This window comes from Streptomyces sp. NPDC058701 (genome assembly GCF_042715295.1).
Lineage (GTDB): Bacteria > Actinomycetota > Actinomycetes > Streptomycetales > Streptomycetaceae > Streptomyces.
The window spans coordinates 108322-165992 of the sequence record NZ_JBHXSY010000012.1 but is presented as its reverse complement, the minus strand read 5'-3'; the positions used below and the strand labels follow the sequence as shown (position 1 = coordinate 165992).

Annotated in this window: 46 protein-coding genes (1 of these 46 running past the window's edge); 23 read left to right on the top strand and 23 right to left on the bottom strand. The window is 70.0% G+C overall.

From position 1 onward, the window contains the following. The 6 genes from ACFWW8_RS16030 to sbnB all read left to right on the top strand — a co-directional run. A protein-coding gene (locus ACFWW8_RS16030) for a kinase (RefSeq protein ID WP_386528897.1) crosses the window boundary here: on the top strand, positions 1-311 show its 3' end. 631 nt of this gene lie to the left of the window's left edge; the window shows 311 of its 942 coding nt (coding positions 632-942); its start codon lies off the left edge, out of view; the stop codon is at positions 309-311. A 2-nt stretch (positions 312-313) separates the two neighbouring features. Beyond that, positions 314-2572, top strand: coding sequence for a pyridoxal-phosphate dependent enzyme (locus tag ACFWW8_RS16025; protein WP_386528895.1), 2259 nt, complete (start codon positions 314-316; stop codon positions 2570-2572). 49 nt (positions 2573-2621) lie between these two features. Continuing rightward, positions 2622-3800 (top strand): hypothetical protein, encoded by a 1179-nt coding sequence (locus tag ACFWW8_RS16020; RefSeq protein WP_386528893.1) that lies wholly within the window; start codon positions 2622-2624, stop codon positions 3798-3800. 50 nt (positions 3801-3850) lie between these two features. Then, on the top strand, positions 3851-5158 hold the full coding sequence (locus ACFWW8_RS16015) for an ATP-grasp domain-containing protein (protein ID WP_386528890.1): 1308 nt from the start codon (positions 3851-3853) through the stop codon (positions 5156-5158). A gap of 53 nt (positions 5159-5211) precedes the next feature. Next, a complete protein-coding gene (locus ACFWW8_RS16010; RefSeq protein WP_386528888.1) occupies positions 5212-6573 on the top strand; it encodes a M20/M25/M40 family metallo-hydrolase in 1362 nt (453 codons plus the stop codon). Between the two features lie 87 nt (positions 6574-6660). Further along, a complete protein-coding gene (sbnB, locus tag ACFWW8_RS16005) occupies positions 6661-7686 on the top strand; it encodes a 2,3-diaminopropionate biosynthesis protein SbnB (protein WP_386528885.1) in 1026 nt (341 codons plus the stop codon). A 62-nt stretch (positions 7687-7748) separates the two neighbouring features. Here the strand turns inward: sbnB and ACFWW8_RS16000 are convergent, their stop codons facing one another. Together ACFWW8_RS16000 and ACFWW8_RS15995 are read right to left on the bottom strand one after the other, a co-directional pair. Then, the gene (locus ACFWW8_RS16000) at positions 7749-8942 is read right to left on the bottom strand and encodes a methyltransferase (RefSeq protein WP_386529007.1); all 1194 of its coding nucleotides are present in this window, start codon (positions 8940-8942) and stop codon (positions 7749-7751) included. A 169-nt stretch (positions 8943-9111) separates the two neighbouring features. After that, the gene (locus ACFWW8_RS15995; protein ID WP_386528883.1) at positions 9112-9462 is read right to left on the bottom strand and encodes a tetratricopeptide repeat protein; all 351 of its coding nucleotides are present in this window, start codon (positions 9460-9462) and stop codon (positions 9112-9114) included. A gap of 104 nt (positions 9463-9566) precedes the next feature. On the opposite strand from ACFWW8_RS15995, the gene ACFWW8_RS15990 reads away from it, so the two are divergent. Then, positions 9567-10532 carry a pirin family protein gene (locus ACFWW8_RS15990; protein ID WP_386528880.1) on the top strand — a complete coding sequence of 322 codons (966 nt, stop codon included), beginning with the start codon at positions 9567-9569 and terminating at the stop codon, positions 10530-10532. Between the two features lie 700 nt (positions 10533-11232). After that, positions 11233-13701, top strand: a complete 2469-nt coding sequence (gene uvrA, locus ACFWW8_RS15985; protein ID WP_386528878.1) for an excinuclease ABC subunit UvrA — start codon at positions 11233-11235, stop codon at positions 13699-13701. Positions 13702-13720: 19 nt separating this feature from the next. On the opposite strand, the gene ACFWW8_RS15980 is transcribed toward uvrA, so the two are convergent. Beyond that, positions 13721-15157: a PucR family transcriptional regulator gene (locus tag ACFWW8_RS15980; protein ID WP_386528876.1), complete on the bottom strand. Its 1437-nt coding sequence runs from the start codon at positions 15155-15157 to the stop codon at positions 13721-13723. 185 nt (positions 15158-15342) lie between these two features. Here ACFWW8_RS15980 and ACFWW8_RS15975 point away from each other — a divergent pair, with 185 nt between their 5' ends. Both ACFWW8_RS15975 and ACFWW8_RS15970 read left to right on the top strand, forming a co-directional pair. After that, complete coding sequence (locus tag ACFWW8_RS15975; protein ID WP_386528874.1) at positions 15343-15486, top strand: hypothetical protein; 144 nt, start codon at positions 15343-15345, stop codon at positions 15484-15486. A 220-nt stretch (positions 15487-15706) separates the two neighbouring features. Further along, positions 15707-17230 (top strand): hypothetical protein, encoded by a 1524-nt coding sequence (locus tag ACFWW8_RS15970; protein WP_386528871.1) that lies wholly within the window; start codon positions 15707-15709, stop codon positions 17228-17230. Here ACFWW8_RS15970 and ACFWW8_RS15965 read toward each other — a convergent pair. Continuing rightward, positions 17203-18633 (bottom strand): pre-peptidase C-terminal domain-containing protein, encoded by a 1431-nt coding sequence (locus ACFWW8_RS15965; RefSeq protein WP_386528869.1) that lies wholly within the window; start codon positions 18631-18633, stop codon positions 17203-17205. The genes ACFWW8_RS15970 and ACFWW8_RS15965 overlap by 28 nt on opposite strands. 352 nt (positions 18634-18985) lie before the next feature. Between ACFWW8_RS15965 and ACFWW8_RS15960 the strand changes: the two genes are divergently transcribed. The 7 genes from ACFWW8_RS15960 to ACFWW8_RS15930 all read left to right on the top strand — a co-directional run bounded on the left by ACFWW8_RS15960 (position 18986) and on the right by ACFWW8_RS15930 (position 26939). Further along, a complete protein-coding gene (locus ACFWW8_RS15960) occupies positions 18986-19936 on the top strand; it encodes an ABC transporter substrate-binding protein (protein ID WP_386528867.1) in 951 nt (316 codons plus the stop codon). A gap of 3 nt (positions 19937-19939) precedes the next feature. Further along, positions 19940-20902, top strand: a complete 963-nt coding sequence (locus ACFWW8_RS15955) for an amino acid ABC transporter permease (protein WP_386528865.1) — start codon at positions 19940-19942, stop codon at positions 20900-20902. Continuing rightward, positions 20899-21663: an amino acid ABC transporter ATP-binding protein gene (locus tag ACFWW8_RS15950; protein WP_386528863.1), complete on the top strand. Its 765-nt coding sequence runs from the start codon at positions 20899-20901 to the stop codon at positions 21661-21663. The genes ACFWW8_RS15955 and ACFWW8_RS15950 overlap by 4 nt, the downstream gene beginning before the upstream one ends. After that, entirely contained in the window at positions 21660-22892 is a 1233-nt protein-coding gene (locus ACFWW8_RS15945) for a M20 family metallopeptidase (RefSeq protein WP_386528861.1), read from the top strand. The genes ACFWW8_RS15950 and ACFWW8_RS15945 overlap by 4 nt, the downstream gene beginning before the upstream one ends. Positions 22893-22908: 16 nt before the next feature. After that, positions 22909-24204, top strand: coding sequence for a cyanophycinase (locus tag ACFWW8_RS15940; RefSeq protein ID WP_386528858.1), 1296 nt, complete (start codon positions 22909-22911; stop codon positions 24202-24204). 232 nt (positions 24205-24436) lie between these two features. Continuing rightward, complete coding sequence (locus ACFWW8_RS15935; protein WP_386528856.1) at positions 24437-25309, top strand: MurR/RpiR family transcriptional regulator; 873 nt, start codon at positions 24437-24439, stop codon at positions 25307-25309. A 94-nt stretch (positions 25310-25403) separates the two neighbouring features. Then, on the top strand, positions 25404-26939 hold the full coding sequence (locus tag ACFWW8_RS15930; protein ID WP_386528854.1) for a PucR family transcriptional regulator: 1536 nt from the start codon (positions 25404-25406) through the stop codon (positions 26937-26939). A 45-nt stretch (positions 26940-26984) separates the two neighbouring features. Here ACFWW8_RS15930 and lysA read toward each other — a convergent pair whose 3' ends face one another. Genes lysA through ACFWW8_RS15885 form a run of 9 tightly spaced genes read right to left on the bottom strand, consistent with a single transcriptional unit; the run spans position 26985 to position 37575 of the window. Further along, positions 26985-28307 carry a diaminopimelate decarboxylase gene (gene lysA, locus ACFWW8_RS15925; protein ID WP_386528851.1) on the bottom strand — a complete coding sequence of 441 codons (1323 nt, stop codon included), beginning with the start codon at positions 28305-28307 and terminating at the stop codon, positions 26985-26987. A gap of 27 nt (positions 28308-28334) precedes the next feature. Next, a complete protein-coding gene (locus tag ACFWW8_RS15920) occupies positions 28335-29660 on the bottom strand; it encodes a M20/M25/M40 family metallo-hydrolase (protein WP_386528848.1) in 1326 nt (441 codons plus the stop codon). Then, the gene (locus ACFWW8_RS15915) at positions 29657-30859 is read right to left on the bottom strand and encodes a M20/M25/M40 family metallo-hydrolase (protein ID WP_386528845.1); all 1203 of its coding nucleotides are present in this window, start codon (positions 30857-30859) and stop codon (positions 29657-29659) included. Before ACFWW8_RS15915 ends, ACFWW8_RS15920 begins: the two co-directional genes overlap by 4 nt. Further along, the gene (locus tag ACFWW8_RS15910) at positions 30856-31689 is read right to left on the bottom strand and encodes a M55 family metallopeptidase (RefSeq protein ID WP_386528842.1); all 834 of its coding nucleotides are present in this window, start codon (positions 31687-31689) and stop codon (positions 30856-30858) included. The genes ACFWW8_RS15915 and ACFWW8_RS15910 overlap by 4 nt, the downstream gene beginning before the upstream one ends. Next, on the bottom strand, positions 31677-32648 hold the full coding sequence (locus ACFWW8_RS15905; protein ID WP_386528839.1) for an LD-carboxypeptidase: 972 nt from the start codon (positions 32646-32648) through the stop codon (positions 31677-31679). Before ACFWW8_RS15905 ends, ACFWW8_RS15910 begins: the two co-directional genes overlap by 13 nt. Then, the gene (locus ACFWW8_RS15900; RefSeq protein ID WP_386528836.1) at positions 32645-34693 is read right to left on the bottom strand and encodes an alpha/beta hydrolase family protein; all 2049 of its coding nucleotides are present in this window, start codon (positions 34691-34693) and stop codon (positions 32645-32647) included. The genes ACFWW8_RS15905 and ACFWW8_RS15900 overlap by 4 nt, the downstream gene beginning before the upstream one ends. Further along, positions 34690-35868 carry an o-succinylbenzoate synthase gene (gene menC / locus ACFWW8_RS15895; RefSeq protein ID WP_386528833.1) on the bottom strand — a complete coding sequence of 393 codons (1179 nt, stop codon included), beginning with the start codon at positions 35866-35868 and terminating at the stop codon, positions 34690-34692. Before menC ends, ACFWW8_RS15900 begins: the two co-directional genes overlap by 4 nt. Positions 35869-35896: 28 nt before the next feature. Then, positions 35897-36772: a MurR/RpiR family transcriptional regulator gene (locus tag ACFWW8_RS15890; protein WP_386528830.1), complete on the bottom strand. Its 876-nt coding sequence runs from the start codon at positions 36770-36772 to the stop codon at positions 35897-35899. Continuing rightward, a complete protein-coding gene (locus ACFWW8_RS15885) occupies positions 36769-37575 on the bottom strand; it encodes a hypothetical protein (RefSeq protein ID WP_386528827.1) in 807 nt (268 codons plus the stop codon). Before ACFWW8_RS15885 ends, ACFWW8_RS15890 begins: the two co-directional genes overlap by 4 nt. Before the next feature lie 99 nt (positions 37576-37674). Here ACFWW8_RS15885 and ACFWW8_RS15880 point away from each other — a divergent pair, with 99 nt between their 5' ends. Continuing rightward, positions 37675-38316, top strand: a complete 642-nt coding sequence (locus ACFWW8_RS15880; protein WP_386528824.1) for a helix-turn-helix domain-containing protein — start codon at positions 37675-37677, stop codon at positions 38314-38316. Positions 38317-38592: 276 nt separating this feature from the next. Here the strand turns inward: ACFWW8_RS15880 and ACFWW8_RS15875 are convergent, their stop codons facing one another. The 8 genes from ACFWW8_RS15875 to ACFWW8_RS15840 form a co-directional block, all read right to left on the bottom strand. Beyond that, complete coding sequence (locus ACFWW8_RS15875; protein WP_386528821.1) at positions 38593-39720, bottom strand: peptidase C39 family protein; 1128 nt, start codon at positions 39718-39720, stop codon at positions 38593-38595. 210 nt (positions 39721-39930) lie between these two features. Continuing rightward, positions 39931-41877 (bottom strand): N-acetylmuramoyl-L-alanine amidase, encoded by a 1947-nt coding sequence (locus ACFWW8_RS15870; RefSeq protein WP_386529004.1) that lies wholly within the window; start codon positions 41875-41877, stop codon positions 39931-39933. A 105-nt stretch (positions 41878-41982) separates the two neighbouring features. Further along, positions 41983-43014 carry an ABC transporter ATP-binding protein gene (locus ACFWW8_RS15865; RefSeq protein ID WP_386528818.1) on the bottom strand — a complete coding sequence of 344 codons (1032 nt, stop codon included), beginning with the start codon at positions 43012-43014 and terminating at the stop codon, positions 41983-41985. Continuing rightward, positions 43004-44014 (bottom strand): ABC transporter ATP-binding protein, encoded by a 1011-nt coding sequence (locus tag ACFWW8_RS15860; protein WP_386528815.1) that lies wholly within the window; start codon positions 44012-44014, stop codon positions 43004-43006. The genes ACFWW8_RS15865 and ACFWW8_RS15860 overlap by 11 nt, the downstream gene beginning before the upstream one ends. Before the next feature lie 7 nt (positions 44015-44021). Further along, positions 44022-44951 (bottom strand): ABC transporter permease, encoded by a 930-nt coding sequence (locus tag ACFWW8_RS15855; protein WP_386528812.1) that lies wholly within the window; start codon positions 44949-44951, stop codon positions 44022-44024. Beyond that, entirely contained in the window at positions 44944-45870 is a 927-nt protein-coding gene (locus tag ACFWW8_RS15850; protein ID WP_386528810.1) for an ABC transporter permease, read from the bottom strand. Before ACFWW8_RS15850 ends, ACFWW8_RS15855 begins: the two co-directional genes overlap by 8 nt. Before the next feature lie 76 nt (positions 45871-45946). Continuing rightward, positions 45947-47533, bottom strand: coding sequence for an ABC transporter substrate-binding protein (locus ACFWW8_RS15845; RefSeq protein ID WP_386528807.1), 1587 nt, complete (start codon positions 47531-47533; stop codon positions 45947-45949). A 250-nt stretch (positions 47534-47783) separates the two neighbouring features. After that, positions 47784-48974, bottom strand: coding sequence for an anhydro-N-acetylmuramic acid kinase (locus tag ACFWW8_RS15840; RefSeq protein ID WP_386528804.1), 1191 nt, complete (start codon positions 48972-48974; stop codon positions 47784-47786). A gap of 279 nt (positions 48975-49253) precedes the next feature. On the opposite strand from ACFWW8_RS15840, the gene ACFWW8_RS15835 reads away from it, so the two are divergent. Both ACFWW8_RS15835 and ACFWW8_RS15830 read left to right on the top strand, forming a co-directional pair. After that, positions 49254-50834, top strand: coding sequence for a glycoside hydrolase family 10 protein (locus ACFWW8_RS15835; RefSeq protein ID WP_386528802.1), 1581 nt, complete (start codon positions 49254-49256; stop codon positions 50832-50834). Between the two features lie 152 nt (positions 50835-50986). After that, complete coding sequence (locus tag ACFWW8_RS15830) at positions 50987-51577, top strand: helix-turn-helix domain-containing protein (protein ID WP_386528800.1); 591 nt, start codon at positions 50987-50989, stop codon at positions 51575-51577. 1 nt (position 51578) lies between these two features. Here ACFWW8_RS15830 and ACFWW8_RS15825 read toward each other — a convergent pair whose 3' ends face one another. Both ACFWW8_RS15825 and ACFWW8_RS15820 read right to left on the bottom strand, forming a co-directional pair. After that, positions 51579-52604, bottom strand: a complete 1026-nt coding sequence (locus ACFWW8_RS15825; RefSeq protein WP_386528798.1) for an N-acetylglucosamine kinase — start codon at positions 52602-52604, stop codon at positions 51579-51581. Continuing rightward, positions 52601-54115, bottom strand: coding sequence for a glycoside hydrolase family 3 protein (locus ACFWW8_RS15820; RefSeq protein WP_386529001.1), 1515 nt, complete (start codon positions 54113-54115; stop codon positions 52601-52603). The genes ACFWW8_RS15825 and ACFWW8_RS15820 overlap by 4 nt, the downstream gene beginning before the upstream one ends. Positions 54116-54561: 446 nt before the next feature. Here ACFWW8_RS15820 and ACFWW8_RS15815 point away from each other — a divergent pair, with 446 nt between their 5' ends. From ACFWW8_RS15815 to ACFWW8_RS15805, 3 genes are all read left to right on the top strand, one after another. Next, positions 54562-55731, top strand: a complete 1170-nt coding sequence (locus ACFWW8_RS15815) for an extracellular solute-binding protein (RefSeq protein WP_386529000.1) — start codon at positions 54562-54564, stop codon at positions 55729-55731. Between the two features lie 213 nt (positions 55732-55944). Further along, a complete protein-coding gene (locus tag ACFWW8_RS15810) occupies positions 55945-56757 on the top strand; it encodes a carbohydrate ABC transporter permease (RefSeq protein WP_386528796.1) in 813 nt (270 codons plus the stop codon). 62 nt (positions 56758-56819) lie between these two features. After that, positions 56820-57599, top strand: coding sequence for a carbohydrate ABC transporter permease (locus ACFWW8_RS15805; protein ID WP_386528793.1), 780 nt, complete (start codon positions 56820-56822; stop codon positions 57597-57599). Positions 57600-57671: the final 72 nt, after the last annotated feature.

Sequence of the window (57671 nt, the reverse complement as noted above, 5' to 3'; positions counted from 1 at the left end):
GCCACGCCGTGCGCACCGGCGACCTGCGGTCGGTGGGCCGCGTGGCCACCCGCAGCGCCGTGATGAACCAGCGGCTGCGTCCCAAGCGCCTTCTCCAGCGGATGATCGACCTCTCCCGGGACGTCGACGCCCTCGGCGTCGCCGTCGCGCACAGCGGCACCGCCCTCGGCGTGCTGGTCTCCCGTTCCGACCCGGAGTACGCGCGCAAGACCGCCGAGACCCGGGCCCGCGCCACCGAACTCGCCGGCGGCGCCGCCGTCTTCCACTCCTGCGGCCAGCCGGCCCCCGACCACTCCTCACCCCGGAGGTGACCGTGCCCTACCAGAGCATCGTCGACGCCATCGGCCACACCCCGCTGGTCAGACTCGCGCTGGACCTCCCCGACCCGGTCGAGGTCTACGCCAAGCTGGAACTGCAGAACCTGTACGGAATGAAGGACCGCGTCGCCCGGCAGACGATCCTCCAGGCCCGCAGGACCGGGGAGCTCGCCGAGGGAGCACCCGTCATCGAGAGCTCCTCGGGCACCATGGCCCTCGGCGTCGCCCTCGTCGGCGCGCGCCTCGGGCACCCCGTGCACATCGTCACCGACCCCCGCATCGACCCCGTCACCCACGCCAAGCTGCACGCCCTCGGCTGCACCGTGCACGTCGTGGAGGCCATGTCGGGCGCCGGCTGGCAGAGCGCCCGGCTGGAACGCCTCGCCACGCTCATCCGGGACCTGCCGGGGGCCTTCTGGCCCCGCCAGTACAGCAACCCCGACAACCCGGGCGCCTACCGCTTCCTGGCCGAGGAACTGATCTCCGACCTCGGCCCGTTCGACGTCCTCGTCGGCTCGGTCGGCAGCGGGGGCTCGCTGTCCGGTTCCGCCCGCGCCCTGCGCCGGTTCCTGCCCGACCTGCGCGTCGTCGCCGTCGACTGCGTGGGCAGCGTCGTCTTCGACCAACCCGACAACCCCGGACGGCTCCAGGGCGGCCTGGGCAACAGCCTCGTACCGGCGAACCTGGACCGCGGCCTCATCGACGAGATCCACTGGCTCAACGACCACGAGGCGTTCGAGGCGACCCGCGCGCTGGCGCTGGAGCAGCAGATCTTCGCCGGGAACACCTCCGGCTCGGTCTACCGCGTCCTCCAGGACGTCGCCCGCCGGTCCGCCCCCGGCACCAGGATCGTCGGCCTCTTCCCCGACCGGGGCGACCGCTATGCCGACAACGTCTACAGCGACGCCTACTGGAGCGACCGCGCGGTGACCGGCCAGCCCCTCTCCCGCTCACCGGTCGAGGTCAGCCCCGGCACCGAGGTCACCACCTGGTCGTACGCCGTCCTCGGCGAGCGGCCCACCGGCCCGCGCAAGCTCCTGTTCGTCGAGGCCAACACCTCGGGGACGGGCGTCCTCGCCCTCGACCTGGCCCGCCGGCTCGGCCTGGAGCCCGTCCTGCTGACGAACGCCCCCGAACGCTACGCGGGCGCGCGGGACACCGACTGCGAGATCGTCGTCTGCGACACCGCCACCGAACGCGGCCTCAGAGCCGCCATCGGCGAGCGCTTCCCCCGCGGGGAGATCGCCGGCATCACCACCACCAGCGACTTCTACGTACCGGTCGTCGCCGCACTGGCCGACTGGCTGGGCTTGCCCGGCAACCCTCCGCAGGCCATGGCCGACAGCCGGAACAAGGCCACCGTACGCACCCTGCTCGACGCCGCGGGCATCGTCCAGCCGCGCTTCGCCGCCGTCCGCTCGCTCGCCGAACTCGCCGCGGCGGTGGCCCGGGTGGGCCTGCCGTGCGTCGTCAAGCCCGCCGACGACTCGGGCTCCAACGACGTGCTCCTGTGCCGGTCCTACGACGAGGCCCACGCGCACACCGAGCGGGTGCTGGCCGTCGAGACCAACGTCCGGGGACTGCCGACGGCGCGCACCGTCCTCGTCGAGGAGTACGTCGAGGGGCCCGAGTACAGCGTCGAGATGTTCAGCACGGACGGCGTGCCCGTGTGCGCCGGCATCACCGCCAAGACGGTCTCGGGCGGCCCCCACTTCGTCGAGCGGCAGCACGTCTTCCCGGCTCCGCTCGCCGAAGGCGACGCCGCTGCGCTGCGCGGGGCCGTGACGGCCGCCCTCACCGCGCTGGACGTCCTGACCGGCCCCACGCACACCGAGGTCCGGATGTCCGGCCGGGGCCCGCTGATCGTCGAGGTCAACCCCCGGCTGGCCGGCGGCATGATCCCCGAGCTGATCCGGCTGGCCACCGGCGTCGAGCTGCTGGAACAGCAGCTCCGCGCCGCCTGCGGCCTGGCCCCCGACCTGGAGGGGACCCGGGAGACGACGGCCGGCATCCGCTTCCTGACGGCCGACCGCGACGGAGTGCTCGCCGCCGTGGACGGCGCGGCCGAGGCCGCCGAGGTACCGGGCGTCGAGCGGGTCCACCTCACCGCGGCGCCGGGCCGCCCGGTCCGGGCCCCGCGGAACGCCTACGACCGGCTGGGATACGTGATCGCCGAGGGAGTCCTGCCGGAGAACGTCGTCAAGAGCCTGGACGAGGCCGGCCGGCTGCTGACCGTACGCCTCGAAGGGGCCTGACGCATCCATGTGGCAGAGACAGGGCCCCACCGATCCGCAAGGAGTCACCGTGCCGCAGGAAACGCCCTCGCCCGCCCGCATATCGGCTTCCATGGAACAACTGCGCCTCGACTACGCCGAGCGGTTCCCGGGGTGGACGCAGCAGCTCGTCACCGTCTTCTCCGGCAAGGCCGCGCCCGGACAGCGCGCGCCCCGCTGGATCACGCCTCCGCTCGTCAACTGGTTCCTGACGCTCACCCAGCTGGCCGCCGCGGTCCTCGCCAGCGTGTACGCCGTCCGGTTCCTCGACTGGTACGCCGCGGCGGTCCTGCCGCTCACCTGGCTCGTCACGGTCAACGCGGTGCGCAAGCTCCAGGTCACCTGGAGCCACCACGCCGTCCACAAAGAGGTCTCCGGCAACAAGCACGTGGACAAAGTGGTCCAGGTGGTGTCCAGCGCGGTCAGCCTGACCTCGAACTACGAGGACATCTTCGAGGACCACATCCGCAGCCACCACAACCGCAAGGTCTTCACCACGATCAAGGACCCCGACGCCGGCTTCCTGATGTACCTCGGCTTCCGGCCGGGCATGCCCATGGAACGGCTGCGCAGGACGCTCTACCGGACCCCGTTCTCCCCGAGGCTGCACCTGCCGTTCATCACCTTCCGCATCCGCACCAACTTCATCACCGCCACCTGGACCCGGCGGATCGCCTCCACGGTCTGGGTGGGCTTCCTCGCGCTGATGGGCTTCCGGATGGACGGTGTCGAGTACACCCTCGCCTTCGTCGTGCCCTGGCTGCCGCTGTTCCACTGGGCGGCGCTGTTCCAGACCGTGTCCGAGCACCCCTGGATGGCCTTCGACGGCGCCCCCACCAGCCGCGGCGACTACGTCTCGCGCTGCTGGGCCCGCTTCTGTCTGGAGCCCCTGCCCGCACGGGAGGCCCCGGCCGCCCGGCGCGCCGCGGCCTGGGCCCGCTGGACGGCCAGGATGGTGTTCCTCCAGACGCCCGCCCGGTTCGGCGTCCTCGTCTCCGACCTGCCGGCCCACGACCTGCACCACGTCGTCCCGGCCGACCACGCCTGGCACCTCGCGTTCTGGCACCGCCAGGGGCACGTCGACGCCGCCCACGAAAGCCGCATGGAGCAGCGCGAACTGACCATCACCGGCGCCATCGAGTACGTCCTCGGCGGCATCAGCCTCTCGCCGCTCGCGGCCACCCCGCCCCGGGCGGAGCCGGTGACGTGAGCGGAGCCCGAGACAAGCGCGGAGCCCGAGAGAGGCGCGGATCCCGCGACGTGAGCCCCCGACACCCCGCCGCCCCGCAGCGCGACCCGCACAAGGAGACGCCCATGCCCGCCGCCCCCACGACCCGGAAGCAGCTGCTGGTCATCGAGCCCATGTCCTCGGGACTGACCCTGCTCGGCGCCGCCCGCGACCTCGGCCTCGGCACCGTGGTCTTCTCCCACGACGCCGGCGACCGCGTGGTCCCCGAGGCCGCCCGCGCCGAGGTCGACACCTTCGTGGTCGTCGACACCAACGACCCGGCCGCGCTCGCCGCGGCCGCCGCCCGGGTCCACGCCCGGACACCTCTGAGCGGGGTCGTCTCGGGCTCGGAGTTCTACGTCGACGCCGCCGCCCGCATCGCCCACCAACTCGGCCTCCCCGGACTGCCCCTGGCGACCGCCGAGGCCGTCCGGGACAAGACCCGCATGCGCTCGGTGCTGTCGGCGGCGGGCATCCGCGTACCGCGGTACGCCCCCGTCTCCGCCCCCGGGGACCTGGACGCCGCGGCCGCCGCGGTCGGCTTTCCCTGCGTGCTGAAGCCGGCCGCCGGATCCGGTTCCATCCAGGTCAGCCGCGTCGACGACCGCGCGCAGCTGCAGGCCGCTTACCGCAGGCTCACCGACCGCGCCGACTTCGTCTTCGACCAGCCGGAGGACGGCCGGGCGCTGCTGGAGCAGTACCTGGACGGCCCCGAGTACTCCGTCGAGGGATACGCCATCGGGGACCGGGTGACCATCGTCTCCCTCACCCGCAAACTGCTCGGCGCCGAGCCCTACTTCGTCGAACTCGGCCACGTGGTGCAGGCTGATCTCGGCCCCGAGGCCCGCGCCCGGATCGCCGACTACACCACGGCCGTCGTCACGGGACTCGGCATCGGCCTCGGCCCCTTCCACGCCGAGGTGCGGCTCACCGGGGAGGGCCCCGTACTGATCGAGATCGGCGCCCGCCTCGCCGGGGACCGCATCGCCGAGCTGATCACCCTGGCGACCGGGGTCTCGCTGCGCCACATCATGGTCGCCGCGCACACGGGCCTCGACCCCGAAGCGGTGACACCGCCCGCCCAGCCCGCGGCGAAGTACGCCGCCGTGCACTTCTTCACCGCGCCCGGCCTCGACGTCCTCGACCGGATCGACGGCCTGGACGTGCTCGAACGGCACCCGCGGGTGGTCGAGGTGCGCACCTACCTGCGCCCCGGAGACCCCGTACCGGCCGCCCGCGACCTGCGGTGCCGGCTCGGGCACGTCGTCTTCACCGCGGACTCGGCCGAGGAGGAGGCCGAGCTGCGGGCCTGGGCCGCCGCCACGGTCCGCTTCGCATGACCCCCCGCCCGCCCGCCACCGCCGGCGGCCCACCGCCCGTACGAGGAGCCGTGATGAACCCGCAGTCCCTGGCCGACGCGGTGCACGCCCTGATGCCGCGGACCCGGTCCGAGCTCGCCGAGCTCGTCGCGTTCGAGTCGGTCGCCGACGTCCCGGCCCTCGCGGGGGAGTGCGGGGCGGCCGCCGCGTGGATCGCCGGCGCGATGACCGCGCAGGGCTTCACCGACGTCAGGCTGCTGGACACCCCGGACGGCACCCAGGCCGTCTGGGGGGAGCTCCCGGCGGCACAGGGCGCCCCCGTCGTCCTGCTCTACGCGCACTACGACGTACAGCCGGCGGCCGACCGGGACGCATGGGCCACCGACCCGTTCCGGCTCACCGAGGCCGGCGGACGCTGGTACGGACGGGGCGCCGCCGACTGCAAGGGCAGCGTGCTGATGCACCTGACGGCGCTCCGGGCCCTCGCGGCCGTCGGCGGCCGACTGCCCGACGTGCACGTCAAGTTCATCGTGGAAGGCTCGGAGGAACAGGGCACCGGAGGCCTCGAACGCTACGCCGAGGCCCACCCCGAGCTGCTGGCCGCGGACGTCGTCGTCATCGCCGACACCGCGAACGTCGCGCTCGACGTGCCCACCCTCACCACCTCGCTGCGCGGCATGACCACGGTGGAGGTCCACACCCGGACCCTCGCCGCGAACGTGCACTCCGGCAGCTTCGGCGGCGGCGCCCCCGACGCCCTCGCGGCGCTGATCCGCCTGCTGGACAGCCTCTACGACGAGGACGGCCACACCCGCGTCGCCGGGCTGGAGCGGACGCAGACCTGGGGCGGATCCCCCTACCCCGTCGAGAAGTTCCGCGCCGACGCGGAAGTGCTGCCCTCGGTGGAGCTGCCCGGCACGGCGGCCCTCGCCGACCTCCTCTGGGCCCGCCCCGCCGCCACGGTGGTGGGCATCGACTGCCCGGCCGTCGCGGGCGCGACCTCCGCCGTACAGCACCGGGCGCGCGCCCTGGTGAGCCTGCGGGTTCCGCCCGGTACGGAGGCCGCCCGCGCGCAGGAGGCCCTCGCGGCGCACCTCGAAGCGGCCGCCCCGCGGAGCGCGGAGGTCACCGTCGAACGCCTCGGCGTGTGGGAGGCGTTCGAGACGGGCAGCGACGGTCCGGCGCACCGGGCGATGCTGAACTCCCTGCGCGACGTCTTCGGGACCGAGCCGGCCCGCTGCGGCCAGGGCGGCTCCATCCCGGTCTGCGTCACGCTGGCCGGCCTCTACCCGGACGCCGAGTTCCTGCTGCTGGGGGTGCAGGACCCGGCCTCCCGCATCCACTCCACCGACGAGAGCGTCGACCCCGGGCTGCTGGCCCGCATGGCCACCGCCGAGGCGCTGTTCCTGCACCGGCTGGCCGCCCGGCCAGCCTGACCGGGGCGGCCCGCACGGGTCGCCCTTACCCGATCCACCGCCCACTCCTCTTACCGTCCGTTCGTTTCCTTCCGCATTGGAGCATCCATGTCCGCCACACCCCAGTTCTCCGTCATCGGCGGAGCCGCAGTCAGCGAGGTCCTCGACGGGGATCCGCAGCGGGTCATCGACGTCGTGCGCCGCGCCTACCTCACCCACGGCGAGCAGCAGAGCGTCAACCCGCCCAGCTACTTCCTGCGGTTCCCGGACCGGCCCGACTCCCGGATCATCGCCCTCCCGGCGGCGCTGGGCGGCGACTTCGGGGTCGACGGGATCAAGTGGATCTCCAGTTTCCCGGGCAACATCGCGAGCGGACTGCCGCGCGCCTCCGCGGTGCTGATCCTCAACGACCACGAGACGGGCTACCCCTTCGCCTGCCTGGAGAGCTCCATCATCAGCGCGACCCGCACGGCGGCCTCGGCCGCCCTCGCCGCGGTCCAGCTGCACGCCGACCGCGACCGGCCGCGCTCGATCACCTTCGTGGGGACCGGCCTGATCGCCCGGTACATCGAGAAGTACCTGGCCGCGGCCGGCTTCGGGTTCGACGCGATCAACATCTTCGACACCAGTGCCGAGTACGCGGATTCGTTCAGCGGCTACCTGTCCGGGCTGGGCCGCGGCGCGAAGATCTCCGTCCTCCCCGATGCCGAGACGGCCGTCCGGGCGTCGGAGCTGATCGTCTTCGCGACGACGGCCGCCACCCCGCACGTGCACGACCTCGGGTGGTTCGACCACAACCCGGTGGTGCTGCACGTCTCGCTGCGCGACCTGTCCCCGGAGATCATCCTCGGCTCCACCAACATCGTCGACGACGTGGAGCACTGCCTGAAGGCCGACACCTCGCCCCACCTGGCCGAACAGCGCGTGGGGAACCGGGACTTCATCGACGGAACCCTGTACGACGTCATCGAGGGGAAGGTCGGGATCCCCCAGGACAAGCCCGTGGTCTTCTCGCCGTTCGGCCTGGGCGTCCTCGACCTCGCCGTGGGCACCACCGTGTTCAGCGAGGCCACCCGGCGCGGTCTCGCCACCCGGATCGACCACTTCTTCCACGACCTCAGCCGCTACGCCTGATCCGTACCCACGCGTCCTGCGCCCGGCTGCTCACGCGGCCGGGCGCAGGACGTACGGGCGGGTCACACAGCCCGCGGGCGATCCTGCTTCACCGCTCGCAGGACGACGAACTTCGGCTCGCTCGCGACGACTTCGCTGTTGCCGAACAGCCGCCGCAGGTGCGTGTGGTAGCCCATGTGCCGGTTGGCGACCACCCACAGCTCGCCGCCGTGGCGGAGCACCTTGCGCGACTGCGCGAACATCCGCAGCGCGGTCGCGTCCGTCGTGGCCTGGTGGGAGTGGAACGGCGGATTGCTCAGCACCAGGTCCACGGAACCCGGGGGCAGCATGGACACGCCGTCCCCGACGAGGAACTCGGCGGTCCGCCGGCCCTCGCGGACGTTCGCTTCGTAGGTGGCCCGCGCCGAGGCGACGGCCTGGTACGACTCGTCGGTGAAGACGACGTCGGCGTCCGGGTCGTGCACCTGGACCGCCGTACCCACGACGCCGTTGCCGCAGCCGAGGTCCACGACCCGGGCGCCGTCGGTGTTGGTCGGCAGGTTCTGCAGGAAGAAGCGGGTGCCGATGTCGAGCCGGTCCGCGCAGAAGATCCCGGCGTGGTTGACGACGGTCAGCCCGGCGCCGGAGCCGCCGTCCTCGTCCACCGTGTACGTCAGCGGCCACGGCCCGGGGGTCGCGGGCCGCGTGGCGCCGGGAGTACCCGGCGTACAGAAGATCAGCCGCGCCTTCTTCTCGGCGAGGGAGGTCTTCGTCGGGCCCAGGATTCGCTCGAAGAGCCGCAGGGTGGAGGTGTGGATCTCCTTGACCATGCCGGCGCCGACGACCACGGTCCCCGCGTGCACGTGCGGGGCCACCCGGTGCAGCTGGTCCTCCAGCAGCGCCAGGCTCTTCGGCACGCGCACCAGCAGGACGTCGATCCGCTCCGGCGGCGCGTCCTGCGTGGTCAGCAGGGACACCGTCGCCTTCGCCGTGCCGATGCCGGCCCGGTCCAGGTTCGCCGCGGTGGCGGAGCGGGTCAGGGAGGAGTCGGTGATCTGCGCCGGGTGGTAAGCGGCGAGCGCCGTGGTCAGCGCCCCCCAGCGGTCCCCTAGCACGGTGATCTGCCCGGCGCCGGCCAGGTCCACCGGGCCGCGTTCGCCCGTACCGGAAGCGAGGTGGCGCAGGAGGTACTCGTCGGCGGCGTCCCAGGCGAAGAGCCGGTCGCGCGGGTCCTCGGGGAAGCGGGTGAGCTCGTAGGAGCCGAAAGGCGTGGTCAGACGGTTCATATTGGCCCCAGGCTAACCGAGCCCGGGGCCGAGCCCCGCATGGACGGGGCCGGGGCCCCGCTCGGACGGGCCCGCACGCGCGCTCGGACGGGCCCGCACGCGCGCCCGGACGGGGCCGGGACCCTGGCACCACGGGGCCGGAGCCCCGTCCCGGGCGCCCCTATTCGGGCAGCTCGCCCGCCATCGCCGCGGCCATCCGCAGGTGCGGACGGGCCTCGGCGGCCCGGCCGAGCCGCTCCAGCGTGCGACCGAGCATGAGCTGGGCGTAGTCCTCCACGGGCCAGCGCTCCAGGACGGCGCGGAGCTCGGACTCGGCGCGCGAGAGCTGGGCGGAGTGGTAGTACGCACGGGCCAGCAGCAGCCGGGGCGCCAGCTGCTCGGGGGTCTCCTGCGCCAGGGTCTCCAGGACGCGGGCGGCGGTCGCGTACTCCTTCGCGTCGAAGAAGAGCCGGGCGCGCTCCCAGCGCTCGGCCGCGGTCCCGTGCCCGAGGTACGTCGTCGGCCCGTTCATCGTGTCCCTTCCGCCGGTCGGGTGGTCTGTCCGCTGCCTCCAACACGCCTGTACCGCGGAACATTCCGCTCGGCGCGGCCGCCGCGCGCGGCTAGGTTGTCCGCATGAGCAATCTCGATCGCCAGCCCGCCCTCTCCGCCTGCGGCGGCCGCGGTTTCGTCGTGGCCGAACCGGTCCGCGAGCTCCTCAGCCCGCGCACGGTCAAGCTCGGGGAGTCCACGGAGGTCCGACGCCTGCTGCCGAACCTCGGCCGCCGGATGGTGGGCGCCTGGTGCTTCGTCGACCACTACGGTCCCGACGACATCGCCGACGAGCCCGGCATGCAGGTGGCGCCGCACCCGCACTCCGGTTTGCAGACCGTGAGCTGGCTGCACGAGGGCGAGGTGCTGCACCGCGACAGCGTCGGCAGCCTGGAGACGATCCGGCCCCGCGAACTGGGCCTCATGACCTCCGGCCGGGGCATCAGCCACTCCGAGGAAAGCCCGCGCCCGCACGCCCGGCTCCTGCACGGCGCGCAGCTCTGGGTGGCCCTGCCGGACGCCCACCGCAACGTGGAACCGCACTTCCAGCACCACGCCGACCTCCCGCGGGTCACGGCCCCCGGCCTGACGGCGACGGTCATCCTCGGCACCCTGGACACGGCCACCTCGCCCGGTACGGCGTACAGCCCGATCGTCGGCGCCGACCTGACCCTGGCGGCGGGCACCGAGACGCGGCTCCCGCTCGACCCGGACTTCGAGTACGCGGTCCTGTCGATGTCGGGCGAGGCCCACGTGGACGGCGTCCCGGTCCTCCCGGGCTCGATGTTGTACCTGGGCTGCGGCCGCACGGAACTCCCGCTGCGGGCGACGTCGGACGCGAGCCTGATGCTCCTGGGCGGCGAGCCGTTCGAGGAGGAGATCGTCATGTTCTGGAACTGGATCGGGCGGAGCAACGAGGAGATCGTACAAGCCCGCAAGGACTGGATGGAAGGCTCCCGGTACGGCGAAGTGAAGGGCTACGACGGCCCTCCGATCCCCGCTCCGCAGCTCCCGCCGGTACCCCTGAAAGCACGCGGTCGGGTGCGCTGACCTGCACCTTTATGGACTAGGTCGATCAGTCGGGATCAGTCGAGGAGATGCCGCATCCCGCGCGGAGATCGTTCCCGCGGGGCGGGCGACGGGAGGCTCCGGAAGGCCCACGCAGTGCCCTCGACGTTCCCAGGTATGACCAGCTGGGGTCAGCTTTGCCAGGACCAATGCTGACCCAATGCTGACTTTGGTGACAGTTCGTCAGCTCGCTAGATCGTTTCCGGCGGTCGTGAAGGAGTCCTGGGCGGGGGCCTCGGACGCGGTGCGACGGGTTGTACGGAGCGTAGTCGTCAGAGGTTTCGTCGCACGGCCTGGATGCAGCGGCTGCCTGCGGCGTTCGACTGGTCACTCGGGTAGGCCACTTCGACATTCATGCCGCTGTCGGTGTCTAGCGAGTGTGGTCGTCGGCCTCGGATCGCGCATACGAGACGATGCGCGCGTGCAGCATGCCGAGCGCCATGCGAAGGCGGTACGCGCGCCAGTCGGCGCCGGCCCTGTCGTGCCAGACGCATTGCCTGCCCGCCCGCCCGTCCATCCAGGGCGCCGGTATCCCCGACGTCATGCCGGTGGGGCCGGTCAGGTCCGCACGCGGCTGTTGGGTCCATTCGAATGGAGCCAACGACCCGGACGCTCGTATGAGCGGGGCCCCGGTGGCGGCGCCTGTCGCGCGGTTCCCGGCGCGATCAGGTAACCAGGAACGGTGGACAAGGACGCGACCGACCCCTTCGTGCATGTCCGGGGCGCCAGTGAGAACAACCTGCGGAACATCGACGTCGACGTTCCGCGGGACGCGATGGTCGCCTTCACCGGCGTCTCCGGCTCGGGCAAGTCCTCGCTCGCGTTCGGCACGCTCTACGCGGAGGCCCAGCGGCGCTATTTCGAGTCCGTGGCACCGTACGCCCGGAGGCTGCTGCAACAGGTCGGTGCACCGCACGTGGAGGAAATCACCGGACTGCCACCTGCCGTGGCCCTGCAACAGCGGCGCGGGTCGCCCAGCTCGCGCTCGACGGTCGGCACCCTCACCACGCTGTCCAATCTGCTGCGCATGCTGTACTCCCGCGCCGGCACCTATCCGCCCCGGGCGGCCCGGCTGGAAGCCGAGTCGTTCTCACCCAACACCACGGCCGGCGCCTGCCCCGAATGCCACGGACTGGGCGTCGTGCACGACGTCGCCGAGGACCTGCTCGTCCCGGACCCCTCGCTGAGCATCCGCGAGGGGGCGATCGCCGCCTGGCCGGGCGCTTGGCAGGGAGCCAACCTGCGCAGTGTCGTGAGCGGCCTGGGGATCGACATCGACCGACCGTGGCGCAGGCTCAAGAAGAAGGACCGGAACTGGCTGCTGTACACCGACGAGCAGCCCTCCGTGTACATCGAGCCGGAGGAGGACCGCGTCGACTACGGCTACCAGGGCAAGTTCTGGAGCGCCCGCAAGCACGTCATGCACGTCCTCACCGACTCCAAGAGCGAGAAGATGCGCGAACGGGCGCTCCGGTTCGTCAGGAGCGTGCCCTGCCCGCAGTGTCACGGCAGCGGACTGCGGCCCGAGGCGCTCGCCGTGACCTTCGCCGGACGTTCCATCGCCGAGATCAACGCGATGCCACTCACCAAGGTCGTGGCGCTGCTGCGGCCCGTCGCGCAGCGGTCCGAGGCCGACGCCACCACCTCGACCGCCCGATCCGGGGAGACCACCGAGGTCGCGGTCCGGATCTGCGGCGATCTGGTCGCGCGGATCGACGTACTGCTCGACCTGGGCCTCGGATATCTCAGCCTCGGGCGCCGCTCGACGACCCTGTCGCCCGGCGAGGCGCAGCGCCTGCGGATCGCCACCCAGCTGCGCTCGGGGCTGTTCGGCGTCGTCTACGTCCTCGACGAACCCTCCGCGGGCCTGCACCCGGCTGACGCGGAACCGCTGCTGGACGTGCTGGAGCGCCTCAAGGCGGCGGGCAACTCGCTGTTCGTCGTGGAGCACGACATGGACGTCGTACGGCGGGCCGACTGGGTGGTCGACATCGGCCCCGGCGCGGGCGAGGGGGGCGGCCGCGTGCTGTACAGCGGCCCGGTCGCCGGTCTGGAACAGGTGGCGGAGTCGGCCACGAGCCAGTACCTGTTCGGGCGCGCCGAACCGCTCGACCACCGCCCGCGCACACCGCAGGGCTGGCTGCACCTGAGCGGCGTCTCCCGCCACAATCTGCACGACGTGTCCGTCGACGTACCGCTGTGCGTACTGACGGCGGTGACGGGCGTGTCCGGTTCCGGAAAGTCGACACTGGTGACGCAGGTGCTCGCCGAGGTCGTCCGCGGCCACCTCGGACTCGTACCCGAGGAGCCCGATGAGGCGCAGCTGATCGTTGACGTCCAGGACGCTACGGGGGTCGAGTCGTTCGACCGGCTGGTCCGGGTCGACCAACGGCCCATCGGCCGGACTCCCCGTTCCAACCTGGCCACGTACACGGGGATGTTCGACGCGGTGCGCAAGCTGTACGCGTCGACGGACGAGGCCAAGGCGCGTGGCTACTCGACCGGGCGGTTCTCCTTCAACGTGCCCGAAGGACGGTGCGAGACCTGCCAGGGCGAGGGATTCGTCTCGGTGGAACTGCTCTTCCTGCCCGGCACCTACGCACCGTGCCCGACCTGCCGGGGAGCCCGGTACAACGCCGAAACGCTGGAGGTCACCTACCGCGGCAAGAACATCGCGGAGGTGCTGGGGCTCTCCGTCGATGCCGCCGCCACGTTCTTGTCCGCCGTCCCGGCCGCCTTCCGCAGTCTGGAGACGTTGCGCGAGGTGGGACTGGGGTACCTGCGGCTGGGACAGCCCGCGACGGAGCTCAGCGGTGGTGAGGCGCAACGCATCAAGCTGGCCACCGAGCTGCAGCGGGCCCGCCGCGGCCACGCGCTCTACCTGCTCGACGAGCCGACGGCGGGGCTGCACCCCGCGGACGTCGCGCTGCTGCTGCGACAGCTGCACCGGCTCGTCGACGCCGGCAATACGGTCGTCCTCGTCGAGCACGACCTGGACACGATCACCACCGCCGACTGGGTCATCGACCTCGGGCCGGGCGGCGGCGACGCGGGCGGGCGGGTGGTCGCGGCGGGCCCGCCGGCCAAGGTGGCGAAATCCCGCCGCAGCATCACCGCGCCCTACCTCGCGGCCCGGCTCGCGCGCGGGTGATCGATCTGCCGCATCGCGTTCAACGACGCCGTTCTCCTGCTTGTTCGCCCAGCACGATCTTCCACACTCGGGTCGCCACCTGGAGGTTGAGCCGGTCCTCGACGTCCGCGAGGTCGTTGCCGCTGATGTCGCGGATGCGCTGGAGCCGATAGCGCAGCGTGCTGCGGTGGATCGCGAGGGATTCGGCGGTCTCGTCGTAGTTGCCGCCGCAGTCGAAGTACTGCGACAGCGTCTCCACCATGGCCGTGTGGTGCCGGGAGTCGTAGTCGATCAGCTGCCCGAGCCACTCGTGGACGAACGTCTCGAGTTCCCGGTAGTCGTTGCCGGGTCCCAGGATGCGGTAGAGGCCCAGTTCGTCGAAGAACGTCGTGCCGTAGTGCTCGCCGCGGGAGTGGCGGCGCACTTCCAGGGGGCGCTGCGCCTCCTGGTAGCGGTGGGGGATGTCGGCCAGGGAGTCGCAAGGGGCGCTCACCCCGATGGTCCCGGACCGTGTCCCGGTCTCCCGGGCGAGCGCCTCGTACAGCGCGCGGGCGTGCGGCCTGTCGTCGGTGACCAGGACCACGTGATCGGAACGCCGGGTCAGCAGCGAGTGCATGCCCACGGCAGAGGCCGCCCGGCCCACCGTCTGCGCGAAGGGACCGTCCGCGGTCCGGTTCGACCACTGCACCACGACGACGCAGTGGCGGCGGTGCAGGTCGTGTCCGACTGCCTCGGAACGGGCGTAGGCGCTCGCCTCGTCCGTCCCTGTCAGGAGGTCGTCGGCCAGCTCGCGGTGCAGCTTCGACTCCACTTCGGCCAGATTGCGCAAGTGCGCCAGCTCCGGGGTGAGCGACGCGGCGCCGTCCTCCAGCGCGCGCAGGGTGTGATCGTCGGCCTCGCGCCGGACGTCCACCAGGGCCAGCACGCCCAGGATCTCGCCGTGCGGGCGGACCAGGGTGACCAGCCGGTCCTTCACGCGCACCGGCCCGGCCTGACGGCCGACGGCGTACAGCATGGCGTCCTGGCGCACGGGGTCCGGTTCGGGATAGGGGTCGGGGCGATCGGGACCGGTCCAGGACCGCAGCCGACCGAAGCGGTCCTCGACCAGCGCGGGGAGTCCGGTGAGCCCGTGCAGTGCGCGCGTGATGGCTTCCTCGCCGCCGCCCGAGGCGGCGACATCGGCCATGAGCGCGTGAAGGGCTCGCTGGTACCCCAGCTCGGCGACGACGGAGATCAGCTGCCCCAGGAGGGCTGTCCGCTCCTCCCTGAGCCGGTACAGCTCCAGTGCGTCCTCGCGTCGGCGCCGGTGTGCGAAGGCGGCCGAGAGTGCGGCGGCGGTGTGCCGGACCAGCGTGGCGAGCAGGGACCGCTCGGCCTCGGTGGGCCGGGAGCGGGACGTCACCACGAGGTAGCCGTGGAGCCTCTCGTGCCCGCGCAGCCCCAGGGCCCGGGCCCTGGGCAGGCCGGGTACGGTCACGGGGCCGTCCTCCCCGGCCAGCTCCCGCACCCTCCGGTCCACGGCCAGGGCGTGGACCTGCCCGTTCCTCCGGCTGGGGACCAGGGCGCCGTCCACGTACGACCCGGCGCGGCGGGTGAGCTCGTCGCGGGCGGCTTCGTCGTCTCCCCGGGGTTCGTTCTGTTGGAGGGGGCTCCGCTCGCCGAGTGCTTGAGTTGGTCGGCGCGGGCGGCGGCTCGGGCCGCCGCCCGCTGCCGGGCTTCCCGGGCTTCGGCGACTGCGGCTTCGGCGGCGAGTTCCTCCTGGACGACGGCGTCGTCATCCGGGTCGTACGGGCCGCCGGCCCCTGAAGGCGGGCCGCGTGACGCGCTCCCACGCGCCGGGTTCGGCCACCTGGCGGCCGCCGCCGTCGACCGCCTCTTCGCATCGGCGGTCCAGGAGGTCCCCTTCGGATCCTGCCGCGCCCGCGCTGCCCGGTCCCGTGCTCCGTTGCTCCGCGCGCGGGACGTGACGTCCCCTCGCCGGGTCGTCGGCGGGCCGGCGAGGACGGGATGGGGCAGCGTGGGGCGCATGGCTTCCGGAACGCGTCCTCTCGCCGTGGTGGCCTGCCTCTTCACGGCGGTGCAGCTCCTGCTGGTGGTCCCAGGGTCCGGTATCGGGTGGGACGAGGCGGTCTACGCCAGCCAGGTCAGCCCGTACGTGCCGGCCGCCTTCTTCAGCGCCCCGCGTGCCCGCGGGATCACCTTCCTGGCCGCCCCCGCCGCCGCGCTGAGCCAGGACCCGATCGCCCTGCGGGTGTGGTTCGCGCTGCTCTCCGGGGGCGCGCTCTTCGGGTCGTTCCGGGTCTGGCTGACGATCCTGCGGCCCCCGGTCGTGGTGACGGCGGCCGGGCTGTTCGCGAGCCTGTGGATCACCCTGCTCTACGGCTCGCAGGCCATGCCCAACCTGTGGGTGGCCTACGGGGCCGTCGTGGCGGTCGCCTGCTTCCTGCTGCCGCCCTCGCGCCGCACGCACGCGGGCCTCGCCGCCGCCCTGGCCCTGGTCTCGCTCATGCGCCCCTCCGACGCGCTCTGGCTGGCCCTGCCCCTCGCGGCGGCCGCGCTCGTCGCCCGCACACCGGTCCGGCTGCTCCCGCTCGCCGCCGGTGTCGGGCTGGGCGCGCTGCCGTGGGTGCTGGAGGCGTACCTGCGCTACGGCGGGCTCGCGGCCCGGCTGTACCGGGCAGGGGAGATCCAGGGCGGTTTCAGCGGGCAGTTCGCTTTCGGCGCCCAGCTGCGTGCCCTGTCCGGCCGTACGCTGTGCCGCCCGTGCAGCGACGTGGCGTGGAGCCGTCCCGAGCTCGCCCTGTGGTGGTTCGCGCTGCCGGTGGCCGTCGCGGCCGGGATCGCCGTCGCTCGCGGCCGCCGCCGGCCGCTGGTGCTGGCCACCGTGGCGGCCGTCTCCGTATCGGTGCCGTACCTGTTCCTCATCGGGTACGCGGCGCCCCGCTTCCTGCTGCCGGCGTACGCGCTGCTCGCCCTGCCCGCGGCGCAGGCCCTCGTGCACGCCTCCCGAACCTGGCCCCGGCCGGCCGCGGCCGCCCTCGCCGTCGCCCTGGCCGGGCACCTCGCCGTCCAGTACGCGGTGCTCCACCGGGCGACGGACCGCTACCGGGACGTGCGCACGGCGTACGCGCGCACCGCCGCGGAGCTGCACCGGCACGGCGTACGCCCGCCCTGCACGATCAGCGGCCACGAGGCGGTCCGCGTGGCCTACGCGCTGGGCTGCTCCTCGCGGCAGGTCGGCGGCCACGACGGGAGCATCGACGCCGCCGGACTCCGGGCGATGGTCTGCGGCCGGCCGGTGGTGCTGCTGATGTCCGGCGGCGCACCGCCTCCGACGTTCGCCCGCGCATGGCGTTCCCACGGCCTGAGCCCGCTCCCGGGAACCCGCTCGCTGCACGCCTACCTGCCCCCGGCCTGCGCCGGCCCGGACGATCGGGTCAGCCGGGGCGATCGGGTCAGCCGGGGCGATCGGGTCAGCCGGGGCCACCCGGGCCGGCATGACCCGAGTGACCCCGCCCTGCGTCATGCCGTGGTAGCCGCGCAGCTGTAGGGGGAGGCCCCTGAGCCGTTGTAGGCCTCGACGTCGAGGTAGTAGGTGCCGGTGCCGGTGGCGGTTCGGGTGAACGTGAGGGTTTCGTCGGTGCCGGCGCCATCGTTGGTCGAGCGCACGAGGGTACTGCCGGTGGAGTCGAGCAGGTAGAGGTCGGCGTCGTAGGCGTCGGGGACCGCGCAGTGGACGCTGAGCTTCTGATTCGAGGCGAGGGAGATCCGGAAGTAATCACGGTCGGTGGTGGACTTCATGCTGCCGGTGAGGGTGGCGGGCAGAGTGAGGGCGCTGGCGTCGTTGGCGGTGGTGCGGGTGTCGTTGGCTTCGGTTTCGGCGAAGGTGCTGCTGCTGGGCGGGGTGCTGCAGTCGGTTTGCGGGGTTCCGTTGTAGAGGTTGGCGTCGGCGACGCCGTTGGTGACGCTGCGGAGGTAGTAGCCGCAGGTGGGGCGGTTCTTGAAGTCGTACGTCTGGCCGGCGGCCAGGTGCCAGATCTTGTAGTTCGAGAAGGTCAGCGGCTTGCCGGACGTGGCCTGTTCGGGCTGGTGGTCGCCGAGGATGACGTAGGCCCCCTTGCCGTAGAGCGTGGCCTGCCCGGAGCCGTCGAGGTACAGGGAGCTGCCTTCGTCCACTCCTACGCCCCATGCCTTGCCACCGGGGGTACGTCCGTCCTTGATGGCCCGGGCGACGAACGCCATGGTGCGGCCCATGCGGTCGCGGGCGACGAAGTGCGAGTCGTTGATGACACCGCCGTAATCAGCCCATTCGAACATGCCGGTGGTGAACGAGATGTAGCTGTTGTAGGGGTCGGCGAGCACTTCGGGGGTGGTGACGCTGCCGTTGCAGGCGTCGTAGACGACGGGGCTGTTGATGTGGTGGCCGGCGCTGCCTCCGCCGGAGCCGCCGCCCTTGGCCACGACTGATTCCACCGATGCCTCCAACGCGGTGCCCTTCCACGCGGCGTAGCGGCACTGGTCGCCGCCGGCGAAGAACACGAACTCGGCGTTGCGGATGTCGGTGTTGACCTGACTGTTGGCGCCGTCTCGTGTCGCGGTGAGCGTCCAGGTCGTACAGGAGTTGATACCCGGCAGGGTCATGACGGTGTCGCACTCGGGGGTCTTGCTCCCCGATGCGGGTGCCGAGGCGCCGAGGACGACGACGTCCAGGCTGCCGGTGCCCCCGCGGATGGCGTCGACGGCGCGTGCCATCGGGGCGGTGAGGATCTTGCCGTCACCGTTCATGGTGAAGGCGGGGCCCTGCCAGGAGGTGCGGCTCACGTCGGAGGCGCCGCCCAGGCGGATACGCGTGGCGGCTGCCTCGGCGGGGCCTGTCGCGGCGATGGTGGCGGTGAGGGTGAGCAGCGCGAGGGTGGCGGGGGCCAGGGGTGCGCGCAGAGTTCTGGTTCTCATGGGAGGTCTCCGGGGATCGGGGATAGGTCCCGCTGGCGGGCAGGACCCGACAGCGCCGTGTGGAGGACCGGGCCGTCGGCCGCGGCCGTCTGGACACGACGGCGATGTGGTAGCGGAACTTACAAGCCACGCCGTCTTGGCGGTAGATGTACGGCAGAAAACCTTTGATCAAGCCACGCTCGCGTCATCGGGCGGCCCTGGGCAGGCGAGTGTCGCAGGGCGCATGACTTGTTCTGCTCGTTACGTGAACGTAATGAGCGATACATCTAGCCAAGATTTTGAAAGATCTGTAACTTCCCTGTGTAGTCGACGGCGAACGCTTCCGTCGGCCCGACCGGAGAGGTTCGACCCGATGAACGTTCATTTCGCCCGACCGCTGGCGGCAGTCCTCGGTGCGGCGACGGCGCTGGCCGTCCTGACCGCCTGTTCCGACTCGAGCGCCGACTCAGCCGCTGCCGGCGGAGCCGACGCGACGGTCGCCGGCACGGCGATCAGCAAGGACCAGGCGCTCTACGACGCCCTTCCCGCAGCGATCAAGAAGTCGGGAACGGTGCGGGTCGCGACTGATGTGCCGTACGCGCCCTTCGAGATGTTCGTCAAGGAAGGCGAGAGTGCGCTCACCGGCGTGGACTACGACCTCGGCCAGGCGCTGGGCGCCAAGCTGGGGGTGAAGTTCGCCTTCACCCCGCAGAAGTTCGACGGGATCGTGCCCGCCATCCAGGCCGGCAAGTTCGATGTGGCGATGTCCGCCATCACCGACAACATGGAGCGGCAGAAGGTCGTCGACTTCGTCGACTACTCGCAGTCCGGTTCCGGCATCATGGTCGCCGAAGGCAACCCCGCGAAGATCGCCACACTGGATGACCTGTGCGGCAAGCCGGTGGGTGTCCAGGCCGCCACCAACCAGCTCGACCTCCTCAAGGCGCACCAGAGCCGATGCAAGGCCACGGGCAAGGGCGAGATCGCCATCCAGACCTTCCCCAAGGACTCCGACGCCCAGCTCGCCCTGCGCGCCGGGAAGGTCGTCGCGGACGTCCTGACCAAGCCCGCGGCCGGATGGACGGCCAAGACCGCCGACGACGGCAAGGCATTCGACCTGGTCGATGACCCCGCGGCTCTCGGTGGCTACAACGCCTCCCCGAACGGCATCGCCGTCTCCAAGAAGTTGCCGGAGCTGACCGACGCCATCCAGAAGGCACTTCAGCAGCTCATCGACGACGGCACCCTGAACAAGATCTGCGACACGTACGGCGTCGCTTCCATCGCGGTGAAGGAAGCCACCAGGAATGCGTCGGTGAACTGATCCATGGCGACCCTCTCTCACACGGACATGAAACGGGACCTGCACGGCTCGCAGGAGACCCTCGAGGTCGTACCGCTGCGCCACTACGGGCGCTGGATCGCCGCGGCGGCCGCGATTGCCGCACTGGTCGGGCTGGTTGGATCCCTGGCCAAGAACGACAACCTGCGCTGGAACGTGGTCGGGGACTACCTCTTCGCCGGTCTCATCTTCGACGGCCTGGCAACCACCCTGTGGCTGACCGCCGCAGCCATGGCCCTGGGCCTTGGGCTGGGCACCGTCATCGCCGTCATGCGGCTCTCCAGCAGCCCCATCCTCTACGGGATGTCCTCCCTGTTCGTCTGGGCCTTCCGCGGAACCCCACTCCTGGTCCAGATCATCTTCTGGGGCTACGCCGCCGCCCTCTACTCACAGATCAAGATCGGCGTGCCGTTCACCGACATCACCTTCGTCTCGTGGGACACCAACAGCGTCCTGACCCCCGCTGTCGCCGCCCTCCTCGCCCTCGGCCTCAACGAAGCCGCCTACGCGTCCGAGATCGTCCGCGCCGGCATCCAGTCGGTCGACCCCGGCCAGGCGGAGGCAGCCCACTCCCTCGGCATGCGTCCGGCCCTGACCACGCGCCGGATCGTCCTTCCCCAGGCCATGCGCGTCATCATCCCGCCCATGGGCAACGAGACCATCAACATGCTCAAGATGACCGCCCTGGTCTCCATCATCGGGGCGCACGACCTCATGTCCAACATCCAAGAGGTCTACGCCCAGAACTACCAGGTCATCCCCATGCTCGTCGTCGCCAGCCTCTGGTACCTGGCCCTCGTCTCCTTGCTGAGCATCCCGCAGGCCTGGCTCGAACGCCGCTACGGCCGCGGCACCGCCCGCAGCCAGAGCACGTCCGTGATGCAGCGCATGCTCGGCAGCGCGAGCACCACCCTGGCACGCCGCACCAAGAAGGAGGCCGGCCGATGACCACGCCCATGGTGCAGGCCAAAGCCGTCACCAAGAACTACGGCAAGCTCGAAGTCCTCAAAGGCATCGACCTCACCGTCGAACGCGGACAGGTCTGCTGCCTGCTGGGCCCCTCCGGATCCGGCAAGTCGACCTTCCTGCGCTGCATCAACCACCTGGAACGCATCGACGCGGGAGCACTGACCGTCGACGGCGACCTCGTCGGCTACCGCCGCCAGGGCCAAAAGCTCCACGAGCTGCGCGAGGGTGAGATCGCCCTGAGGCGCCGCGACATCGGCATGGTCTTCCAGCGCTTCAACCTCTTCCCCCACATGACCGCGTTGCAGAACATCATCGAAGCGCCCGTCAACGTCGCTGGCACCTCACGGGCACAGGCCGCGCAGGAAGCGCACAGCCTCCTCGAACAGGTCGGTCTCGCCGATCGCGCCGGCCACTATCCCGCGCAGCTCTCCGGCGGCCAGCAGCAGCGCGTCGCCATCGCCCGCGCCCTGGCCATGAAACCCAAACTGATGCTGTTCGACGAACCCACCTCCGCGCTCGACCCCGAACTGGTCGGCGACGTACTCGACGTCATGCGTACCCTGGCAAGCGAGGGCATGACGATGGTCGTCGTCACCCACGAGATCGGATTCGCCCGCGAAGTCGCCGACACCGCCGTCTTCATGGACGAGGGCGTCGTCGTCGAAGCAGGCGACCCCCGCCACGTCCTCGTCGAGCCCGAACAGGAACGCACCCGCGCGTTCCTCTCCGCGGTCCTGTGACCGCCACGCTCGGCCGGCAGCTCCAACCGCGCACCCTGCACAGCAGAGCCAACGCCCGCCACAGTGAGTACCTGGCAGACCTCAGCGCCCTCGTCGCCATCGATTCCGGGTCCTACAATCCCGACGGCATCAACCGCGTCGCCGCCTGGTTCGAGGCCCGCCTGCAGCGGATCGGTTTCACCACCGAGCGCACCGCTCTGCCCGGACATCGCGGCCGTGCCCTGGGCGACGTACTGGTCGCCCGCAAGCAGGGAAGCCTGCCCGCCGCCGCAGGCGGGCGACGCATTCTCCTCGCCGGCCACATGGATACCGTCTTCGAAGACGGCACCGCCGCGGCCAGGCCCTTCGAACTGGCCGGATCCCTGGCCCACGGACCAGGCGTCAGCGACGACAAGGGTGGCCTCCTCGCCGGCCTCACCGCCCTGGAGATCCTTGAAGAAGCCGGCTTCCACCAGTACGCGGAACTGGTGCTGCTCGCCACCCCCGACGAGGAGATCGGCTCCCCTTCCAGCAGCGAAATCACCCGGCGGACCGCCCGCGGCATGCACTACGCGCTGGCCCTGGAATGCGCCCGGGAGAACGGCGATGTGGTCATCGCCCGCAAAGGCGTCGCCGACTTCCTGATCACCGTCAACGGGCGCGCCGCCCATGCCGGCATCGAACCCGAACGGGGGGCACACGCAGCCCTGGCGGCTGCCCACCTCACCCTCGCCCTCCAAGCGCTCAACGGGAGGTGGGACGACGCCACGGTCAATGTCGGCGTCGTCCGCGCCGGCACCCGAGCCAACATCGTGCCACCACAGGCCGAACTTCACGTCGAGGTCCGCGCCGCCACGGCCGCCACCGTGCAGCGCATCAGCTCGGCCATCCACGAGCTGGCAAGCCGCACCGAAGTGCCCGGCACCACCGCCGATGTCCAGCAACTCGACCTGTGCCCGCCCATGGAGGACACGCCCGCGAGCCGCCGCATGTTCCAACTCGCCTGCGCCGAGGGCCACAAACTCGGCCTGCGCTTCGGGGCGGCAGCCACCGGCGGCGTCGGCGACGCCAACACCATCGCCGGCACGGGCGTACCCGTGCTGGACGGGCTCGGGCCGGTCGGGGGAGCCGACCACACCCCCGAGGAATGGCTGGACACCGACTCCATCGCCCCGCGCATCGCGCTGCTCGCCTCGCTGGTCATCGCCCTCGCCGACGACCGCAACCCCGACCCCGCCCCCCAGCCCTGACTCGCAGGAGGCCCTCATGCGCCACCCCTCCACCTCACCCCGACGCGCCGTTCTCACCGCCGGCGCCGCCGGCCTCGTCCTGGCCCTGACCACGACCCCCCTCGCTCACGCAGCCCCCAGCCTCAAGCCCCCCACCAGGGGCTCCCTGGTGCTGGTCGGCGGAGGCCTCAAGGCGGACAACACCGCCGTGTACGGCGAGATCATCAAGCGCGCCGGGGGCGCCGGCGCACGCATCGGAGTCATCACCGCGGCCTCCGTCCCAGCCAGTCAGGACCCCCACGCCGACGACCCCCAGCGGTGCAGCAACTCCGCCTGCAACGGCGCCCACTACGCGGGCCTGTTCAAGCAGCACGGCGCCGCCGACGCCCAATGGATCCCCGTGGACCTGGACCACGTCGACGCCGCCGACTCCGACGAGGTCGTGGCCCAGATCAACGCCATGACGGGCTTCTTCTTCGGCGGCGGCGATCAGTACCGCTACGTCACCACCCTCCTGCACGGCGAGCAGCACACCGACTCCAAGGTCCTCGCGGCGATACGCGCCAAGCTCTCCTCCGGTGCCGTCGTCGCCGGCTCCTCCGCCGGAGCCCAGATCGCCGCCGGCCGCGACATGGTCACCGGAGGTGACTCCTACCAAGGACTGCGCGACGGCAGCGCACCCGGCTACTTCGACGACCCCGCCCGGCTGGGCTACCTGCCCGCCGGCGGCTTCGGCTTCCTCACCTCCGGCCTCATCGACACCCACACCGGGGCGTACGGACGTGAAGGACGAGCCCTGCGCCTGGCCGCGGACACCGGCCACGACCGCGTGTACGCCCTGGAGGAGAACACCGCCATCGTCGTCGACCGCCCCGGCACCGCGACCGAGAGCATCACCGTCCGCGGCACCAACGGCGTCACCATCCTCGATCTGCGCCGCGTACAGACCAAGAAGACCCCCCAGGGCTGGTCGGCGCACGGTGCCCGCTACAACCACCTCACCGACGGCGACCGCTACGCCGCCCACACCTGGACCACCCGCCCCGCCGCCACCAAGCGCCACCTGCACACACTCGGCCAGGCACCCGTACCCGTGAACACAGACGTCTTCTACTCCGCCGACAACGCCGACGGCCGCCCCTACTCCCTGCTCGGTACAGCCCGCGCCCTGGCAGCGACCCGAGCCCAGCGCACCGCGACCGCCACCACCCACGAGGCCGCACCCCGATTCACCGTCACGCTCACCAAGAGCGGCCGGTCCGCGACCTGGACCTCGGACGGCTCAACCCCGGCCACCCTGACCGGACTCGATCTCTCGATCACCGCGCAGTAACACCCCCTGAAGCTCCCGGCCGACGGCGGCCCGCCGGGACACCGCATGCGCCGAGCCGGGTACCAGGCCGTCTCTTTCGGATCGTGCCGGGTCGACACGATCCGAAGGAGACGGCGTAAGGGCTCTCCCGTAATCCCCGGTGGATCAGCGCGCCGCGCGCCCGCCGGGGATCACGGGACAGCCCTTAGGCTCGGCGGATGCGGCCTGCACCACCAGAGAGGACCCCCATCCGATGAGCAGCACCCTCGCCGACGACATACGCAACAACCTCGGCACCCTCAGCCCCGCTGAGCGCAAGGTCGCCCGCGTGCTCCTCGCCGGATATCCCGCCTCCGTGTTCGAGACCGTCGCCATCATCGCCGAACGCGCCGCCGTCTCCGCCCCCACCGTCCTGCGCTTCGCCGCCCGCCTCGGCTACCGGGGCTTTCCCGAGCTGCAAGCCGCACTTCGCAGCGAACTCGACGCCCGCAACGCCTCGCCCCTCACCCTGTACGAGACAAACGAGTTCGCCCGCGACGACGACTCGCCGAACGCAGCCCAGCCCAGCGCCCTGGCCCGGGCGCGTACGGTCCTGCCCGCCGCTCTCGTCCAGACGTGTGCCGAAATACCGCCCCACGACTTCGAGCGTGCCGTGACCCTCCTCTCGGACCGCAAATGCCACATCACCGTCGCGGGGGGCCGCTTCACCCACCTCCTGGCGCAGTATCTGGGTCTGCACCTGATGCAGCTGCGCCAGGACGTTCGCCTCCTGCCCGACCGTCCGGTCGAACGTACCGCCGCCCTCGCCCAGCTCGGCAAGCGCGACGTGGTGGTCCTCTTCGACTACCGCCGCTACGAGGACGACAAGACGGCCATCGCCCAACTCGTCCGTGAAGCCGCCGGCAAAGTGATCGTTTTCACCGACCCGTGGCTCTCACCCGCCGCGACCCACGCAGACGTCGTCCTGCCCAGCCAAGTCAGCACCCTCTCGCCCTACGACAGCCTCGTCCCCACCCTCGCCGTCGTCGAAGCACTGGTGGCCGGCGTCATCAACGCCCTGGGAGGCGAAGCCCACGAGCGGATGAAGAACTACGAGGAAGTCGCCCGACGGTCGGGACTCGTCTGACCACTCCCCGACGCGCTGTGCCGGGAAGGCCTGAGGTCACCCACAGCTTCCACCCGCGTCGACAACCCGCACGGTTTAGTCGAGGATTTGGTCCATGCCACTCACGGTTCGCGACCTTCTCGCCATCCCCTCGCTCCACCTCGCCCTGGCGGCGGGAAGCAAGGGACTGAGCCGCACCGTGGAAGCCGCGTACGCCTCCGAGGTGACCCGGCCTTCGGCGTGGATGGAAGGGGGCGAAGTGGTCATGACCACGGCGCTGCTCCTCGGTGTCGATCCACAGGACTACGCGGGATTTGTCGACGACCTGAGCCGGGCTCGCGCCGCGGCCGTCGTCTTGGGATTGGGCCCGTCACTGCCCTTGCAGTACGTGCCCCCCGCACTCAGTGACCTCGCCGAGCAGTGCGGTCTCCCGCTTCTGACCATCCCTGAAGGAGTCCCCCCGGCCGCCGTCACCAAGGCTGTCTTCGACGCCCGCGCGGCGGAGGAACGACGCCTCCTTGAACGGACCCTGCGTACACAGCGCCGCCTGACAGCCGCCGTGGCATCAGGCGACGGTCTCGACGGGCTTCTACGAGCCTGGCACCTGGCCACCGGTATGGCCGCGGTCGTGTGTGACGTCCTCGGTCGTCCGCTGGCCAGCGTCGGCACGGAGGCGCCCACCGTCCTCGCGCAGGCCGCCGAAATCCTCGAAGCAGTTGCTCTGCGGGACCTCCGCGGTAGCGCCGGGGGCGACATACCCTCCGGCCCGGTGCAGGTGCAGCCCCTCGGGGCAGCACGCCTGAGAGGATTCGTACTGCTCCTCGGAACCGACAGCACCGAATCGCGCCTCCTCAGCAGCGTACTCGTGTCCCTTTTGTCGGTCGAGCTCGAACGACGGCACCTGGCCGACGAACCCGAACGCCGGCGACGCGCAGCGCTGCTGGCCCGGCTGTTCGCCGGTGATCTCGCCGCCGGCCACGCCGAAGCCCTCCTGAAATCGGTGGGCCTCAGCACCGGACCCATCCGTGCGGTGGCGATCCAAGCCCAGCAAGGTTCGCCGCCCGCCCGGGCGGACGTCTCCACCCGGCGCGAAGAAGTGCTGGCTCTGGCGGCGGACTTGGCCCTGGCCGTCCCCGGCGGCCTGGTGCGCGTCGTAGGCGCCAGCGTCGAAGCCGTCCTCCCCGACGGGACCGACGTCACCTCATTGCTCACGCGCTTCGCCCCCGGGCGTCCCGCGGGCATCGGTCCGGCAGTCACCCCCCAGCACGCAGCCCTCACGCTGAGGCAGGCCATCGCTCTTCTCCCGGCGAGTGTCGAGCTCGCCCGGCCGGTCATGGCGACCGAGGCCGGATCGGTCCGCCTGCTGCTGAGCCTGGGCAGCCCGGCGGTTCTGGCCGCCTTCGCCGATACGGCGTTGGCTCCGCTCGATACGGCGGACGGTGACGGCGAGCTCATCGAAACGCTGAGGGTGTGGCTGGAGACCAATGGATCCTGGGCCGAGACCTCCGCCCTGCTCGGACTGCACCGTCATACGGTGCAGAACCGCATAGCGAAGATCGCCAAACTCACGGGCCGGCAAATGGAGCGCTGCGAGGACCGCGTGGATCTCTGGCTCGCCCTCCAGGCCCGAGAGCAGGCGACCGGTTCCTGAGCGCGAACGGCGTCGCCGCGTTCGGCGCCGGCGACCGCGGCGGGCTCAGGTGCGCACATCGAGGCGCTGAAGGTCCTCCAGTGTTTCCCGCCGGACAATGGGACGTGCGTGACCGTTGCTGACGGCGATCACAGGGGGTCTCGGCTGCATGTTGTAGGTACTGGCCATGGAGCGGTGATAGGCCCCCGAAGCAGGGACCGCCAGAAGGTCCCCGACTTCGAGGTCGCCGGGCAGCAGAACGTCCTTGGCAATGACATCACCCGACTCGCAATGGCGGCCGCAGACGGTGAACACCTCCGCTGCTCGCGAACTCGTACGGTTCGCCAGAGCGACACTGTACGGAGCCCCGTACAGGGCGGGCCGGATGTTGTCGCTCATTCCGCCGTCGACGGCCACCCAGGTTCGCAGTCCCTGCTGGCGTTTGACGGTGCCCACCCGGTAGAGCGTCAGGGCGGTCGGTCCGGCGACGGCGCGGCCGGGCTCGACCGCGAGCCGGGGCACGGGCAGGTCGGCGTCCTGGCAGGCGCGGGTCACCCAGTCGATGAGCTGCGGGGCGATCGTCGCGATGTCGAGGGGGACATCGTCGGGGGTGTAGGCAATTGCGTAGCCCCCGCCCAGGTCGAGGACGTCGGTGCTGACTTCGTGCCGGCGCGCCAGCGAGCCCATGAAGGATACGAGCGCGACGATGCCCTCGTGGAGGACATCCGGCCTGGTGATCTGCGATCCGAGGTGCGAATGCAGGCCGACCAGGCGTAGCCCCGGGGAGGCGAGGACCGCTTTCGCTGCTTCGGCGGCGGCACCGGCGCGGATTGAGAAGCCGAACTTCTGGTCGTCGGTGCTGGTGGTGATGTGCGTGTGCGTGTGCGCGTCGATGCCCGGGGTGACGCGGATGAGGATGCGCTGCTCGCGGCCTGCCGCGACGGCGGCCGCCGAAAGGCGCCGGATCTCGTCGAGCGAGTCGATGACCACCAAGGCGATCTGATGCTTCACCGCCGCTGCGAGTTCGGCCGTGGACTTGTTGTTGCCGTGCATCACGATGACCTGGGGTGCGATTCCGCCTTCCAAGGCGGTGCGCAGTTCCCCTTCGGAGCACACGTCGATGCCCATGCCTTCCTCGCTCAGCCAGCGGGCGGTCTCGTGACACAGGAATGCCTTGGCCGCGTAGTAGACGTCGTGGCCCGCGAACGCCCGGCGCCAGGTGCGGCAGCGGGCCCGGAAGTCGTCCTCGTCCAGGATGACGGCCGGGGTTCCGTACGTGGCGGCAAGCTCCGACAGCGAGATCCCCGACAGGTGGAGCCCGGTCGGTGTCACGCTGGTCCCCGCGGGCCACAGCCGACCGGCAAGCGGGGGTTGAATGATGGTGGTCACAGAGGTTCTCCGGGTCCGGTGAGAGGTTCAGTAGCTGGTCAGGAAGCGGTCCAGGACGCGAACGCCGAACTCGAGTCCGGTGATCGGAACCCGTTCGTCGATGCCGTGGAACATGCCGTAGTAGTGCATGGCCGGATCCAGGAGGAGCGGTGTGAATCCGTACGAGCCGATGCCGATGCGCGCGAAGGACTTGGCGTCGGTTCCGCCCGACATGACGAAGGGCACGGGATGGCCGTCACGGTCCTCCGCGCGCAAGGCGGCGGACATCGCCGCGAAGGCGGTGCTGGTGTGCTCGGCGGACACGGAGTCTTCGAGGTTGATGAACTCGCGGCTGACATCGGGTCCCAGCAGGCGCTCCACGGTGGCCAGGAAGTGGTCGCGCTGGCCGGGCAGGAAACGGCCGTCGACCTGAGCGCGCGCGACGCCGGGGATCACGTTGACCTTGTCGCCGGCCTGCAGCACGGTCGGATTCGCCGAATTGCGTATCGTGCAGTCGAACAGTTCGCCGACCTGGCCCAGCCGTGCGGCCTCCGCTTCCAGACGGTCACGGTCGATGGCGATGCCGAGGATGCGCTCCAGTTCACGGAGCAGACCCTCGACGGGCGGCGTCAAGACGGTGGGCCATCGATGGGCGGCCAACCGGGAAAGAGCATGGACCAACGTGGCGACGGCGTTGTCCTCTCCGTTCTTCGACCCGTGCCCGGCGGTCCCCGTCGCCTGCAGCCGCATCCATGCCGTACCCCGCTCACCCACCGCGATGGGGTAGACGCGCAGCTCCTGGCCCTCCCGGGCGCCGGTGCGCGGCCGGTCGCTGATGGAGAAGCCCCCCGATTCGCTGATCGCCTCCCGGCACCCGTCGAAGTACTCGCGGTGGTGCTCGATGACGTAGCGGGAGCCGTAGTCCCCGGTGGACTCCTCATCGGCGAGGAAGGCCAGCACGAGGTCGCGGCGAGGCCGGCGGCCGACGCGCGCCCAGTGCCGCACCAAGGCAAGGGTCGTCGCGACGCTGCCCTTCATGTCGACCGCTCCGCGACCCCACAGGCAACCGTCGTGTACGTCGCCGGACAGCGGATGACGGGACCAGGCGGCGGCGTCGAAGGGGACGGTGTCGAGATGCCCGTGTATCAACAGCGGGCTCAACGTCGGTTCTGTCCCTGCGATGCGGGCCAGGACCGTGCTGCGGCGCGGAGCGGACTCCACGATCTCCGCCTTGACGCCGCCTTCCCACAGCAGGGAAGCGACGTACTCGGCGGCTACGCGCTCACCTGGGCCCGAACCGTCACCGGGGTTGGTCGTGTCCGTGCGCAGCAGGTGCCGGCAGATGCTGACGACGTCGGTCGCGAAATCGCTCATCGCCGAGGTCCGTTCAGGATGTTCATGCGTGAGCGGCCGTCGGGGGCGGGCAGCGAGGTGGCCAGGAGGGCTGTCAGGAGCGCCAGGCGCGGAGCAAGGGCACCGATGAGAACGTGTTCGTGCCGGGCGTGCGGTCCGGCCCCGTTCGCGCCGAGCCCGTCGAGGGTGGGAAAGCCCAGCGAGCCGGGGAGGTTGGTGTCACCGGCGCCGCCGGCGGGCGCGCCCGTGATGTCTTGGCCGAGGGCCGTCGCGATCGCCTGGACGTGGTGGATCAGCCAGTTGGAGGGTTGCTCAGGCCATGCCGGCCGGTCGGACAGTACTTCTGTTTCGAGTGTGGCCTGTGCTCTCATGGGCCTGAGCTTGCGGAAGACGCCCAGGGTCGCCCTCTGGGCTTCCGGGGTGGTGAAACGCAGCCCGAGTTCGGCATGGGCGCGTCCGGCGATGACGTTGGCGCGGGTACCCCCTTCGATGCGGCCCGTATTGACCGCAGTCCCGCGGGTGTGTATGAGAGTGCGCAGTTTGATCAGCTGATCGACGAGCTCATCGACGGCAGAGATGCCCTGGGCGGCGTCCAGGCCGGCATGGGCCTCGCGGCCGGTGACCGTCAGACGGAGGCGCGTACTGCCGCGGCGAGCTGTCTTGACTCTGCCGTCGGGGTGAGGTGGTTCCAGTCCGATGACGGCCGCCGCACCCGGCAGGTGCTGCTCCACCGCAGCCCGCCCGTGTGGGCTGCCGATTTCCTCATCGCTCACGAGGACGACGCGGACAGGCTGTGCCGCAGGGAAGCCGAGCTGTTGTAGGAGGCCGAAGGCGCATTGCAGGAGGGCGAGGGCGGCCTTCATGTCCAACACGCCGGGCCCGTGCAGGCGATCGTCTTGGATGGTGACCGGCCACGTGTCCAGGGTTCCCGCCGGCCACACGGTGTCGTAGTGACCCACCACCAGCAGATGGGGCAACGACATGTCCTCGGACGGAAACTCGACCACCAGGTGGTCGCCTCCGGGTCCGGGCAGCAGTGTGGTGTGCCCTCCGCACTGCGCATAGCCGTGGGCCAATTCGTGGGCCAGTGCCGTGAGGCGCCGGGCGTCTCCTGTCGGGGACTCCAGCCGTGCCAGGGTCACGGTGCGCTCGACCACGGCGTCGCGCATCGTTTCCGCGGCGCCGTTGAGCGCGCGGGCCGCCTTGCCGGTGAGGTTCATTCGAAATGATCCTCTGCTGCGGCCCCGGCGACCGTGGTGCAGACCTTGAACGTGCGGGCTCCTTCAGTGACGGTGACAGAGGTGTAGGCAATGGAGCACGGGCCGGTCTGCTCGACGCCGGGGACAGCCGCGACGGCTTCGGCCAGGTGCGTGGCGTGGAAGTCCACCTCGAAGAGATAAGGACCCGTCACCGGCTCGGCCCTCCTCTGCGCTGACACCCGGGCCAGGGAGAGCTCGGACTGCCGTCGGATCAGGGCGCCGCTGCGGGCGGGGGGCAGGCAGACCGCGGCATATCGGCTGACGCAGTCCTTGACGGCTGCGGTCAGCGCACCGGGTGCCCATTTCCTGGCGGCTGCGCAGGTGAGGTCGTCACCGGTCACCAAGACGACAGGTACGCCGTACTCGGCGGCCATAAGGCTGTTCATGCGGCCTTCGTCGGCGTCCTCGCCGTTGATACGGAAGCCTGTCAGCCCTACGCCGAGGTAGGTGTGGGCCAGCACGCCGCTCCGGCCGGCTCCGGTGTGATAGCCAAGGAAGACCACCGCGTCGGCGTCCTGAACTCCGTGCATCATGCCGAGCGGCTTGTGCCGGCCGGTGAGCAGGGTGGCGCGCTCGTCGAGGTCCTCGATGAGGAGGTTGCGCTGGGTGTAGTGGGCGTCATTGACCAGGACGTGGGTCGCGCCTCCGGCGAACAGTCCCTCGACGCAGGCGTTGACGTCGCCGGTCATCAGGCGGCGCATACGGTCCCAGGCCGGCGTACCCGGCTCGACGTCCTCGGGCCAGGTGACACCGGTAGCTCCTTCCATGTCGGCCGAGATCATGACGCGCATGGCGATGGATTCCTTTCGTCGGTGCGCAGAGGGGAGCGCAGCAGAGCCAGACGGCTCGCGCCCGGCGCGGTGGACGCCTCCAGGCGAGCGGGTGTGCCCAGCGGCACAGTGAGCTGTACGGGTCCGTGTCCGGCCGGGAGTCCTGCGGCGACCGGAATGTTCAGCCCGGCAAGTCGGTCGGTCAGGACTGAGTGGATCTCCTCCGGCGGACCACAGTCCGTGAAGTCGCCGAGGACGACTGCGGCGGCGCGCTGGAGCAGGCCGGCGCGCAGAAGCTGGGTCAGGATCCGGTCGAGTGCGTACGGCTCTTCGCCGGTCTCCTCGAGCACCAGCAGACAGCCGTCTGGTACCGGGGTATCACCCGTGCCGGCACTGGCGGCGAGGAGGCTGGCGTTGCCGCCGGCCAGCATCCCCTGGGCGCGGCCGGCCACCAGGGCGCGAAGGGGAACCGGCAGACTGCGGACCCTGTCCGGATGGAACAGCAGGGTGTGAAGGTGATCGGTTGTGCGTGCGTTTCCGGTGAAGGCTTGGGTGGCCGGCATGGGCGCGTGCAGTGTGGCCAGATTCAGACGGGCGGCGAACGCACCGTGCAGGGCGGTGATGTCACTGGACCCGGCGAAGACCTTCGGGCCGGCGGCAGCCATGAGGTCCCAGTCGAGCAGATCCACCATCCGCTGGCTGCCGTAACCGCCGCGGGCGCAGAAGACCGCCCGGACCTGAGGGTCCAGCCATGCCGTCTGCAGGTCCTGGGCACGCTGCTGGTCGGTGCCGGCCAGGTGGCCGAGGTACCCGTCCTCGACATGGGGCATGACCCGCACGCGCAGGTCCCAGGACCGCAGGACGGACATGCCGTCGTACAACAACATCGAGTCCGCGGGGCCGGCGGGTGCGGTGACCGCGACGGTGTCGCCGGGCCGGAGGGCCGGCGGCGCCGTGGTGACGGCGGGAGCACTCGTCATCGCTCGCCACCTCCCTCGTCATGACCGTCGGGGTTCTCGGGGAGGGCGGCCGGTTCGGCGAAGAGGGTTTGGTAGAAGCCGAGCTCTGCCTCCAGGGCGCGGGTGATCGTGTCCGCCCGTCTCCAGCCGTGCTGTTCGCCGGGGAACTGGATGTGGGTGTGGGGCACGCCGTGGCTTTCGAGGGCGCTGATGAAGGCAGCCGACTGATCTGGCGTGACGATGACGTCATCCAGGCCGTGCATGAGAAGCGCCGGTCCCGTGGCGGCTCCCGCGTTCAGGACGGGAGAGCGTTCGGTGTAGGAGTGGATCCTGGCCGGCAGGGGCCCGATCAGTCCGTCCAGGTACCGGGATTCGAAGTCGTGCGTGCCGCGCGCCCATGTCACGGGGTCGGTGATGCCGTAGTGGGCGACGGCCCCGGCGTACAGGCCCGCACGGGTCAGTGACACCAGGGCGGTCCAGCCGCCGGCACTGCCGCCCCGGATGGCCAGCCGGCTGCGGTCGGCCAGGCCGGCAGCTGCCAGCCCTTCGGCCACGGCAGCGCAGTCCTCGACGTCGACGACACCCCATCCACCGCGCAGGCGCTCACGGTAGTCACGGCCGTAGCCCACGGAGCCGCCGTAGTTGACGTCGGCGACACCGATGCCGCGGCTGGTGAAGTAGGAGACTTCCAGGTCGAGGACCATGGGTGAGTCCCCGGTCGGGCCCCCGTGGGCGAAAATCACCCACGGCGGCCGCTCTGCGGGAGGCAGCTGGTGGTCCGGGTTGCGCGGTGGATAGAGGTTGGCGTGGACGGGCAGGCCGTCCGGCCGCTGAAAGACCTGCGGGCGTGGCCGGGGCAGCCACGGAGCCAGTGCCGCCATGGAGGGTCGCGGGGTGAGCGTTTGGTAGCGGCCCGACAGCGAGGCCAGAACGACCTGGTAGGGAGTGGTGGCGGACGCGCCCACGCATACGATGCTGTCGCCGTGCGCATGGACTGTCTGGGCGTAGTCGCTGAACGGAAGGGCGAGGGAGTCGACGCCGGCGGTGTCCGGGTCGACCACGGAGAGACTGCGTCCGCCGCCGGTGCCGTGGATGGCCACGGCGCGTCCGTCTTCCAGGGGCGCGAACCAGACCGACCCCGGCTTCCACAGCGCGCCGCCGAACTCCTCCTCACGCGGAGCCACGGGGACGGCCGGCCGCCCGTCGACGGGCACCAGGTGTAGATTCCACCAGCCCCCGGGGTCCGTCACAGCCCACAGAGTCTGCGGATCGTGCCACTCTGCCTGGCAGACCGACTGCCCGGGTCCTCCGGCCACCACACGGTGCGAACCCACCTGACCGGTCGCCGCATCGAAGGAGGCGAGGCACAGGTGTGTCTCGTCCCAGGGCATGTTCGGGTGGTCCCAGCCGATCCAGGACACGTGCCGGCCGTCGGGGGACATCCGCATGCACGTCATGAAGTGATGGCTCACCGCGATGACATGCTCGTACGAGTCGTCGTCGGCGGCGGTTGCGTCCAGAGGAATGGCGACCAGGGCCCGCTGGACGTCGAGGGGATCGGACCCCACGCTCTCCCGCACGCACCACACCTCGGCCCGACCGGGCGGGCAGTACAGGTCGCCGTAGCGCACCGACCTGGCACCTTCCCGCAGCGCGGTGAGCGGACGCGGGGCGCCCGAGGGGCCCGGCGCGTGCAGGTAGAGCCGCTGGTCGGCCCAGTTGACGAACACGATGTACGGCGATCCGTCGAGTTCGGCGGGCCTCCAAGGCCGGCCGCCGTACTCGTGCAGGCGGCTTCGGGCGTTGTAACCGGGGGGCATGACATCGGTGACCGTGCCGTCCAGGCCGCGCCTGACGACGCACCGGCGGCCCGACTCCAGCGGGCGCGGCTCATCCCACCACACGTCCAGGCCGGATGGGCCCTCGACGAGTTCGACCCAGCCGGGGATGCCGTCTTCGAGGGCCACGTCGCGGGCGCTGATCGCAGACGCCCAGGTGGCAGCGGTCTCCGGGCGCGGGAGCCGGTGCGGGACGGAGGAAAGCCGAAGGGGCGGTGTCGTGCTCACTGGGCCACCGAAATCTTCTCGAGGAGGTGGGTGCGTACGGCGTCGCGGTCGATGGTGACGCCCAGGCCGGGTGCGGAGGGCACGCTCACGCGGCCGCGCGTGGCCGTGATGGGAGAAGCGAGGACGTCGGCCGTGAAGTAGCGGTCCGAGCCTGAGATGTCGCCCGGCAGGGTGAAGCCGGGGAGCGTCGCGAGTGCCAGGTTCGCAGCCCGCCCGACACCGAACTCGTGCATGCCTCCGCACCACACCGGGATGCCGGACCGCGTGCACAGGTCATGGACCCGTCTGGCCTCGGTCAGCCCGCCGAGACGTGAAACCTTGATGTTGATGATCTTCGCGGCGCCGAGGCCCAGGGCGGTGTGCGCGGTGGACGCGCTGGTGATGGATTCGTCCAGACATACCGGGGTCCTCAGCTCCCGTTGGAGTTCCGCGTGGGCCAGGAGGTCATCCGCGGCGAAGGGCTGCTCGATCATCTGCAGGGCCATGCCGTCCAGGGCGCGCATCACCCTGCGGTGGTCGACAGTGCTGCTGTATGCGGCGTTGGCGTCGACCTGCAGAGGCGTGTCCGGGAAACGTTCGCGCACTGCGGCCACCGGGGCTACGTCCCAGCCGGGTGCGATCTTCAGCTTGATCCGCCGGTAGCCTTGGCCGACGTGGTCGTCGACCTGGTCCAGCAGCTCGCTGATGGATTCTTCGATACCGAGGCTCACGCCCACCTCGACCTGTTCTGCCGAACCCCCCAAGGCCGAGGCGAGGGACCGGTTCCGGCGCTGGGCATAGAGGTCCCAGCACGCCGTATCAAGGGCGGCCCGGGCGAACAGGTTCCCGCGTATGCGCATCCATACGGCCTCGAGCTCTTCGGGGTGGTCCCAGCGCTCACCTATGAGCAAGGGGGCGAAGTAGTCCTTGAGCGCGTTCCAGCAACTGGAGAAGGTCTCCGGCCCGTAGTACGGGTGGCTGGGCGACGCGCATTCGCCCCAGCCCTGCGCCCCTTCCCGGTCGGTGAGCCTGACCAGGATGTGATCGAGGTGGTCCTTGCGGTGGCTGCTGGTGGCAAAGGAGCGACGCAGCGGCAGACGGACGGCCATCAGTTCGATCCTGACGACCGTGATGTCTGACGCCTTCGAGGGAAGGGACGGATCGCAGGAGGTGCGACCGGGGGACGGGGTACTCATGAAGGAAACTCCTGATCGACTGGCGGACTCAGGGCCGTACGTAGTGATCGAGAAGCCGGTGGGCCTCCTCACGACGCTCCAGCCGCCGTTGCGCCGCTTTGGAGCGGGCGGCGACGAGCGTGGCCAACGCGTGGAGCACGGCGACAACGGCAGTGGGTGAGTCGACGAACGACGTGCTGCGGGTGCAGGCGACGAGCGCCAGATCCGCTGTGGACGCCAGGGGCGCGTCCTGGCTGTCGGTGACGGCGATGACAGAGGCGCCGCGCCGGGCGAGCGACTCGGTCAGCTGGACGGTCATGCGGTCGTAGCGGCGCAGCGACACGGCGATGGCGAGGTCGTTCGCTCCCGCATCCGTCAATGCGTCCAGCCGCCGGTCCGCGTCCCCGAGAAGGCATACGTTGCTGAGAACGGAACCAAGGTCGGCTGCGAGGATCTGGGCGAACGCGCTGCTCTTGCCCTCACCGATCACGAAGCGGCGACGAGCAGCCAGAATGCTGGAGGCGGCCAGCTCGAGTGCGCCGCTGTCGTCGAGGTAGGCCAGAGTGGCCGTCACGCCTGCTGCCTCGTGCTCGGCCATCCGTTGCACCAGTCCTGCCCGGGCCGCCGGACGAAGCCTCGTCTGGAACCGCTCGGTGGGACTGCGCAGTTGCGAGTTCAGCCGCTCGGTCACCCGGGCGTGGAGCTCACCGAGGTCACGGAACCCTGCGGTTGACAGGAGGCGATGCAGGTCCCGATGGCAGGCACCGGCCGCTTCCAGGATCTCGCTCGACGAACGAAGCAGAGAGTGGGGGTAGTCCTCGGTCAGCGTTTCGGTGAGCCGGCGCTCGGCCTCCCCCAGGCTCTCCGCCGCGTCGTTCAGCAGCTCGAGGGGCTCGGACCAGAACGACGCGTATCCGGCGATCATCGGCGCACGTCTTTGACCAGTAGGTAGGCTGCTGTCCCCGGCCGTATGCGCCGGCACGAGACCGCCGTATATCCGGCGGTGAAAAGCTCCGAGAGGCCCTGTCCGACCTCCTCCTGGAGCTGTCTTGCCTCCGCCGGCTGAAACAGGGCAGGCGCCGGCCAGCTGTCAGGGACGGTGACGTACGCGCGTCCTTCCGCACCGTGCACCACGTGTCCCGCGAGGGCGGGCAGCACGGGGGCTTCGGGCCAGTCCCGCTGATCCCGGGCCCGCGCAGGCAGCTCCCAGTCCACGATGAGCCGGTCGGTGGCCAGTCCCTGGTCGCGTCCGGCCGCGGCGTCGCCGTAGTAGCCGGGAGCGTAGCGGTGGGTGGTCGCACCCAGGACGTCCAGGTTGAAGTGGGCGTTGGCGGCCCGCAGAGGGTCGAAGGCCCATCTGACCAGGTCCACCCCGGATGCCAGGGCGGCACCGGCTTGGGCCTGTTTCAGTGCTCGTCCCACCCCCGCGCCGCGCCGGTCGGCGGCGACCGCGGCGACCTGTGAGTACTGATAGAGGCGGTGTCCCTCCTGCGCTCGCGTGCGAGCGAGGAAGCTGTAGACGAACCCGACCGGCCGCCGACCCTCCCAGGCGCCGATGACCAGTCCGCTGTGAGCATGCAACGCCGCCAACAGGCGGGGCGTCAGCGAGTCTCCCGGGAGCGTGGCGAAGACCTCCTGGTAGAGCGTGCTGAAGGCGGCCAGATCCTCGGGGCCTCTCGGTGGGCCGACAGTCAGCGCCGGCGGCGACGAACCGAGCAGTTTTTCCACAGCTGATCCCTGGGGGTGGAGCGGACAGAGGACTTGTAGCGTGAGATCACGGCCACGTCGCGAGCGCTCACCACTTGCGCTGTTCTGAAGGGAGCTTCCATGGAGGATGCGCACGCACGACGGCAGTCGGTCGTCCGGCCTGAGGGGCCGGGAGCCGGGGCCGCCGGCCGGCTCGGCACCCGCCTGCAGGCCGCCCGCATCCGACTGAGCCTGACGCTGGACGGACTCGCCCAGCGCAGCGGTCTGTCCAAGAGCTTCCTCAGCCAGCTCGAATCCGGAAAGGCCAACCCGACGCTGGACTCCCTCCAGCGGCTGGCAGAAGCCGTCGAGACCCCGCTGTCGGTCCTGCTTGGTGGCGGCCCCCCGGCCCCTGGGCGGGCAAGTCTCACCCCGCCGCTGGTCACCACCCACCGTCCGGCAAGGGAGAGCAGGCAGTGGCCGGCCGGAGAGGGGCGCACCTACCCCCTGACCGGCATCGGATCCCGCCGCTTCGAGGCGGTGCTCGCCGAAGGCACCCCTGCCCACCACGCCTTTCCCACCACGCACGCGGGCGAGGAACTGTGCGTGGTCCTCGCTGGTCAAGTCGAAGCCGAGGTAGGGGCCGAACGGTTCGTGATGGAGGCGGGGGAAACGCTCCACTACGACGGTGGCGTCCCGCACCGCATCGCCGCTCTGGACGCGCACGGCCGGTTCCTCCTGGTGGTGGCCGGCCCCGCAGCCGGTGCTCCGCGGCGCGTGTGACCGGATGCGGGAATCCTGGTGGTGTGATGAAAGGTTCACAGCACGCCACGCTACGAAGCCGACCTCGTGGAGGGCGATCGACAAAACGTCGAGATGGTTTTCTGAATTGACGACCGCACGTCCACGCATCGTGGTGATGATGAATAGGCTGCGCTCTGGTTCGATCGGTCGGGCGAGGTTGCTGAAACGAACCCGAGGGCCGCAAGTCGATCCAGGTGCCGGCGGGCATGCGAAAGGAACCCTTTCGGTTCGAAAGGGTTCCTTCGCGTCAATCGACTACCAGCAGGGGAAGCTGGCTGTTCGAGGCGGAAGTGCAGCCTCCGGCGGGTGAACGATGTAGACGGCCCCGCCACCGCCAACCAGCCATACCCGCTCGAAATCAGCGCGCGGATAGGTACGGCGGACCGCCTCGTCGGACGGGGAGAGAGGGTCGTTCACCACGACGTCCCCGGCGTCGGTGAAACCGCACACCACCATGATGTTGCCGGCGGTCGAATAGCCCGCGCCCGTGAGTTCGGTGCTACGAAACGCCTGAGCGGTGGCGACCGGGATCCCCGCACTGATGAACTGTTCGACTTCCGTCAGCGACGGCAGCCGTGTCACGAAGCCCACGAGGCCGAAGCGTGCGGCGTAGGCGGCATTGAACGCCCAGTTGCCGCAGCCGCGATAGGCATAGTCGTATACGCCGCGCGCGGTGAAGTCGACGTCGGGGGCCGGGTCGCCGGGGTCGATCCATGCCAGTTCAGCCGGGCCCGGTCCGCGGCCGAAGTGGCTGACCATCATCGCCGTGCAGGCCGGCCCTGCCCAGGCCTCACCGCCGCCGTCGTACTGGGGACAGTGGCCCGTGTGAACTTCCTGCGACCGCTGCGGCACATCCAGGACCATTCCCCTGGCGCCCCCAGGTCCGCTGACCGCACGCGGCACAGGCTCCGTCGGCGCGGACGCGAGCAGGCAAAGGCTGTAGAGCTCCGCCGAATCCTCGGAACCCGGGGCCCTCAGAAGATCGACACTGAGCCGGTACGCACCGAAGAGGCGGCCCGAAGCGGCGATGAGGGTGTCGACCTCGACGGAACCGAAGGGACTCGCCTGCCCGGGGACGGTGGTGCGGTGGACCACCTGATCATCAGCAGCCCAATGGGCGAGTGTGAACCAGTCGGATTCGAGACCGTCCGGATCGCGCACTTGAACGCGCACGGAGAGGCTGCTCCCCAGGGGCGTGTACGCGCTCCATGACGGGATGAGCTCCGCCGCCTCGAAACCGATATCCGTCCACCGCGAGGTCCAGCGCGCGTACTCCCATTCCACGGCGCCGTGACCGAACGGGTCGGCGTAGAGGGACCGGCCGGCTGCCGAGCGCCAGACCACGGCGCTGCGCCCGGCGAACTGCCCGCGTCCCTCTGCCACAGCCAGGCCCTTCAGGTCGCCCGCACGAAATGCGGACCCGTCATCCCAGCGGCGTAGGAGGCTGACGGCAGGTGTTCCGACGGCAGAGGGAGCACCGCGTGTGCCGGCCTGCGAGGTAGCGCTGTGGCCTGACTTATGCATCCTGCTTCTCTCTGATGTGCGACGGCCCGTGGGCGTCGGCATGAAGCGCCGACGCCCACGGTACCGGGATCATCCCCTCGTCGGAACGGGGCGCCAGCTCGGGACTACCAGGACGTCTTCGGCGTTGACGAACATGAAGCGGTGGCCGAATTGAATCTGGTAATACACGTTCTCGCCGCGCACCACCGTGTGTGACTCGAGGTCGAAGGTCTTGGAATGGTAGTACTCGCCGTTGACCCGCTGTCCGACGCTGTAGCGCTGGCCCGGCTGGAGCACGTACTGCAGGGGGGAGATCGCCTGGACGGGAATGCCCGCCGGGTAGGCGGCCGGCTCCGGATATGCGCGGCCGTAAAGGGGAACGGATGTCTTGCCGGGCTTGGCGACGACCGTCATGCCGCGTGCCGGTACGGCGGTCGGCTTGCTGTGGGAATTGCGGAACCAGCCCTTCTGTCCCAGGTACCAGATGGCCATCCAGTCGCCCCGGCGCTCGGCGACGGCATATTGCTGACCGGTGCTGACTCGCGCCGCGTGATTGTAGACGGACCACGTCCCAGGGGTGGGGCGGATGCCGATGTCGGTGACGAGCGGAGCGTCGTCACGCGGTTCGGTGCGCAGGGTGATCGAGGCGGAGCCGTGCTCGGGGCAGGGTTCACCGTTGTCGCCGCAGTAGTACGGCTCGGTGTTCGCCGCGTAAGGGGGCTTGATGGTGACCAGAGCGGACTTCCGTTCGCTTCCCTGGGCCTTGAACGGCTTCCCCATGAGGTCGAAGTAGTGCGCCCAGTCCCAATAGGGGCCCGGATCCTGGTGCATGCCTCCTACGTTCGCCGCGACGGTGCCCGGAATGTTGTCGTGCCCGACGATGTGAGCCCGGTCCAGGGGTACGTCGTACTTGTCGGCCAGGTAGCGCACCAGGCGCGCGGAGCGGCGGTACATCGCCTCGGTGTACCACTGGCCGCCCTGTGCGAGGAAGCCTTCGTGTTCGATGCCCACGGCTTTGGAGTTGACGTACCAGTTACCGGCGTGCCAGCCGACGTCCTTGGCCTTGAGGTGGTTGGCGATGTGACCGTCGGCGGAGCGCATGCTGTAGTGCCAGGACACATAGGTCGGGTCGGTCACCAGCTTCAGCGTGACCGGGTACGTCGCCTCGGTGTCATGGATGACGATGTAGTCGATCTTCTGGTTGTTCGGCCGGTCCGACAGATCGTGGTTGCCGAAGTCGCCGGGTTCTTCCGACAGTTTCTGGTACGGCGCCGGGATCCACTCACAGCCCAGGTTGCGAGGGCATTCAGCACCGGCGGCCGACGCCCGTAGCGTGAGCTTGGCCAGCTGCTCGGTCCTGGGAGCCACGCGCGCGGAAGGCAGCTTCACGGTTCCGCCGCCTCCGTCGGTGGTCCGCTCGGGGCCTTCGGCGATGACAGCGAACACCTCGTCGGCGTACGCTCGGGCGGTCTCCTCATCGGCCGCTCCGGAGTAGCGGGCGAGAGCCCCGAACCAGTCAGCCGGGTCCGTGCTCGCGGGCTCGCCCAGAGCTGCCTGGTGGGCGGCCAGCAGAGCGGCACCACCGGCGATGTTCGCCGCCGGTTCGTTCTTCAAGGCATCAGCGGACAGACCCGTGAGGCGGGCCGCCTGGGTCAGCGTCTGGAGTTCGGGCTGGAGCGAGTCGGGGTCGATTTCGGGGTGATCGACGCGGCGCGGCAGCTTCTCGTCCTGCCCGCGAGGGTCCTCGCCGCCTTCGCTGTGGTGGGGCAGGCCTGCCAGGGCGCCGCGGGCGTCGGTCAGGTGCATCGGACCGTACCCGGCGTCGCTGCTGGGCGATCCGCCGTGAGCGTCCCAGCGGCTCTGCAGGTAGGAGACGCCCAGAAGTACCGATTCGGGTACGTGGTAGCGCTTGGAGGCCGCGGTGAACGCTCGGGCCCGTTCCCCCGGGGCGGGCTCGGCGGCCTGCGCCAGGGGGACGGTCAGCAAGGCCGGAAGGAGTCCGGCGGAGGCGAGAGCGGCCAGTGCCGCGAGGCGCATGCGGCCGTGCGGCGGAGCCGTACGGGCTCTGATGGGGGTGGACACAGTGGTGCTCCTTGTCTCGTGCTCGAGGGGAAGCGGTGCGGGTCTTCTCCAGGACCGGGGTCACGGCGGGGTCAGTGCCGCCGGGACGGGTGAAGCCAGCGGAAAGTGGCAGGCCGTGGGATGGCTGGTGCCAGGTCTGACCGTCAGCTCAGGTTCCTCCGCGGCGCATCGTGGCCGCGCGTAGGGGCACCGCGTTCGGAAGCGGCAGCCGGACGGTGGCGCGGCCGGCGAGGGCAGATCGCCTTCGAGGATGATCTCCTCCCCGTGATGCCTCGCCGTGGGGTCGGGCAGAGGAACGGCTGACAGCAGGGCGCGGGTGTAGGGGTGGTGGGCGCTGCCGTGCAGTTGCGCCCGCGTTCCCGTTTCCACGATCCGGCCCAGGTACATGACCGCGATGCGGTCGCACAGGTAGTGCACGACGGCCAGATCGTGGGCGATGAACAGGCAGGCAAGACCCAGGCGCGTGCGAAGGTCCGCGAGGAGGTTGAGAACCTGCGCCTGGACGGACACGTCGAGTGCCGAGACGGGTTCATCGCAGACGAGGAGGTCCGGGCCCAGCGCCAGGGCGCGGGCGATTCCTACACGCTGGCGTTGTCCTCCGGAGAACTGGTGCGGATAGCGCTTGCCGTGGCTGGGGTCCAGCCCCACCATCTGCAAGAGCTCTGCGACGCGTTCGCGGCGTGCCCGGGGGGCGGTGCCGGGGTGGATGACCAGTGGCTCGGCGATGATCTCGCCCACGGTCAGGCGTGGATCGAGGGAGGTGTAGGGGTCTTGGAGGACCATCTGGACCCGCCGTCTCATCGACTGGAGTTCCCTGCGGTCCATCAGTGACAGGTCACGGCCGTCGATCGTCACGGTGCCGGCGGTGGGCGATTCCAGACCCATGATCACCGAGGCCAGGGTGGACTTGCCGCAGCCCGATTCACCGACCAGACCGAGGGTCTCTCCGCGGCGGAGCTCCAGGTCGACGCCGTCTACGGCGCGTACGGCACCGCTCGGGCGCTTGAACAGGATTCCGCGGGTCAGCGGATAGTGCTTGGTCACGCCGTTGAGGCGCAGGATCGGGTCATCGCCGTGGATGTCAGGTGCCATGGCGCACCTCCTGGGAGAAGTGGCACGCGCTGCGGTGACCATGGGCGCCTGCGACGGGGAGGAGATCGGGTCGCCGCTGTGTGCAGGGGGGTGCCGTGCGCGGGCATCGTGGGTGGAACGAGCAGCCGGTCGGGAGATGGGCCATGTCCGGAGGTGAGCCGGGGATGGGCATCAGAGCGTGGTCCAGGCGGTCGAGGCGGGGAATGGAGTCGAGGAGGCCGCGGGTGTAGGGGTGGCGGGCGTCGCCGTACAGCTCGGGGGTCTCGGCCTCTTCGACCGCTCGCCCTGCATACATGACGGTGACCCGGTCGGCGACGGAAGCCACGACGCCGAGGTCGTGGGTAATCAGTACCAGTCCCATGCCGGTTTCCTGCTGGAGCTCGCGCAGCAGCCGCATGATCTGGGCCTGGACGGTGACGTCCAGCGCTGTGGTGGGTTCGTCGGCGATGACGACCTCGGGCTCCAGGGCGAGGGACATCGCGATCATCACTCGTTGGCGCATTCCTCCGGAGAACTGGTGGGGGTAGTCGTCCAGGCGCTGGGCCGCGGCCGGGATCTTGACTCGGTCCATGAGGTCGACGGACTTCCTGCGTGCTTCGCGCCGGTCCATGCCGCGGTGCACGCGGAACATCTCGCTGATCTGGTCGCCTACGGTGAGGACGGGATTGAGCGCGGACAGGGCGTCCTGGAAGACCATGGCGATGCGGCTGCCGCGCACCTTCCTGTGGTCGCCCTCGCTCAGCTGGAGCAGGTCGCTGCCGTGCAGTCGGATCTGCCCGCGGGTGATGTACGCGGGAGGGGTGGGCAGCAGACCCATGACGGCTTGCGCGGCCACGGACTTACCGGATCCGGACTCGCCCAGCAGCGCCAGTGTCTCGCCGGAATGCAGGGTGTAGCTCAGTCCGTTGACCGCCTGGACGACGCCGTGCGGGGTGCGGAACTCCACGTGGAGGTCGTCGACCTCCAGGAGCGGTGCCTTGGGGGATTGATCGGCCGGCATCTGGCCCTCACCTCAGCTTCGGGTCGTAGGCGTCCCGAACTGCGTCCCCCAACAGGATGAAGCTGAGGACGGTTGCGGAGAGGAGCAACGCGGGGAAGGCCAGCAGATGGGGATGGTCGAGGAAGTAGCTCTGTGCGGCGTTCAGCTGGAGGCCCCAGGAGACCTGGGGGTACTGCAGTCCGACACCGAGGAAGTCGAGCGTTGCTTCGCCGGAGATGACGTTGCCGATGTTCAGCATGGCCACCACGACCACGGGGGTGATGGCGTTGGGCAGGATGTGCCGGAACATCAGGCGTGCGGGCCGTGCGCCGCACATCAGTGACGCCCGGACGTAGTCGCTGTCCTTGACGGCGATCACCTGGGAACGCATGACGCGCGTCATCGTTGTCCAGCCGAGGGCCACGAGGACCAGGGTCATCGCGCCCAGTCCGTGATCGGGGAAGGCCACCAGGATGACGGTGGCTCCGAGGATGAAGGGCAGCCCGAAGAAGACGTCCGTGACGCGCGAGAGCAGGCTGTCGAGCCAACCGCCGTAGAAGCCGGCGAACAAACCCAGAAGGATCGACAGCACCAGGGCGCCGGCGGTCACGGCCAGGCCGGCGACCAAGGAGGGGCGGCTGCCCCGAACCACCTGCGCAAGGTAGTCGCATCCCTGCAGGTCGAAGCCGAACGGGTGGCCCGACGTCGGGCCGATCTTCGAGTTCACCAGTTCACATCGACCGTTGTCGTTCGTCAGCAGGGAGATGAAGGGGGAGGGGAGGACAGCCATGCCAACGATCAACGCGATGACGGTCAGGCAGGCCCACACCAGCGGCCGGGCGCGCAGCTCGCGCCATGCGTCCCTGCTCAGTGACGCCGGCGCCGCGGTGTCGGGCGCTCCGGCTGCGGGGGAGGGCAGGAGGAGGTCCTGTGTGGGAACCGGCGCGGGGCTAGGCATGTCGGATCCTCGGATCGAGCAGGCCGTACAGGATGTCGACCAGCAGATTGGCCAGGACGAAGACCATGACCAGGGCGGTGGTGATGCCTACGACGGTGGGCCCTTCGCGCAGCTGAATGGACTGGAACACCTGCTGGCCCACGCCGGGGAGGTTGAAGATGTACTCGGTGACGATGGCACCGGCCATGAGGGAGCCCAGTTCGACTCCGAGGAACGTCACCACCGGGATGAGCGAATTGCGCAGCGTGTGTTTGATGACGACACGGCGCCGGCTGAGGCCCTTCGCGTCGGCGGTGCGGACGTAGTCGGCACGGAGGTTTTCCGCCAGGGAGGAGCGGGTGAGGCGGGCGACGTAGGCCAGACCGAAGGAAGCGAGGACGAGTCCCGGCAGCAGGTAGGCGGTGGGCCAGCCGTCTTCCCCGCCGGAGACCGGGAACCAGCCCAGACGCACGCCGAGGAAGAGCTGTGCCAGGTAGCCGACGATGTAGACCGGTACGGCGATCACCACCGTTGTGCCGGCCAGGACGAGTTTGTCCGCCCACCGGCCCTTGTTCAGACCGGCCCACACACCGAGGGCGATGCCCAGGACGGTCTCGAAGAACCAGGCGGTCAGTGCCAGCTTCACCGTGACGGGCCAGCGCTGGGCCAGCACGTCGGCGACGGGCTGCCCGCTGAAGGTGGTACCGAAATCACCCGAGAGGAGCCCTGCGAGGTATTTGCCGTACTGAACGAGGAGGGGGTCGTCGAGATGGTAGCGGTCATGCAGCTCGGCGAGGACCGCCGGCGGAACCGGGCGGTCGCCGGCCAGTCCCTGGATGGGGTCCCCGGGCAGGACGAAGACAAGTGTGTGGATGAGGAAAGTGGTGGCCAGCAGCACGGGTATCGCGTGCAGCAGGCGCCGGGCGATGAATCTGCCCATGGAAGCCGCCCCTGTGTCCGGTGTCGGCCCCGGTGAGGAGGCCGACGAGATGTGCGGGTGTCGAACCGGCCGGTGATCAGGAGGTGACGGTGACCTTGTCCAGGTGCAGGCCGGTGACGTAGGGGTCGATGACGACGCTGCCCACCTTGGCGCTCCAGGCGGACTGGTCCTGCCAGTTCCACAGCGGGATCAGCGGCAGTTCCTGCAAAGCGATGTCCTCGGCGCTCTGGTAGGGGCCCACGTCGGTTTCCGGAGCCGCGTTGCCCTGAGCGACGAGAGCGTCGAACTTCTCGCTGCTCCAGCCCATGCGGTTGTCTGCGTTGAACAGGCCATCGAGGTAGTTCTGCATGCTCGGGTAGTCGATGACCCAGTTCTGCCGGTAGGGGCCGGTGTTCTTGCGCTCGTTCAGGAGGGGGCCGAGGTCGGCGTTGGCCATCTTGCGGAACACGACGTCCTTGATGCCCAGGTTCTGCTTGAACTGATTCGCGACCGCTGTCATCCACTGCTCATAGGTGGGGTCGGAGTTCGAGAAGTACAGCTCCAGCGGGCCGGACAGTCCTCCGGCCTCGTCGAAGAGCGCTTTGGCCTTGGCCGGGTTGTACGTGCAGGTCTCCCCGCATGCACCGGGACGGTGTCCGGGAATCATCTTCGCGACGAGGGAGTCGGCGGGAGTGAAGACGCCGTTGTAGACGGCCCGGGTGATGCCCTCGCGGTCGATGGCCATCGACAGAGCTCGTCTGAGCTTCGGGTCTGCGAACCGCTTGTCTCCCAGGGGCAGGCCGAGGTAGTCCATCGCCCCGCTGGGCCTGACGGAGTAGCGCTTGCCGAAGCTCCGCTTGGCCTCCGCCGCCCGCGCCGCGGGAATGGTGGTCATGATGTCGACGTTGCCGGCCTGCAGCTCGGTGAAGGCGGTGTCCTTGCTCGTGAAGATCTTGAACTCGACTGCGTCGGCCCGCGGCGTGCGCACCCCGTTGTACGAGGCGGCGCGCTTGAGCGAGATCTTCTGGTTGTGTTGCCAGTCGCCGTTCATCTCGAAGGGGCCGTTGCCGACGGGGCGAAGATCGAAAGCCTTGGTGTCGGTGAAGGCCGCTTTGGGCAGAGGAGCGAACGCCGGGAAGGAGAGCATCATCGGGAACTGGCTGAAGGGGGTGTTGAGGTCCACCTGCAGTGTCGTCTCGTCGAGCACTTTCAGTCCCGAGAGCTTGTCGGCCGCGGGCTGTTGGCCTTCCCCCGGGTTCAGCTTGTCGTAGCCCTCGATCTGGGCGAAGTAGTAGTTCGTCTCCCAGGCGTTGGGGCCGAAGGCGGCGGCGTTCCAGGCGTCCGCGAAGCTCTGCGCGGTGACCTTCTCCCCGTTGTGGAAGACGGCACCGTCTCTGAACTTCACAGTCCAGTGCTGCTGGTCCGGCGACGTCACGCTCTGGGCGGCGAGAGGGACAACGTGCCCGTCCTTGGGATCGAGCGTCATCGGTGAGTCGAAGAGCCCCTGGATGACCTGCAGTGCATAGCTGCTGGTCGTCTGCCCCGGTATGAGATGGTCCGGCTCGGTCAAAGCGACGGAGAAGGTGCCGCCGGGCTTGCCGGAACCCTCTCCGGGGTTCTTCGTACCACCGCTGCAGGCGCTCACGGCCACGGTGAGCACTGCGACGAGCGCCAGAGGTCGCAAGATGGGAAGTGTTCTGTTCCGGGGGTGAGTCATGTGCCGCTGTTCCTCTCGGATCCCACCGCAGTGTGGGAAGGCTGTGCCGGGGAATGGTGCGTGCGCCGAGGCCGGACGCCCCGCTCGGTTGAGGCGCCGCCGTCCTACGTGGCCATCACCGTAGGAGCACCGTCGACGACCGGCGATCGACAGGATGTCGATGGGCTGTTTCGTGACATCGCCGAGACGTCGAAGGTGAACCGCACGGAAAAACGTCTCAGGCAGAGGTGAAGACGGCCCGGGTGGGCGCCTGCGCCGTCGACAGCGCCTGCGGCAGCGTCAGCGGCCCGGCGCCAGGTGTCAGCGCGCCCAGGACGCGCGCTGCGGTTGCCCCGGTGCAGTCGGGCAGCGTCGCGGGCAGCCCGTGGAAGGTGTGCCAACCGATCACGGCGAACGCGATGGCCTCCTTGGCGTCGCCGGGCACCCCGATCGTGCTGCTCGACCGCAACCTGGCGTGAGGCAACCTCGCGGCCAAGGCGCCCATCACGACAGGGTTGTGACTGCCACCGCCCGAGACGATGACCGTGTCGAGGCCGTGCCGGACGATCTCGTCCGCGACCGTACGTGCGGTCAGCGCGGCCAGCGTTGCCAGCAGGTCGGGCAACGCGACACTCCCACGGGACCGCAGTACCCGCTCGAGGTACCCCTCGTTGAAGAGTTCCTTGCCGGTGCTCTTGGGAGCCGGCAGTCCGTAGTACTCCTCTTCGAGCAACGCGCTGAGCAGGGCGTCGTCGACCGCCCCCCGGGCGGCGAGGGCACCGTCACGGTCGAAGGGCTCACCCGTCGCGGCCAGTACGGCAGCGTCCATCAGCGCGTTCGCGGGTCCCACGTCGTAGGCACGGGTACGGGGATCGCCCACTGTCGCAGCCACGGTGAGGTTGGCGATGCCGCCGAGGTTGAGCGCCCCTGCTCGCCCCACGGCCTCGCCCCGCGACTGCATGCCGTTGATGAGCAACGTGTCCAGGTGGGCGACCAGGGGAGCCCCCTGTCCCCCGGCAGCGACATCGCGCACCCGCAGGTCCGACACCACGGGAGTGCCGGTCAGCTCGGCTATCCACGCCGGCTGTCCGATCTGCAGGGTACCGAGCACCGTTCCCTCCCGTGTCCAGTGGAAGAGCGTCTGGCCGTGGGAACAGATCACATCGACACCCCCCACCCCGGCGGCGGCCACCGCCGCCGCGTCGGCGAACGCACGTCCGACCTCGGTGTCCAGCCGGCACAGCTCTGCTGCCGTGGTCGGGCGTGGAGGAAGGCAGTGCCTGAGCCGGCTGCGGAGGGCCTTCGAGTAGGGGGTCGCCCCGGTGCTGAGGACGCGGGCCTGAAGGACGTCGCCCGTCAGATGCAGCTCGACGACTGCCGTGTCGATGGCGTCGTGCGAGGTACCGGAGATCATTCCGAGGACTTTCACTGCTGCCCCTTTGCAACGTGGACTGCCGGCGGAGAGGTTCGACCTGTTCCCGCGTGTGTGCGGAAGTCGCACGGTATGGAGCCGTGCCCGCACTGGCGATCTCCGCACTGCAAGTTCACCGCCAGAGGACTTCAGGCCCGACAGCGTCAACGGCATTGACGAGCTTTCAGGGTCCACGGGCACAGTGAGCGCGCCGACCACCCCGAAGCCGCGACAGATCCCGCCGGCTCCGCACCGCGTCGCACCCCCCTTCCGCACCGTGGCAACTGGAGTACGCGCATGGCCCCGTCGCCCCAACGATCCCCGAACCACGCCCTCTCCCGCCGACAGCTCATGGCCGCGATCGGCGCTGCCACCGCCGCGGCAACGGGCGTCCTCGCAGCGGCATCGCCCGCACACGCAACCCCGCCCGCCGGTGCACAGCACCAACTGCGTGGTCTGTGGATCGCCTCCGTGGTCAACATCGACTGGCCGGGTGCACCCGGACTGAGCCCCGAGCGCCTGCGCGCCGACTTCATCAGCCAGCTCGATCGTGCACGCACGCTGGGCGTCAACGCCGTGTTCGTCCAGATCCGTCCGACCGCGGATGCGTTCTGGCCGTCCCCGCTGGAGCCGTGGTCGCAGTGGCTGACGGGTACCCAGGGCCAGGACCCCGGGTGGGACCCGCTGGAATTCATGGTCCGCGCCGCTCACGAGCGGGCCCTGGCCTTCCACGCCTGGTTCAACCCGTACCGCGTCTCCATGCAGCCCGACCCCACCAGGCTGGTCCCGGACCATCCCGCCCGGCTGCACCCGGAATGGACCGTTTCCTACGGCGGCAAGCTGTACTACAACCCGGGCGTCCCGCAGGCCAGAGAGTTCTGCCAGCGCGCCATGATGGACGCGGTCCACCGCTACGACATCGACGGCGTCCACTTCGACGACTACTTCTACCCCTACCCGGTCGCGGGCCAGGACTTCCCGGACGACGCGGCCTTCACCGCCCACGGCACCGGCTTCCCGGACCGCGCCGCCTGGCGGCGCCACAACGTCGACCTCATGGTGCGCGAGATGAGAGACCTGGTACGCGCCGCCCGTCCCGAAGCAGCGTTCGGGATCAGCCCCTTCGGGGTCTGGCGCAACGACACCAGCGATCCGGCGGGCTCCGCCACCACCGCCTTCCAGTCCTACGACGGCCTGCACGCCGATACCCGCAGCTGGGTCCACAACGGCTGGCTCGACTACATAGCCCCCCAGCTGTACTGGAACATCGGCCTCGCCGTGGCCGACTACGGCCGGCTCGCGCCCTGGTGGGCCGCTCAGACCACGGGAACCGGCACCCAGCTGTGGATCGGCCAGTCCGTCTACAAGGCCGGCGCGACAGGTCAGCCGGCTCCATGGCAAGACCCCGCGGAGCTGTCCCGTCACCTCACCCTCAACAGCACACTGGATGCCATCAGCGGGGACATCCTCTTCAGTGCCAAGGACGTGTGGGCCGACCGGCTGGGTTCCGTCACGCGCATGGCCGCCGACCACTGGCAGCGCCCGGCCCTGGTCCCCGTCCTGCCCCGCCTCGCCTCAGGCGCGGCGCCGACGCGCCCCCTCGTCCTGCCCCCGCGGCACGGGGAGAGCGGCCTGCGACTGACAGCAGGCCATGGCCCGGGGACGCGCCGCCCCTTCCAGTTCGCCGTGTACCGGTACGACAGGAACCCCGGCCCCCGCCCACCCCTCTCGGCCGAACACCTGACCGCGTTGGTGCCGGCATCGGCGGGCCGATTCCAGGACCCGGCGGGCACCCGCAGCGCCTGGTACGTGGCCACCGCGGTCGACCGCGTCGGCCGCGAAAGCCGACCGAGTGCCGCGATGCGCCTGTCCCGCTGAGCCCTACCGTCGGAGCGCCACCCCACAGCCCGCCTGTTCACCACTGGTGAACAGGCACGGAGAGGCATGTACGAAGGGGGAGACAGGGGCTCTGCTTGAAGCAGAGCCCCTCCTTCCGACGTGCGGAGTCACCGATGCCCCACACCTCTCCCTTGTCCGCCGACATCTCCGCTCGTGAGCTGGACCTGGACGTGGAACCCGACAAGGCGTGTTCTGCGGCCGTCGTCGTCGGCCAGCGCATCAGGTGGACGCGTCAGCGTGCGGGACTCAGCCTGCGTGAGGTCAGCGACCGCAGTGGCCTGTCCAAGGGCTACTTGAGCCAGGTCGAAGGCGGCCGCTGCAACCCGACGCTCAACACGCTGGTCCGTATCGCCGCGGTCTTCGGTGCCACGGACGCCACGTTCTCGTGGCCTGCGGGTCGGCGTGAGGGGGCGTTCGCGACGCGGTCGCCGAGTTGCCCGGTGCTCGGGCTTCCTCCGGAGGTGGGCAGGAGCAGACACCTGACCGGGCAGGGCGGGGGCGGGTTCACGGTCCGTCAGTGTGAGGGCACACCAGCCCACCACGCCGCCATGAGACGGCACGCGGGCGAGGAGTTCTGTCATGTTCTGTCCGGTGTGCTGCGCGCCGAGATCGACGGTCGCCGTCATCTCTTGCACGGCGGAGAGTCGATCCACTTCGACGCGGCCTGCCGTCACCGTCTCACCGCCCTGCAGGCGGGCACCACCTTCCTCCTCGTCGGTTGACCTACCCTGCCCTCTCGTCTCCCCGGCCGATGATCAGCCGATGCAGGCGCGGCAAGGCAGCGGGAGGAAGGTGGTGCCCGGGGAGATGACGCAGAGCCAGGGCGGCCGCGCCGGCCGCACCGTCTCCGGCTCTGTACAGCGGCCCGTGCACGTGTGCCCGCAGGCGGGTTTCCACGGCTTCGGCCACACATGTGCCGGTGGTGAGGAGCCCGCCCGCCAGCACCAGCGGGATCCGGGCGTCTTCCACCGAGGCGGCCTCCTGTACGGCGCGAAGCGTGTTGAGGAGCAGGCCCGCCGCCTCTTCGACGATGGCACCAGCCACGGGATCACCACGGCGTGCCGTCTCGTCGACCAGGGGTGCGAGGCGTGCCATGGCGGCTGGAGGCTCGGCGTGCACGGCTGTGACGATGTCTCGTCCCACGTCGGTGGGGGTCCTCCATGGCTGTGGCCGAACCTGCAGGTGCTCGGTGACGAGAGTGGTGAGCCCTGTGTGAGGGCCTCTGCCGTCGAGTGCGGCCAGGGTGCGGGTCAAGGCCTGGCGGCCGATCCACACGCCTGATCCCTCGTCTCCCAGGAGCCACCCGTATCCGTCGCTGCGGGCGACGAGCTGATGCCCCCGGTATGCGGCTGCGATGGCTCCGGTTCCGGCGAGGAGAAGGAGGGCGTCGGCCGCATCGGTGCCGGCCGCGACGGCTGCGGCCAGGTCGTCACCGACGCTGAGGGAACCCTGCATGCCCAGTTCCCGCCACATGGTGGCGGCTTGGGACTGGAGGCCGGGCAGGTCTGCCCCGGCTGCACCGGCGAGGGCGATGTGGCCCGCGACGACACGGCGCCGGTCGACGTCGTTCAGCGCGGAGTCCATGGCGGAGTTCAGCGCTGCGAATGGGTCGGCGCTGGAATACCGGTTCGCGCCCGCCGCGCGCCCGTGCCCGCGTACGCGTCCGTCCAGTCCGATGATCAGGCAGCGGGTGCTGGTGCCCCCTGCATCGACACCGAGGATCAGGGGCGAGCCCGGCGGGGTGCTCATCGGCGTCCCGCGATCAGATCAACGGCGGCTTGGGCGGAAACGGCCGAAGGGCTGTAGGTGGCCAGGTGCCAGGCGCCCGGGCGGGAGGCACCGGGCAGGCCCATGTCAACCACGCCGGCGTCGGGACGCCGCGAAACGATCGTTTCCAGGACGCGGCGGGCCCACGCATCCCGCGGGTGGTCGCGTACGACAATCACCAGGGGGCGCTGGTGGTCATGGAGGTAGGGGCTCAGTGTGTCCTCGTCCTGCCCCTGACGCATCATCACCGACACGGTGCCTTTCATCCGTTGGGTCAGGAGGGCGCCGATGCCCCAGGCTGTGCGGGGTCCGGCCGCGGTGGGTGGAGGTACGTCGAGAGTGATGACCACGGGCGGCTGCCTCAAAGGGAAGGGATATCGGGCCAGGTTGATGGTGACATCCAGAGCCCGCTCCGCGGCTGCACCGGCATGTGTCCGCGGTGCAGCCGGGGCACTGTCGGCGGCCTTGGACGCGGCGGCGCGCTGCCACACGGCCAATCGTCGAACGCGTCCGGCCGCCTCGGCGAGGCGCTCGGCGGGCAACTCCCCGAGGGTGACCGCCCCGACGATGCGGTCACGCATCGCGAGAAGTGCTTCCTCGTCCAGGAGACGCGCGCCGATGCAGATGAGGTCCGCGCCTGCCGATATCGCCTGGAGGGCGAGGCCGGGAAGGGAGGCGGAGGGGTCGAGAGCCTTCATGTCCAGGGCGTCCGTGGCGATCACGCCCTGGAAGCCCAGTTCGCTGCGCAGCAGTCCATCCAGGAGTGCGGGGCTCAGGCTCGCCGGACGTGCGCCGTCCCAGGCCGGTACGAGAAGGTGACCTGCCATGACGGCCTGGACGCCGGCGGCGATGGCAGCGCGAAAGGGTGCCAGTTCCCGCTCCGTCATCGTCTGACGACTCGCCCGCAACACGGGAAGTTCCAGGTGGGAGTCGACTGCGGTGTCGCCATGGCCGGGGAAGTGTTTCGCACACGCGGCTACTCCCGCGGACTGCATTCCGCGGACGAAGGCTGCGGCATGACGGGCCACCGACGGGGCGCGCGTGCCGAAGGAACGGACCCCGATGACCGGATTGAGAGGGTCGGAGTTGATGTCGGCCGTCGGGGCGTAGTTCAACGAGATCCCCGTTCGAGCGATGAACGCGCCGAGGTCTGCCGCGAGCTGCCGCGTCACCTCGGGATCGCCGATCCGGCCGGTCGCCGCGTTGCCCGGCCAGGAGCTGCCCCGTCCTGCTTCCAGGCGGGTGATCGCCCCGCCTTCTTCGTCGACCGCGATGACCGCTTCGGGATTCTCGGCCTTGATCAAGTCGGTCAGGTGCCGGGTCGCTGTGACGCTGGGTGTGTTACGTGCGAAGAGCAGGACGCCGCCGAGTCCAGCCTGTAGGCGCCGTAGGAGCCAGTCAGGGGGGCGGGTGCCGTCGAACCCCGGCTGGAGCACCGTCTCCGCGAGGCGTCGCAGCTCCTGATCGGGGTGGTACGCAAGGGAACCGAGCATCGTGGTCTTCCCTGTCGGAGGAGGGGATTCCCGCGGCAATCTACGTGGAGCCCCGCGCCTTGAGGCGTTCGAAGTTTGCCCCTGTCAAACCTGCCCGCTGCCACGCACGGTTCACCGCTGGTGAACTTCAGAGGGTTCTTTGGACCGCGTGCGAGGTGGGTTGAGAATCTGCCCTCGTCCTTCCGGGTCGGCCATCCACGGATCTCGTCCTTCGCATGGGGCGAGGGCTCGGCGGCCACCGACAGCGCCGCCGTCCGGGGCTTCCCCTGCGACCCAAGCGGGCCGACCTCAGCATTGCCCAGACTCTTCAGACAGGATTCTCGATGAAGCGCCTCTCTCCGTGTGCCGTGGTCACGCTGTGCCTAGCAGCGTGCCTGACCGCTTGCACGTCCTCCTCGCCCGGTACGGGATCCCAAGCCGGTGTTCAGGACAAGGGCACGTTGACCGTGTGGCTGCAGGTGGAGGCGCAGAGCCTGTGGCCGAAGTCGGTCGAGTCGGCGACCGCGGAGTTCCGCAAGAAGTACCCCAACGTCACGGTCACGGTGTCCTACCAGGCATGGGCCGACCATCTGTCGAAGTTCGACGCGGCCGCGCAGGCAGGCAAGGTCCCCGACGTGATCGAGCTGGGAAACAGCGAGACCGCGCAGTACACCGCGGCGGGAGCCTTCATCGACCTCGGTAGGCAGCGCGCCCGGTTCGACAACAGTGCGACCTGGCAGAAGGGCCTCGTCGACGCGTGTGCGGTGGCGCAGAAGCTGTTCTGCGTGCCCTACTACGGCGGAACGCGCGCCGTCGTCTACCGCAAGGACCTCCTGGCCGAAGCGGGAGTGACCCAGCCGCCCAAGACGTGGAAGGAGCTGCAGGACGCGGTGCGGGCACTGGCGGACAAGAACCGGGACAACACGAACTTCTCCCCCTTCTTCCTGCCGGGCCAGCATCCCTATGGCGCCTTGCCGTTCGTGTTCGACGCGGGAGGCTCCATCGCCTCGCAGAACGCGGAGGGCCGGTGGGCGTCGCAGCTGTCAACGCCTGCCTCCCTGAGCGGCCTGAAGAACTGGAAAGCCCTCGTGGACGCCGGCATGCGCGGCGACCGCACCGCCAACGACCTCGGCGCAGCGCCTGCTCTGGCCGCAGGCCGTGCCGCGATGTCCTTCAGCACCAATGGACAGATGGCCAAGGTCTTCGGCCCCGAGGGGGACCCCGCTCTCAAGGAGAAGATCGGATCCTTCCCGATGCCGAGCCCCACCAAGGACGGCGAGATCGCCCCTCCCTACCTCGGCGGTTCCGTTCTCGCCGTGCCGGCCAAGAGCAGCCACCAGCAGTGGGCAACCGAATGGGTCCGGCAGTTCACAGCCACGGAACGGCAGAAGGAGTTCCTGGCCGGCGGGTTCCTCGCCAACACGATGACGCTGACATCGGACGATCCGCAGCGCGCCGGCTATTTCAAGGGACTGGAGAACAGCTGGAGCGTGCCGCCCGCGAAGAACTGGGCCGCCGTTGAGAAGGCGAACCTCGTCAAGCAGATGCTGGCAGACATCGCCTCGGGGAAGTCGACGCCTGAAGAGGCCACCACTGCGTACGGCAAAAAGATCGAAGAGGTGCTCAACGCCTCCTGATCCTTCTGCAGCGCCCCATCGTGCGCGTAGGCCGCGCAGCAGGCGCTGCGGCCCCGACGACCCAAGGACTCCTCAGCCGTGCCCTCACCCGAAACCCTGACCCGGACCCACCCCCGCAAACCGCCGCCTCCAGGCCTTCCACCGCCGCGGCGACGCCGTCCTGACCGCACCCCCTACCTGCTGATCGGGCCCTCCCTTCTCGTTCTCATCGGTGTGCTGGCCTACCCCCTGGGGAAGGTCCTCGTCCTGTCGGTGCAGCACTGGGGTGTCAGTCAGATCTTCAGCCCCGCCGGACCGGAGTTCGTCGGCCTGGACAACTACGCGCACCTGCTCGCGGACACGGAGTTCTGGGCCGTGCTCGTGCGCACCGTGGTCCTGACCTCCGTGATGGCCGGGGCGTCCATGCTCCTGGGGGTCGCTGTCGCTCTGCTCATGCAGCGCGTGCCCGCCTGGTGCCGACGCACGATCGTCTTCGCCCTCGTACTGGCCTGGTCGGTCCCCACCTTCATCTCCACAGAGATCTTCGCGTGGATGACGGAGTACAACTCGGGGGTGATCAACTGGGCGCTGGGCGTCACCCCCTACGACTGGTACGGCGATGCCACCCTCGGCCTCACCGTGGCTACGGCCATTGTGGTGTGGGGAGCCGTCCCCCTGATCGCCGTAACCGTCTACGCAGGACTTGTGCAGATACCAGCGGAACTGGTCGAAGCCGCCCGTATGGATGGCGCCGGCTCCTGGAAGCTGTTCCGGCACGTGACCGTTCCGGTACTGCGTCCACTGCTCGCACTGCTCACCACGCTGTCGGTGATCTGGGATTTTCAGGTGTTCAACCAAATCTGGATCCTGCGCCACGGCGCCCCCGCCTCCGACTACTACACCCTGGGCATCTACTCCTACGTGAAGGCCTATGCCGGTCACGACTACGGCATGGCATCGGCCGGCGCAGTGCTCACCGTCCTGCTCCTCGTGGGTGTGATGGTGGTCTACCTGCGGCAGATCGCAAAGATCGGAGACACGCCTTGAGCGACTCCGCAACGACGGGCGCCGGCCCCCGGGGTATGGCCTGGACGGCTGTGGGACTGGCCGTGGCCATCGTATGGATCTTCCCGGTCTACTGGATGGCTGCGACGGCACTCAAACCCGGCCCGGACATCCACGCCGCTGTCCCGCAGCTGTGGCCGGCCCGGCCCACCCTCCAGCACTTCACCAAGGTGGCCTCGGATCCGCTTTTCTGGGACGCAGTGGGCAACAGCGCTCTTGTGACCGGCATGACGGTGCTGCTGGCCGTGCCCGTGGCCTTCGTCTCCGCACTGGCCATCGCACGATTCCGGTTCCGCGGCCGCGGCGTCTACGTCACCGTGGTCATGTTGGTGCAGATGGTTCCCCACGTCGCTCTGGTCATACCGATCTTCCTGACGCTCAGTGATGTGGGCCTGTCGGACAGCGTCACCGGGCTGATCGTCACCTACCTGGCCTTCATCCTGCCCTTCGCGGTCTGGACGCTGCGCGGCTTCATCGCGTCGGTGCCACGAGAGTTGGAGGAAGCGGCGATGGTCGACGGCTGCGGCAGGATGCAGGCCTTCTGGCGGATCATCCTTCCGCTCACCCTGCCCGGGCTCATTGCGACAACGGTGTATTCCATGGTCCTGGCCTGGAACGAGTACCTCTTCGCCTATTTTCTGCTCGGAAGCCCGGACAAGCACACCGTCCCGCTGTGGCTGACCCACTTCGTCACCTCCGAGGGCACCGACTACGGCGCCCTCATGGCGGGCTCGACGATCGTCGCGGTACCGGTCGTGGTGTTCTTCATGCTGGTGCAACGCCACATCGCCGGCGGTCTGACCGCTGGGGCGGTCAAGGGCTGAGGCCCACCCCACGCCGGAAGGTCCGGCCCCCCCGACCCGCGGTCCGACCGTGCGCCCCGTGGGGGGAGGGTT

Bases quoted from the DNA above. Each gene is read 5' to 3' on its own strand.
- ACFWW8_RS16010 (WP_386528888.1), top strand. From the start codon at position 5,212: ATGAACCCGCAGTCCCTGGCCGACGCGGTGCACGCCCTGATGCCGCGG.
- sbnB (WP_386528885.1), top strand. From the start codon at position 6,661: ATGTCCGCCACACCCCAGTTCTCCGTCATCGGCGGAGCCGCAGTCAGC.
- ACFWW8_RS15995 (WP_386528883.1), bottom strand. From the start codon at position 9,462: ATGAACGGGCCGACGACGTACCTCGGGCACGGGACCGCGGCCGAGCGC.
- ACFWW8_RS15990 (WP_386528880.1), top strand. From the start codon at position 9,567: ATGAGCAATCTCGATCGCCAGCCCGCCCTCTCCGCCTGCGGCGGCCGC.
- ACFWW8_RS15970 (WP_386528871.1), top strand. From the start codon at position 15,707: ATGGCTTCCGGAACGCGTCCTCTCGCCGTGGTGGCCTGCCTCTTCACG.
- ACFWW8_RS15965 (WP_386528869.1), bottom strand. From the start codon at position 18,633: ATGAGAACCAGAACTCTGCGCGCACCCCTGGCCCCCGCCACCCTCGCG.
- ACFWW8_RS15960 (WP_386528867.1), top strand. From the start codon at position 18,986: ATGAACGTTCATTTCGCCCGACCGCTGGCGGCAGTCCTCGGTGCGGCG.
- ACFWW8_RS15955 (WP_386528865.1), top strand. From the start codon at position 19,940: ATGGCGACCCTCTCTCACACGGACATGAAACGGGACCTGCACGGCTCG.
- ACFWW8_RS15950 (WP_386528863.1), top strand. From the start codon at position 20,899: ATGACCACGCCCATGGTGCAGGCCAAAGCCGTCACCAAGAACTACGGC.
- ACFWW8_RS15940 (WP_386528858.1), top strand. From the start codon at position 22,909: ATGCGCCACCCCTCCACCTCACCCCGACGCGCCGTTCTCACCGCCGGC.
- ACFWW8_RS15935 (WP_386528856.1), top strand. From the start codon at position 24,437: ATGAGCAGCACCCTCGCCGACGACATACGCAACAACCTCGGCACCCTC.
- ACFWW8_RS15930 (WP_386528854.1), top strand. From the start codon at position 25,404: ATGCCACTCACGGTTCGCGACCTTCTCGCCATCCCCTCGCTCCACCTC.
- ACFWW8_RS15920 (WP_386528848.1), bottom strand. From the start codon at position 29,660: ATGAGCGATTTCGCGACCGACGTCGTCAGCATCTGCCGGCACCTGCTG.
- ACFWW8_RS15915 (WP_386528845.1), bottom strand. From the start codon at position 30,859: ATGAACCTCACCGGCAAGGCGGCCCGCGCGCTCAACGGCGCCGCGGAA.
- ACFWW8_RS15910 (WP_386528842.1), bottom strand. From the start codon at position 31,689: ATGCGCGTCATGATCTCGGCCGACATGGAAGGAGCTACCGGTGTCACC.
- ACFWW8_RS15905 (WP_386528839.1), bottom strand. From the start codon at position 32,648: ATGACGAGTGCTCCCGCCGTCACCACGGCGCCGCCGGCCCTCCGGCCC.
- menC (WP_386528833.1), bottom strand. From the start codon at position 35,868: ATGAGTACCCCGTCCCCCGGTCGCACCTCCTGCGATCCGTCCCTTCCC.
- ACFWW8_RS15890 (WP_386528830.1), bottom strand. From the start codon at position 36,772: ATGATCGCCGGATACGCGTCGTTCTGGTCCGAGCCCCTCGAGCTGCTG.
- ACFWW8_RS15880 (WP_386528824.1), top strand. From the start codon at position 37,675: ATGGAGGATGCGCACGCACGACGGCAGTCGGTCGTCCGGCCTGAGGGG.
- ACFWW8_RS15870 (WP_386529004.1), bottom strand. From the start codon at position 41,877: ATGCGCCTCGCGGCACTGGCCGCTCTCGCCTCCGCCGGACTCCTTCCG.
- ACFWW8_RS15865 (WP_386528818.1), bottom strand. From the start codon at position 43,014: ATGGCACCTGACATCCACGGCGATGACCCGATCCTGCGCCTCAACGGC.
- ACFWW8_RS15860 (WP_386528815.1), bottom strand. From the start codon at position 44,014: ATGCCGGCCGATCAATCCCCCAAGGCACCGCTCCTGGAGGTCGACGAC.
- ACFWW8_RS15855 (WP_386528812.1), bottom strand. From the start codon at position 44,951: ATGCCTAGCCCCGCGCCGGTTCCCACACAGGACCTCCTCCTGCCCTCC.
- ACFWW8_RS15850 (WP_386528810.1), bottom strand. From the start codon at position 45,870: ATGGGCAGATTCATCGCCCGGCGCCTGCTGCACGCGATACCCGTGCTG.
- ACFWW8_RS15835 (WP_386528802.1), top strand. From the start codon at position 49,254: ATGGCCCCGTCGCCCCAACGATCCCCGAACCACGCCCTCTCCCGCCGA.
- ACFWW8_RS15825 (WP_386528798.1), bottom strand. From the start codon at position 52,604: ATGAGCACCCCGCCGGGCTCGCCCCTGATCCTCGGTGTCGATGCAGGG.
- ACFWW8_RS15820 (WP_386529001.1), bottom strand. From the start codon at position 54,115: ATGCTCGGTTCCCTTGCGTACCACCCCGATCAGGAGCTGCGACGCCTC.